Source organism: Streptomyces sp. NBC_00572 (assembly GCF_026341815.1).
Taxonomy (GTDB): domain Bacteria; phylum Actinomycetota; class Actinomycetes; order Streptomycetales; family Streptomycetaceae; genus Streptomyces.
Map to the genome: position 1 here is coordinate 115,343 of NZ_JAPENX010000002.1, position 57,671 is coordinate 173,013.

44 protein-coding genes and 8 pseudogenes (1 of these 52 cut by a window edge) are annotated in these 57,671 nt (G+C 70.8%); 28 read left to right on the forward strand and 24 right to left on the reverse strand.

Going from position 1 to position 57,671, the window contains the following annotated elements:
* Together OG514_RS32830 and OG514_RS32835 are read left to right on the forward strand one after the other, a co-directional pair.
* Window positions 1-1,743 carry the 3' portion of an RICIN domain-containing protein gene (locus tag OG514_RS32830; RefSeq protein ID WP_266901114.1) on the forward strand. The gene continues 330 nt to the left of window position 1, outside the view, so the window shows 1,743 of its 2,073 coding nt (coding positions 331-2,073); its start codon lies off the left edge, out of view; its stop codon occupies window positions 1,741-1,743.
* 169 nt (window positions 1,744-1,912) lie between these two features.
* A complete protein-coding gene (locus OG514_RS32835; RefSeq protein ID WP_266901115.1) occupies window positions 1,913-2,545 on the forward strand; it encodes a hypothetical protein in 633 nt (210 codons plus the stop codon).
* 190 nt (window positions 2,546-2,735) lie between these two features.
* On the opposite strand, the gene OG514_RS32840 is transcribed toward OG514_RS32835, so the two are convergent.
* Window positions 2,736-3,626 (reverse strand): arginase family protein, encoded by an 891-nt coding sequence (locus OG514_RS32840; RefSeq protein WP_266901116.1) that lies wholly within the window; start codon window positions 3,624-3,626, stop codon window positions 2,736-2,738.
* Between the two features lie 88 nt (window positions 3,627-3,714).
* Between OG514_RS32840 and OG514_RS32845 the strand changes: the two genes are divergently transcribed.
* Entirely contained in the window at window positions 3,715-4,923 is a 1,209-nt protein-coding gene (locus OG514_RS32845; RefSeq protein ID WP_266901117.1) for a hypothetical protein, read from the forward strand.
* A 213-nt stretch (window positions 4,924-5,136) separates the two neighbouring features.
* Here OG514_RS32845 and OG514_RS32850 read toward each other — a convergent pair whose 3' ends face one another.
* Window positions 5,137-5,685: a DUF1062 domain-containing protein gene (locus tag OG514_RS32850; protein WP_266901118.1), complete on the reverse strand. Its 549-nt coding sequence runs from the start codon at window positions 5,683-5,685 to the stop codon at window positions 5,137-5,139.
* 345 nt (window positions 5,686-6,030) lie between these two features.
* On the opposite strand from OG514_RS32850, the gene OG514_RS32855 reads away from it, so the two are divergent.
* Window positions 6,031-6,768, forward strand: coding sequence for a hypothetical protein (locus OG514_RS32855; RefSeq protein WP_266901119.1), 738 nt, complete (start codon window positions 6,031-6,033; stop codon window positions 6,766-6,768).
* A 258-nt stretch (window positions 6,769-7,026) separates the two neighbouring features.
* Here the strand turns inward: OG514_RS32855 and OG514_RS32860 are convergent, their stop codons facing one another.
* A complete protein-coding gene (locus OG514_RS32860) occupies window positions 7,027-8,019 on the reverse strand; it encodes a LacI family DNA-binding transcriptional regulator (RefSeq protein WP_266901120.1) in 993 nt (330 codons plus the stop codon).
* Between the two features lie 346 nt (window positions 8,020-8,365).
* Between OG514_RS32860 and OG514_RS32865 the strand changes: the two genes are divergently transcribed.
* The 4 genes from OG514_RS32865 to OG514_RS32880 all read left to right on the forward strand — a co-directional run bounded on the left by OG514_RS32865 (window position 8,366) and on the right by OG514_RS32880 (window position 12,966).
* Window positions 8,366-10,096: a discoidin domain-containing protein gene (locus tag OG514_RS32865; RefSeq protein WP_266901121.1), complete on the forward strand. Its 1,731-nt coding sequence runs from the start codon at window positions 8,366-8,368 to the stop codon at window positions 10,094-10,096.
* Window positions 10,097-10,138: 42 nt separating this feature from the next.
* On the forward strand, window positions 10,139-11,509 hold the full coding sequence (locus OG514_RS32870; RefSeq protein ID WP_266901122.1) for a DUF1996 domain-containing protein: 1,371 nt from the start codon (window positions 10,139-10,141) through the stop codon (window positions 11,507-11,509).
* Window positions 11,485-12,039 carry a DUF305 domain-containing protein gene (locus OG514_RS32875; RefSeq protein ID WP_266901123.1) on the forward strand — a complete coding sequence of 185 codons (555 nt, stop codon included), beginning with the start codon at window positions 11,485-11,487 and terminating at the stop codon, window positions 12,037-12,039. Before OG514_RS32870 ends, OG514_RS32875 begins: the two co-directional genes overlap by 25 nt.
* Window positions 12,040-12,243: 204 nt before the next feature.
* Window positions 12,244-12,966: an N-acetyltransferase gene (locus OG514_RS32880; protein ID WP_266901124.1), complete on the forward strand. Its 723-nt coding sequence runs from the start codon at window positions 12,244-12,246 to the stop codon at window positions 12,964-12,966.
* 73 nt (window positions 12,967-13,039) lie between these two features.
* On the opposite strand, the gene OG514_RS32885 is transcribed toward OG514_RS32880, so the two are convergent.
* The gene (locus OG514_RS32885; RefSeq protein ID WP_266902249.1) at window positions 13,040-14,074 is read right to left on the reverse strand and encodes a PP2C family protein-serine/threonine phosphatase; all 1,035 of its coding nucleotides are present in this window, start codon (window positions 14,072-14,074) and stop codon (window positions 13,040-13,042) included.
* Window positions 14,075-14,600: 526 nt separating this feature from the next.
* Here OG514_RS32885 and OG514_RS32890 point away from each other — a divergent pair.
* The 6 genes from OG514_RS32890 to OG514_RS32915 all read left to right on the forward strand — a co-directional run bounded on the left by OG514_RS32890 (window position 14,601) and on the right by OG514_RS32915 (window position 25,007).
* A complete protein-coding gene (locus OG514_RS32890) occupies window positions 14,601-18,080 on the forward strand; it encodes a WD40 repeat domain-containing protein (RefSeq protein WP_266901125.1) in 3,480 nt (1,159 codons plus the stop codon).
* Window positions 18,081-18,375: 295 nt separating this feature from the next.
* Window positions 18,376-19,986, forward strand: a complete 1,611-nt coding sequence (locus OG514_RS32895; RefSeq protein WP_266901126.1) for a hypothetical protein — start codon at window positions 18,376-18,378, stop codon at window positions 19,984-19,986.
* 248 nt (window positions 19,987-20,234) lie between these two features.
* Window positions 20,235-21,476: a hypothetical protein gene (locus OG514_RS32900; RefSeq protein WP_266901127.1), complete on the forward strand. Its 1,242-nt coding sequence runs from the start codon at window positions 20,235-20,237 to the stop codon at window positions 21,474-21,476.
* The gene (locus tag OG514_RS32905) at window positions 21,476-22,894 is read left to right on the forward strand and encodes a hypothetical protein (protein ID WP_266901128.1); all 1,419 of its coding nucleotides are present in this window, start codon (window positions 21,476-21,478) and stop codon (window positions 22,892-22,894) included. The genes OG514_RS32900 and OG514_RS32905 overlap by 1 nt, the downstream gene beginning before the upstream one ends.
* A gap of 50 nt (window positions 22,895-22,944) precedes the next feature.
* The gene (locus OG514_RS32910; protein ID WP_266901129.1) at window positions 22,945-23,559 is read left to right on the forward strand and encodes an SLATT domain-containing protein; all 615 of its coding nucleotides are present in this window, start codon (window positions 22,945-22,947) and stop codon (window positions 23,557-23,559) included.
* Window positions 23,560-23,813: 254 nt separating this feature from the next.
* Window positions 23,814-25,007 (forward strand): hypothetical protein, encoded by a 1,194-nt coding sequence (locus OG514_RS32915; RefSeq protein WP_266901130.1) that lies wholly within the window; start codon window positions 23,814-23,816, stop codon window positions 25,005-25,007.
* Window positions 25,008-25,077: 70 nt separating this feature from the next.
* On the opposite strand, the gene xdhC is transcribed toward OG514_RS32915, so the two are convergent.
* From xdhC to OG514_RS32930, 3 genes are read right to left on the reverse strand one after another with little or no spacing between them, the layout of a single operon-like run.
* Window positions 25,078-25,887, reverse strand: coding sequence for a xanthine dehydrogenase accessory protein XdhC (gene xdhC, locus OG514_RS32920; protein WP_266901131.1), 810 nt, complete (start codon window positions 25,885-25,887; stop codon window positions 25,078-25,080).
* 1 nt (window position 25,888) lies between these two features.
* Window positions 25,889-28,315, reverse strand: a complete 2,427-nt coding sequence (gene xdhB / locus OG514_RS32925) for a xanthine dehydrogenase molybdopterin binding subunit (protein WP_266901132.1) — start codon at window positions 28,313-28,315, stop codon at window positions 25,889-25,891.
* The gene (locus OG514_RS32930; protein ID WP_266901133.1) at window positions 28,312-29,865 is read right to left on the reverse strand and encodes a xanthine dehydrogenase small subunit; all 1,554 of its coding nucleotides are present in this window, start codon (window positions 29,863-29,865) and stop codon (window positions 28,312-28,314) included. Before OG514_RS32930 ends, xdhB begins: the two co-directional genes overlap by 4 nt.
* A 325-nt stretch (window positions 29,866-30,190) precedes the next feature.
* Between OG514_RS32930 and OG514_RS32935 the strand changes: the two genes are divergently transcribed.
* Both OG514_RS32935 and OG514_RS32940 read left to right on the forward strand, forming a co-directional pair.
* A complete protein-coding gene (locus OG514_RS32935; RefSeq protein WP_266901134.1) occupies window positions 30,191-30,340 on the forward strand; it encodes a hypothetical protein in 150 nt (49 codons plus the stop codon).
* 588 nt (window positions 30,341-30,928) lie between these two features.
* The gene (locus OG514_RS32940; protein WP_266901135.1) at window positions 30,929-31,828 is read left to right on the forward strand and encodes a PI-PLC domain-containing protein; all 900 of its coding nucleotides are present in this window, start codon (window positions 30,929-30,931) and stop codon (window positions 31,826-31,828) included.
* Window positions 31,829-31,884: 56 nt separating this feature from the next.
* On the opposite strand, the gene OG514_RS32945 is transcribed toward OG514_RS32940, so the two are convergent.
* A complete protein-coding gene (locus OG514_RS32945) occupies window positions 31,885-32,304 on the reverse strand; it encodes a hypothetical protein (RefSeq protein WP_266901136.1) in 420 nt (139 codons plus the stop codon).
* A gap of 390 nt (window positions 32,305-32,694) precedes the next feature.
* Window positions 32,695-34,305, reverse strand: a complete 1,611-nt coding sequence (locus OG514_RS32950; protein ID WP_266901137.1) for an FAD-binding oxidoreductase — start codon at window positions 34,303-34,305, stop codon at window positions 32,695-32,697.
* Window positions 34,306-34,369: 64 nt separating this feature from the next.
* Here OG514_RS32950 and OG514_RS32955 point away from each other — a divergent pair, with 64 nt between their 5' ends.
* Window positions 34,370-35,005, forward strand: a complete 636-nt coding sequence (locus OG514_RS32955) for a TetR/AcrR family transcriptional regulator (RefSeq protein ID WP_266901138.1) — start codon at window positions 34,370-34,372, stop codon at window positions 35,003-35,005.
* Between the two features lie 336 nt (window positions 35,006-35,341).
* Here OG514_RS32955 and OG514_RS32960 read toward each other — a convergent pair whose 3' ends face one another.
* Both OG514_RS32960 and OG514_RS32965 read right to left on the reverse strand, forming a co-directional pair.
* Window positions 35,342-35,662 carry a hypothetical protein gene (locus tag OG514_RS32960; RefSeq protein ID WP_266901139.1) on the reverse strand — a complete coding sequence of 107 codons (321 nt, stop codon included), beginning with the start codon at window positions 35,660-35,662 and terminating at the stop codon, window positions 35,342-35,344.
* A 196-nt stretch (window positions 35,663-35,858) separates the two neighbouring features.
* A pseudogene (locus OG514_RS32965) lies at window positions 35,859-36,154 on the reverse strand (IS5/IS1182 family transposase); the annotation flags it as partial.
* A 114-nt stretch (window positions 36,155-36,268) separates the two neighbouring features.
* Between OG514_RS32965 and OG514_RS32970 the strand changes: the two are divergent.
* Together OG514_RS32970 and OG514_RS32975 are read left to right on the forward strand one after the other, a co-directional pair.
* Window positions 36,269-36,571: pseudogene (locus tag OG514_RS32970) on the forward strand (DJ-1/PfpI family protein); the annotation flags it as partial.
* Window positions 36,572-36,757: 186 nt separating this feature from the next.
* Window positions 36,758-38,074 carry a sodium:proton antiporter gene (locus OG514_RS32975; protein ID WP_266902251.1) on the forward strand — a complete coding sequence of 439 codons (1,317 nt, stop codon included), beginning with the start codon at window positions 36,758-36,760 and terminating at the stop codon, window positions 38,072-38,074.
* Window positions 38,075-38,303: 229 nt separating this feature from the next.
* Here the strand turns inward: OG514_RS32975 and OG514_RS32980 are convergent.
* A pseudogene (locus OG514_RS32980) lies at window positions 38,304-38,488 on the reverse strand (6-pyruvoyl tetrahydropterin synthase family protein); the annotation flags it as partial.
* A 551-nt stretch (window positions 38,489-39,039) separates the two neighbouring features.
* Here OG514_RS32980 and OG514_RS32985 point away from each other — a divergent pair.
* From OG514_RS32985 to OG514_RS32995, 3 genes and pseudogenes are all read left to right on the forward strand, one after another.
* Complete coding sequence (locus OG514_RS32985) at window positions 39,040-39,177, forward strand: hypothetical protein (protein ID WP_266901140.1); 138 nt, start codon at window positions 39,040-39,042, stop codon at window positions 39,175-39,177.
* Window positions 39,178-39,255: 78 nt separating this feature from the next.
* Window positions 39,256-40,098, forward strand: a pseudogene (locus OG514_RS32990) (MBL fold metallo-hydrolase); the annotation flags it as partial.
* Between the two features lie 118 nt (window positions 40,099-40,216).
* Window positions 40,217-40,294: pseudogene (locus OG514_RS32995) on the forward strand (hypothetical protein); the annotation flags it as partial.
* 48 nt (window positions 40,295-40,342) lie between these two features.
* Here OG514_RS32995 and OG514_RS33000 read toward each other — a convergent pair.
* A pseudogene (locus tag OG514_RS33000) lies at window positions 40,343-40,552 on the reverse strand (hypothetical protein); the annotation flags it as partial.
* Window positions 40,553-40,614: 62 nt separating this feature from the next.
* Between OG514_RS33000 and OG514_RS33005 the strand changes: the two are divergent.
* Window positions 40,615-40,890 (forward strand): annotated as a pseudogene (locus OG514_RS33005) (transposase); the annotation flags it as partial.
* A gap of 104 nt (window positions 40,891-40,994) precedes the next feature.
* Here OG514_RS33005 and OG514_RS33010 read toward each other — a convergent pair.
* From OG514_RS33010 to OG514_RS33020, 3 genes are all read right to left on the reverse strand, one after another.
* Window positions 40,995-42,614 (reverse strand): cation acetate symporter, encoded by a 1,620-nt coding sequence (locus OG514_RS33010; RefSeq protein ID WP_266901141.1) that lies wholly within the window; start codon window positions 42,612-42,614, stop codon window positions 40,995-40,997.
* Window positions 42,611-43,213: a DUF485 domain-containing protein gene (locus OG514_RS33015; RefSeq protein WP_266901142.1), complete on the reverse strand. Its 603-nt coding sequence runs from the start codon at window positions 43,211-43,213 to the stop codon at window positions 42,611-42,613. The genes OG514_RS33010 and OG514_RS33015 overlap by 4 nt, the downstream gene beginning before the upstream one ends.
* Window positions 43,214-43,555: 342 nt before the next feature.
* A complete protein-coding gene (locus tag OG514_RS33020; protein ID WP_323181681.1) occupies window positions 43,556-44,071 on the reverse strand; it encodes a transposase family protein in 516 nt (171 codons plus the stop codon).
* Between OG514_RS33020 and OG514_RS33025 the strand changes: the two genes are divergently transcribed.
* Complete coding sequence (locus OG514_RS33025) at window positions 43,997-44,176, forward strand: hypothetical protein (protein ID WP_266902329.1); 180 nt, start codon at window positions 43,997-43,999, stop codon at window positions 44,174-44,176. The two genes, OG514_RS33020 and OG514_RS33025, sit on opposite strands and share 75 nt — an antisense overlap.
* A 120-nt stretch (window positions 44,177-44,296) precedes the next feature.
* Here OG514_RS33025 and OG514_RS33030 read toward each other — a convergent pair whose 3' ends face one another.
* The 4 genes from OG514_RS33030 to OG514_RS33050 form a co-directional block, all read right to left on the reverse strand.
* A complete protein-coding gene (locus tag OG514_RS33030; RefSeq protein WP_266901143.1) occupies window positions 44,297-46,057 on the reverse strand; it encodes a multicopper oxidase family protein in 1,761 nt (586 codons plus the stop codon).
* A 596-nt stretch (window positions 46,058-46,653) separates the two neighbouring features.
* Window positions 46,654-47,430 (reverse strand): MerR family transcriptional regulator, encoded by a 777-nt coding sequence (locus OG514_RS33040; RefSeq protein WP_266901144.1) that lies wholly within the window; start codon window positions 47,428-47,430, stop codon window positions 46,654-46,656.
* Complete coding sequence (locus tag OG514_RS33045) at window positions 47,430-48,524, reverse strand: serine hydrolase (RefSeq protein WP_266901145.1); 1,095 nt, start codon at window positions 48,522-48,524, stop codon at window positions 47,430-47,432. Before OG514_RS33045 ends, OG514_RS33040 begins: the two co-directional genes overlap by 1 nt.
* A 384-nt stretch (window positions 48,525-48,908) precedes the next feature.
* Window positions 48,909-49,508 (reverse strand): alpha/beta fold hydrolase, encoded by a 600-nt coding sequence (locus tag OG514_RS33050; protein WP_266901146.1) that lies wholly within the window; start codon window positions 49,506-49,508, stop codon window positions 48,909-48,911.
* Between the two features lie 511 nt (window positions 49,509-50,019).
* On the opposite strand from OG514_RS33050, the gene OG514_RS33055 reads away from it, so the two are divergent.
* Window positions 50,020-50,430 carry a RidA family protein gene (locus OG514_RS33055; protein WP_266901147.1) on the forward strand — a complete coding sequence of 137 codons (411 nt, stop codon included), beginning with the start codon at window positions 50,020-50,022 and terminating at the stop codon, window positions 50,428-50,430.
* A gap of 114 nt (window positions 50,431-50,544) precedes the next feature.
* Here OG514_RS33055 and OG514_RS33060 read toward each other — a convergent pair.
* Together OG514_RS33060 and OG514_RS33065 are read right to left on the reverse strand one after the other, a co-directional pair.
* Window positions 50,545-50,673: pseudogene (locus OG514_RS33060) on the reverse strand (ATP-binding protein); the annotation flags it as partial.
* A gap of 57 nt (window positions 50,674-50,730) precedes the next feature.
* Window positions 50,731-51,702 carry an AraC family transcriptional regulator gene (locus tag OG514_RS33065; RefSeq protein ID WP_266901148.1) on the reverse strand — a complete coding sequence of 324 codons (972 nt, stop codon included), beginning with the start codon at window positions 51,700-51,702 and terminating at the stop codon, window positions 50,731-50,733.
* Between OG514_RS33065 and OG514_RS33070 the strand changes: the two genes are divergently transcribed.
* The gene (locus OG514_RS33070; protein ID WP_266901149.1) at window positions 51,701-52,516 is read left to right on the forward strand and encodes an alpha/beta fold hydrolase; all 816 of its coding nucleotides are present in this window, start codon (window positions 51,701-51,703) and stop codon (window positions 52,514-52,516) included. The genes OG514_RS33065 and OG514_RS33070 overlap by 2 nt on opposite strands.
* Before the next feature lie 48 nt (window positions 52,517-52,564).
* Complete coding sequence (locus OG514_RS33075) at window positions 52,565-53,200, forward strand: VOC family protein (protein ID WP_266901150.1); 636 nt, start codon at window positions 52,565-52,567, stop codon at window positions 53,198-53,200.
* A gap of 650 nt (window positions 53,201-53,850) precedes the next feature.
* On the opposite strand, the gene OG514_RS33080 is transcribed toward OG514_RS33075, so the two are convergent.
* Both OG514_RS33080 and OG514_RS33085 read right to left on the reverse strand, forming a co-directional pair.
* Window positions 53,851-55,293, reverse strand: a complete 1,443-nt coding sequence (locus tag OG514_RS33080; RefSeq protein WP_266901151.1) for a hypothetical protein — start codon at window positions 55,291-55,293, stop codon at window positions 53,851-53,853.
* A gap of 479 nt (window positions 55,294-55,772) precedes the next feature.
* Window positions 55,773-57,137 carry a glutamate decarboxylase gene (locus OG514_RS33085; protein WP_266901152.1) on the reverse strand — a complete coding sequence of 455 codons (1,365 nt, stop codon included), beginning with the start codon at window positions 57,135-57,137 and terminating at the stop codon, window positions 55,773-55,775.
* Window positions 57,138-57,328: 191 nt separating this feature from the next.
* On the opposite strand from OG514_RS33085, the gene OG514_RS33090 reads away from it, so the two are divergent.
* Window positions 57,329-57,502 (forward strand): hypothetical protein, encoded by a 174-nt coding sequence (locus OG514_RS33090; RefSeq protein ID WP_266901153.1) that lies wholly within the window; start codon window positions 57,329-57,331, stop codon window positions 57,500-57,502.
* The last annotated feature ends 169 nt before the right edge of the window (window positions 57,503-57,671 follow it).

The following is a 57,671-nucleotide window of genomic DNA, read 5'->3' on the forward strand; positions in this document are numbered from 1 at the left end:
ATCAAGAAGGACACTCCCCCCGCGGTCAAGTCCGTGACACCTGCGGCCGATCCCGCCAAGCCGGCCGCGCCGCAGCCCGCGCCCCGTAAGAGCCAGGGACCCTCGCGGGACACGCCCGCCGTCGACGCCCAGGGCCCGCGTACCCCGGCCGCCGGCGCGTCGCCGAGCCCCTCCACCGCCGCCGCTCCTGCCGCCACCGGGAGCACCACGGCCGCCGCGGGGCCCGCCGGGCAGACCGTCCAGTGCGACAGTGACGGCAGCTCCGGCAACCGGGTCCAGGTCGTCTACGTCCACGGCCCGGGACGCGACCGGTACTCCGAGTACCTCGCCTCCTTCCGCAAGTGGGCCGCCGACGCCGACCTCATCTACTCGGTCAGCGCCGAAGAGACCGGCGGCGTCCGCCACATCCGGTACGTGGCTGCCGCGGACTGCACGCCCACCGTCCTCAACATCGAACTCCCCGACTCCGCACTGGCCGAGTTCAGCGCCACCAACCGCGCGCTCGCCGCCAAGGGCCTCGACCGACGCGACCGCAAGTACATGATCTTCGCCGAAGCCCAGGTGTACTGCGGCATCGGCACCTTCGCCGGGGACGAGCGGCCGGGCCAGTCCAACCTGAGCAACTTCGGCCCCTCGTACGGGCGTACGGACAGCGGCTGCTGGGGTGGCCACACCGCGGCCCACGAACTCGGCCACAATCTGGGCGCGGTCAACAACAGCGCGCCCAACACCAGCCGGGGTGCCCACTGTACGGACGAGTGGGACGTGATGTGCTACTCGGACAGCCCGTACTACCCGCAGATGCGTAACGTCTGCACCAACCGGGCCTCCGAGAACATCCTCGACTGCAATCACGACGACTACTTCCACACCAGCCCGCGGGCCGGCAGCTATCTCGCCACGCACTGGAACATCGCCGACAACCAGTTCCTCATGCGGACCAAGGGCGGCGGAACCGGGCCGGACCCGACACCGAATCCCACACCCAGCCCGACATCCACCCCTACCCCCACCCGCACGCCCACACCCACGCCGACCGGGCCGCGGCCGGGCGCCGGACCGGACGTGACGGTCGGCCAGATCCAGGCGGACTCCGTCGTGGTGAGCTGGCCGCGGGTCAGCGGAGCGTCCTGGTACCAGGTACTCCTCGACGGCAGGCACCTGACCTGGGTCCAGGGCACCGCGCTGCGGATCTACAACCTGCGGCCGGGCACCTCGCACACCGCCGCCGTCTCCGTCCGCGACGGCCAGGGCCGTGACAGCGGACCGGGCCGCGCGACGAGCTTCCGTACCGCCGGAGCGGGCGGCACCACCACCCCCGGCACCCGCTATCTGCTCTCCAACGGCAGCACCGGGCTGAGCGCCCAGCTGTGGGGCGGCCGGAGCGCCGACGGCACGGTCCTGGTCGGTGCTCAGAGCAACGGGTACGAGCAGCAGCAGTGGTACTTCGACGACGCGGGAAGTGGTCTCGTACGCGTCCGGTCGGCGGCCTCCGCCAAGTGCCTGCAGCCCGGCGGCACGCCCGCCCCCGGCATGTGGGTGGCCCAGCAGCCCTGTGCCGCCGGTTCCTCTGCCCAGCAGTGGCGGATGACGGTCGCGAACGGCGCCGTCACGCTCACCGACCGGAGCGGGTCCTACGCCCTGACCGTCAGCAGCCGCCCGTACTACGGGTCCTGGCTGCTCGACCTCCAGCGCGTGGACGGACGACAGGCACAGATCTGGACGGCCCGCCCGGCCGGCTGAGCCGGCCCGAAGGTCGCATCCGCGTCGCTCGCGAGGGCGGGCCGCCGATCGGCGGCTCGCCCTCGCGAGCCCCCGCGCCTCGCGGGCGCCACGCTTCGTCAGCCCCAGCGGCGCAAGCCCACGCCCCGCAACCCACGCCTTCCCTCCAGCACCGGACCGGAGCACCGCCATGCACACCGCCACCCGAACCGCACGCGTCGTCACCGCAGCGCTCGGCCTCGGCCTCGGCCTCGCCGTGCCGCAGCCCGCCGCCGCACACGGCGACAACCTGGACGTGGTCATCACCGGTCACCGGGACGGCCACGTCCTGACCAAGGTGACCTGGGAGAACGACGGCGACGCCGTCGACGAGCAGGTCGCCGCCCTGGTCAGCGCTGTCAGCGCGGACGGCCGCCATACGGCGGGCCCTTGGAAACTCGTCCGCGGCGCCCGCCCGACCGACTGGACCACCACCGAAGCCCTGCCGACCGGCATCTGGAAGGTCACGGTGGCAGCCGGACAGCCCGCACTGGGGCACGCCGAGCGGCAGTTGACGGTTGCGGCGGTCCCCTCATCGCCCGGTGTCTCGTCGGTTCCGGGCGGGACCGCAGCCACCCCATCCACCCACACTCCTCCGGGGACGCAGGAGACGCCGTCGGCTCCCGAGGCTTCCCGGTCCACGTCGACGTCTCGCTCCGCGGCCGAAGACGTGGACGACCAGACCTGGGGTCCCTGGCTGACCACGGTCGGGCTCGCGGTCGCCTCACTCGCCGGAGCCGCCGCCGGGATCTGGATACGACGCAGGCGGGGAGGACGGCGCTGACGGCGGCCGGGTCGCCGCGCCATGCTCGAACCTGTCCGCTCGGAGCGCCTCCGGTGCTGAAGCAGATACGCTCGCCGCTCAGCCGAGGCGGCGCAGCAGTGCGGCGCAGCCGAGTGAAACCGGCGGCCGGCTCCTGCAGTCGCCAGTCGCCCATGGCCCCGGGCCGGCAGGGCTCCAGACCGCCAGAGCGCTAGACCGGCGGGCCCTCGACCGCCAGGGCCCGCCGCAGGCAGTCGGTCAGGCGGTCGGCGATCGTCCCGCCGGGGTCGAGCCGCGGGTTGAAGATCGTGACGTCGAACCCGACGGCACGCTCGTGACCCAGGGCCGTCCTCAGCACGTCCTCCAGTTCGGCCCAGCTCAGCCCGCCGGGCTGTCGGTAGTCGACGGCGGGCATGATCGCGTCGTCCAGGACGTCGACGTCGAGGTGGACCCAGTACCCCTCCCACTCGGCGATCCGGGTGACGGCGCCGCGCGCGGCCGCGGCCGCGCCGGCCGCGCGCACGTCGTCGAGGGCGAGGGCGTACAGCCGCGGCGGGAGCGGCCGGCTCCCCGCCGCGGCGGACTCGTCGGCGTCACGGAACCCGAACGCGACGACGTCCTCGTCCTGCACGAGCGGCCCCCGGCCCTCCAGGTCGGCGAGCGGCCGGGGCCCACGTCCGGTGGCCAAGGCGAGTTCCATCGACGCGACCTCGCCGGTGGGCTCGGCGGACGGCTGGTAGAAGTCCGTGTGTCCGTCGAGGAACAGCAGCCCGTACCGCCCCCTGCGCCGCAGAGCGAGCAGGTTCCCGAGCAGAATGCTGCAGTCGCCGCCCAGCACGACGGGAAAGCGCCCGGAGTCGAGCACCTCGCCGACGACGTCCGCCAGCTCTGCCGAGTACCGCGCGATGCCATCCGGGTTGAGCACCCCGGTCTCGACGTCCCTCACCGGGTCGTACGCGGGTGGTTCGACCCGCGCGACCCGCGCCACTCCGCCGAGCACGGCCTCCGGTAGCTCCTGGACCCCGGACGGCCGCAATCCGAGCACGGACGGCGCCTCGACGACGGCGAGGCCACGCTCGCCGGGCAGCGTAGGCAGCGTCATAAGTCCATGGTGTCCCCATCGGGCAGACCGTGCGCGCGTGCGTGAAATCCGCCTGCTCAGCGCGTTGACGGGGCAGTAGCATCCCCGGATGCGAAGCATCGAGGCTCTGATCCCTCAGGCCGGATTCGACGACACCGAAGGCCTGCGGGAGGTCGGCGCGGAGGAACTTGCCCGCTACGTGGCGGACCCCGGGCACCCGTGGTGGCGCCGTAGGCCGTGCGTGATCGCGCTGACCGGCCGGGTCCCCGAGCGGTACGTCCCCGGGCTGATCGCGCGCGTCCAGGACCCCGGGGACACCCCCGAGGTGCGCCGAGCCCTCCTCGACCTGCTCGCCGACCGGACGGAGCTGCTGCCCTGGCTGCGGCACGAGGACCGCACGTCCGACACCTCGTACGGCATGGGCGCGGCCTTCCTGAAGGCGCGGGGCCTGCTCGGCGACCGCTCGGCCGCGCGCGAACTGGCGACCCTCGCCGCCTCGCCGGGGCGGCGAGACCGCGACGCGGGCGATGCCGGTCTGGACGGGCTCGTGGACCGGTACGGAGCGGACGCGATCCTGGCGCAACTCGGCGAGGAGCGCCCCGAGGACCGGGAGTTCCGCGTCTGGATGCGGTACCGCGCCGACAAGGACGTGACCTACGCGCTCGCGGACCCGGACCGGCGGGTCGCGTACGCCGCGCAGTCGCTCGCGACCGGCGCGGACCGTCTCCGCGCCTACCTCGACGAGGCGCCGACGACGGAGGCGAAGGTCTGGGCTGCGTACGCGCTGTACGGCCTCACCGAGGACAGGGCCGAGGCCCGGGTGGTCTACGAACGTCTGGGACGCCCCAGGGTCGAGGTCGAGGGCCTGGACGAGGAACTCCGCCGTGCGATCGTGCACGAGTACGGTCTCTGTTGTCAGCGCACGAGCGACCCCCGGTGGCGCATCGAGGCCGTGTGCGCCGAGCCGCCCGCCCGCCCCGACGTGGAGGACCTGCTCCGCCGGGCGACGGCCGCCCTCACGGCGGCCGGCCTGGAGCCGAAGCCCCCGGTCTCCTGCGGTGAGGACAACCAGCAGGGGGACGGGACGTATTACGTGATCGAGGTCGGCGGGGAGCGGCTGCTGATCAGCACCCTCGGCCCGTTCGCGACCGCCGAGGAGGACGCTCCCGACACCGCCTGCCGTGCGCTCGAAGCAGCGGGCTTCCGCTGGATCGACGGGGAGACGGGCGCGATCCGGGTCACGGACCTCTGTGTCTACTACTTCGGCGGACGGAACTCCCTCACGGTCGACGCGCTGCTTTTCTACTGGCAGGACTAGGGGGTGTCTTGTCGATCAGGCCGGATCAGGGAGCGGCGTCTGGTGCCGTGCATCGCAAGGCGGAGGAGGGAGGCATGGCGGAGCCATGCCGACCGACGACAACGCGGCGAGGCGCGGTGCCAGACGCCGCGAGCCCGGCCTGATCGACAAGACACCCCCTAGGGTCTGTCCGGCGGCGGATGCTGCCGGACAGACCCTGGTCCCCTGGAGGGCTCAGCGCTTGAGCAGGAAGGTGAAGTCGCCGGAGAGCCGGCCGCTCAGCCGGGCCGCCGAGACGATCCTGTCCTCCGCGATCAGTCTCTTGACCTCGGCCCGTGACATACCGAAGCCTTCGGCGATCAGCCGGACCGGCCGTACGGGAATCCGGGCGGCGAAGCGGACCGAGACGTCGACGGCCTCGCCGACCAGGTGATCCGATCCGCCGGTGTCGAGGCGCCAGGCACCGTCCCAGTCGAGTGCGACGTGGTTGCGGCGCCGTAGGCCCGGATCCTGGAGCAACTCGGCTGCCAGACGCAGGTCGTTGTCGTGCATCCGGTCGAGCAGCTCAGGTCGTACGGAGCGGACGTTCGCCCGCTCCAGGACCGTGAGCTTCGCCGTCTCCCCGCAGGAGGTGCAGAGCACGAGGAGCCAGGCGTCGAGGAGCTTGTGGTTCGCGTTGACGCGGAACTTGCCGTTCGCCCGGAAGCGTTCGGATCCGCAGGTGTGGCAACGGCGGAGGACTGCAGGAAGGCAGGTGGGCATGACCACCCAGCTGTTGAGCACAGGAGTACACCGGTATCAGTTGGAAATCCGCAGCAAGAAGGAGCGCGGCGCGCAGGGCGCGACGCGCGACGATTCAGCGCTCGGGGGGTCTCAGACGGTGTACAACGGCCTGCCCTTGGCTCGACGACGTGGCTCGGCAGCACGGTACGGGCGCACGGTGCCGCCGTTCCACAGGTTTTCGCGGGGACGTACGGGCCCCGCTGCCGGCCCCGGACGCGGAGGGAGCCGAGGGTCAGGTCGGTGATCGACCTGTGTCCGGGCGCTCAGCGACCCGGCCGTCAAGGCAACTGCCTTGTCCCTACGGGGCCCCTTCCTCCGTTCATCCCCCTCGGAGACACTGACACCATGCCCGTCGTACTCCGCCGCCCCGCCGCCACCCTGGTCTGCGTGGCCGTCACTCTCTCCGCCACCGCCTGCAGTCCGCACCTGGGCGACCTGCCCCAAGCCGAGATTCTCGGCAGGGCGATCAGGGCGACGGAGTCGGCGAAGTCCGTGACCGTTCACACCGACGCACTCTCTTGGGGAACACCGATGAAGGGCCACCTCTCCCACGACAGCCGGGGGAACTGCACCGCCACGATGTCCTACGGCCCAGCGGGCACGGCCGAAATGATCATGATCGACAACAAGGACGTGTACCTGCGCCGGGACGAGGCGCTCCTGCGCATGCAGGAGCGACACCGTAGCCCGAAGGACCTGGAGGCCCTGATCGAGGACCTCAGGGGCCGCTGGACGAAGCCGCCCCTCGACGGCCCCGACGCCCCGGACGAACTGGCGCTCTGCGGAGGGAAGAGAACCCCCGGCGAGGAGAGAACCCCCACCGGTTTGGAGAACGGCTGGGACGACGCCTCCGCGAAGGCCGAGGCGACCACCATCGACGGGCAAAAGGCGCTGAAGCTGGCGAAACCGGTCGGCAGCGACGGCGAGACGACCACCGTCTACATCGCCGCGGAGGGCCCCCCGTATCTCCTGAAAATCGTCAACACGCGCGGCGAGATGCCGGGGACGACCACTTACTCGCGCTACAACAGGCCCGTCGAGGCAAAGGCCCCGCAGGCCAAGGACGTCGTCGTCACCGACTGATCATCAGAGGGCACGCCGGACCCCGCCAACCCCGACCTGCCACCGGAGACCCTGGAAACCCTCCTCACCGCCCCACGCACGGCGCAGCGCGCGGCGGCCAACCCGTCCCTCCCCGTGCGCCATATGAACGATCTCCTCGACCACTGCCTGAACCATGTCGCCACCCCGTCGACGGCAGCCCCGCCCTGTGAGACGACGCCTGGCGTGTGACGCGGTACCAGGGGGGCCTTCCGGCCTTCGGTCGTTCGCAGCAACTGGTCAGGTCGACTCGCGCACCACCAGCTCGTTCGGCATGATCACGGGTTCCCTGGGACCGCCTTCGATCAGTCCCAGCAGGAGCCGGACCGTCGCTCTGGCCTGGTCAGCCATGGGGCTGCGTACGGAGGTGAGTGCCGGAGTGGTGTACGAAGCGGCTTCGATGTCGTCGAAGCCGACGACGGCGACGTCCTCGGGGACCCGGCGGCCTGCCTCCCGCAGGGTGCGCAGGGCCCCGATCGCCATCAAGTCGTTGCTCGCGAAGACGGCGTCCAACGCGGGGTCGTCGTCGAGGAGTTGGCGCATGGCCTCGGCCCCGGAGGCCCTGGTGAAGTCGCCCAGCGCGACGATCGACCGGCGCCCGGTGTCGCGCAGCGCGTCCCGGTAGCCGTCGAGGCGCTCCCGGGACTCGTAGAGCTCCAGCGGTCCGGTGATGACGGCGATGCGGCGTCGGCCCCGCTCCAGCAGGTGCCGGACGGCCAGGGCCGCGCCGCTCGCGTTGTCCAGGCCCACGTACGGGACGTCCGGTGCGTTGGTGCGGTTGAACGAGGCCGTGGGCAGGCCCGTCCTGGCCAATGCCGCCGGCAGCGGGTCGGTGCCGTGCAGGGCGATCAGCATGACGCCGTCCACGTGCCCCCCGGCGACGTAGTGCTCGACTCTGGCCCGGCTGCGGTCGGACTCGGCCAGCATCAGTACGACCTGTTTGCCCGCGGCCTCCAGTTCCCGGCTCACGGCGCGCACGACGGTGGCGAACAGGGGATCGTCGGAGACGACGCCCTGCGGGGGGTCGGAGACGACCACGGCCACGGCGTCGGTCCTGCGCGTCACCAGGTTCCGGGCGGCGGCGTTGGGCACGTATCCGAGTTCGCGCACGGCCCGCATGACGACGTCGCGGATCTCCGGCGCCACTGTCGCCTCGCCGTTGACGACGCGGGAGACGCTCGACTTGGACACCCCCGCGCGCGCGGCGACCACTTCCAGCGTGGGTCGTTTCATCCCAGTCCGTTTCGGTCGGCGGTGCCCAGGGTCTTTCGGGGAGCGTTTTCTGATGAGGATGGCGTCCGAGCGACACCCATGTCAACGCCCACACGGAGGAGGGCTGTTGCGCGGGGGCTGGGTGATCGACCGCTGGACGCAACGGAGTTCTTTGCCCTGGCAGGGCCCGTTCCGGACCGCCAGGAAGTCGCATGACGGGCCGTCGAGAAACCGTTCCATCGTGCGACGCGGCGGAGTTCGCGCCGTTTCCAGCGTGTGAACGAAGCCCTTGACAGCCGTTGCGGACCGGCCCATTCTCACCCCTCAGGGAGCGCTCCCCCGACTTCCCCCCTCCTGAGGAGCCGCTGTGCGTCCACTGTTCCGCCGCCTCGGTTTATTCGTCGCCGTCGCGGCCACCCTGCTCAGCTTCACCGCACTTCCCGACCCACCCGCCCAGGCCGCCGCCGTCTGCGGCAGCGCGGACGCCGCGCGCGGCAGACCCGCCACCGCGTCCAGCACCGAGGGCCCGTTCGGTGCGCAGAACGCCGTCGACGGCGATCCCCGCACCCGCTGGTCCAGCGAGTTCTCCGACCCCCAGTGGATCCAGATCGACCTCGGCTCCGCGAAGAACGTCTGCGGCGTGGGGCTGGCCTGGGAGGCCGCGTACGGCAAGGCCTTTCGGATCCAGGTGTCGAACGACGCCGCCACCTGGACCACGGTCCACGAGACGACCACCGGTACCGGCGGCACCCAGGATCTGACCGTCGCGGGAACCGGCCGCTACGTCCGGCTCGCCGCGACCCAGCGCGGCACCGCCTACGGCTACTCGCTGTGGTCCTTCACCGTGCGGACCGCCGAAGGCGACCCACCCGGCGGCGGGGACACCCTCCTGTCGTACGGCCGGCCGGGCGCGGCCTCCTCCTCCCAGGCCGACTCCAACTGCTGGGAGTGCACACCGGCCCGGGCGTTCGACCGCGACCCCGCCTCCCGCTGGGCCACCAGCCCGACCACGGGCTGGAGCGACCCCGGCTGGATCTCCGTGGACCTGGGCGCCACCGCCCAGATCCACAAGGTCGTCCTCCAGTGGGACCCGGCATACGCCAAGTCCTTCCAGATCCAGGTCTCCCCGAACGGGACCGACTGGACCCCGATCTACTCGACCACCACGGGCACCGGCTTCAAGCAGACCCTGTCCGTCTCCGGCACCGGTCGCCACGTCCGGATGTACGGGACCGAACGCGCCACCGCCTACGGCTACTCCCTGTGGGAGTTCCAGGTGTACGGCACCGGTGGCGCGCCCATCCCCGCCCCGCCGCTCCCGGCCGATCCCGCGAACCCGCCGCGGCTCGTGTGGAGCGACGAGTTCGACGGCGCCGTCGGCGCCCGGCCCGACCCCGCGAAGTGGCGGGCAGACCCGGGCACCGGCCAGAACGCCGAACTGCAGTACTACACCGACCACCGCAACGCCGCCCTGGACGGAGCCGGCCACCTCGTCATGGAGGCGCGCAAGGAGGCGACCCCGGGCCAGGGGTGCCCGCCCGACCCGCTGACCGGCAGCACCACCTGCCAGTACACCTCGGCCCGGATGAACACGGGCGCCACCTTCCAGTTCACCTACGGACGGGTCGAGGCCCGCGTCAAGGTGCCCAAGGGCAACGGACTGTGGCCCGCCTTCTGGATGATGGGCGGCGACTTCCTGACGGGTCGGCCGTGGCCGTACAACGGGGAGATCGACATCTTGGAGATCCTCGGCAAGGACGTGAAGACGGCCTACTCCACCGTCCACGCCCCCGCCTACAACGGCGGCGGCGGGATCGGCGCGCCGTACCGGCTGCCCCAGGACGCGGACTTCTCCGACGACTTCCACACGTGGACGGCGGACTGGAGCAGCAAGGGGATCGTCTACAGCCTCGACGGGCGGACCGTCCTCACGCTCGACAAGGAACAGATCGAGCAGAGCCGCGGTCCGTGGATCTTCGACCACCCGCACTACATGATCCTGAACCTCGCGGTCGGCGGCGACTGGCCCGGCCCGACCGACGCCACGACGCCGTTCCCGTCGAAGATGCTCGTCGACTACGTGCGCGTCTACCAGTAGCCGACCCCTCCGCCCCGCACCCCACGTCCGTAAGGAAGTGACATGCGCAGACATCCCGTCCCCCTCTACACCCTCCTGGCGGGGGCGCTGGCGGTCGTCCTGGCCGCCGCCCTCAGCATCACCCTCACCACCAGGCCCGCCTGGGCCGCGACGGTCGTCGTCCAGGCCGAGTCGTACGCCGCCCAGTCAGGTGTCGGCCTGGAGGTGACCGCGGACACCGGCGGCGGGCAGAACGCCGCCTACCTCGCCGACGGCGACTGGATGCGTTTCGACGGCGTCGACCTCGGCGCCGCCGGCCCCCTGACGGTCTCGGCCCGGGTCGCCTCCGCCACCGGCTCCGGCTCCGTGGAGCTGCGTACCGGATCGCTGACCGGACCGGTGCTCGCCACCGTCTCCGTCTCCCCCACCGGCGGCTGGCAGACGTGGGCGACCTCGGCCGCCGACGTCGCCACGCACCCCACCGGACCGCAGACCGTGTTCGCCGTACTGCGCAGCGCCACGCCCGGCGACTTCGTCAATCTCAACTGGCTCTCCTTCGGCGGCGGTGGCGGTGGCGAAACGCCCGGTTGGGTCGCCGTCGACCAGGGCGCGTGGAACGCGCAACTCGCGCAGTTCCGGGCGATGACACCGGCAGCGGTGCCGGCCGACTCGGTCCGTGTGCCCGAGTTCAACGCCACGTGCACCTACAGCCACTCCAAGCCTGACGACCCGATCGTCGTTCCGGGCCTGCCGGGCGCCTCCCACATGCACAGCTTCTTCGGCAACAAGAGCACCGACGCTTTCACCACGGCGCAGAGCCTGCGGGCCCACACCGGCACGAGCTGCACCCCGGCCGAGGACCTGTCCGCCTACTGGATCCCGACCCTCTACGAAGGAGGCAAGGCCGTCGAACCCGACGGCGTCATCGTCTACTACGGGTCGAGGCTCCTCGACCCCTCGGCGACGGTGCCCTTCCCCCAGGGCTTCCGCATGATCGCGGGCAACGCCAAGTCTCAGGTGCCCACTCCGGCGGGCTCGGCCAACCAGTTCTACTGCGCCGGAGAGGGCGGCGAGATCGGCCGCAGCGCCGACGGCAACTGGCCCGTGTGCGCCCCGACCGCCAAGCTCGTGTATCAACTGCTCTTCCCCGACTGCTGGGACGGCAAGCACCTCGACAGTCCGGACCACAAGTCGCATGTCGCCTTCACCCACAACGGCAAGTGCGGTGGCGACCACCCCGTCGCGATTCCCTCCGTCTCCTTCGTCATCGGCTACCCGACCGGTGGCAGCCCGGCCGGGTTCTCCTTGTCCTCGGGCCTCGCGTCCTCCATCCACGGCGACTTCTTCAACGCCTGGGACAACGCGGCCCTGGGACAGCGAGTGAAGGACTGCGTCGTGCAGAGCGCCAAGTGCAACTCCGCCGGCACGTTCTGATCCTGCGGACGGCGGCGGCACTGCTCGCGGCACTGCCGGCCGTCGGCTGCACCCAGCAGCCGGCGGTCGGCCCACCCCGCACAGCAATGTTCAACGCCACCGACACCGCCTGGATCCAGCTGATGATCCCCATGGACGAGCGAGCCGAGCAGCTGACGGCCCTCGCGTCGTCACGAACCGCCGACCCGGCCCTGGCCGAGATCGCGTCCGCGTCGGAAGCCGGGCTCAAGGACGAACTCTCACGCCTGCGCGCGCTCCTGAAGGTGTCAGGGGTCCCGGACACCCGCCCTCACGAGGGGCACAGCATGCCGGGAATGGTCTCCCTCGACGTCCTCGACAGGGCGACCACGACGACCGGCAAGGAGCTCGACCGGCTCTTCACCGACAGCATGCGCGCCCATCTCGCCCAGACCCGGACGCTCTGCACCGGCGAACGCGCTTCGGGCTGGTCCAAGGCTGCGATGGAGCTGGCGAGCGCCATCGAGAGGAGTGCCGCCGATCAGCTCGCCCTGCTGAACGCGCCACGGTGAGCGGCCGGTACACACCCTTGACGTCGGCCTCCGTTCACTGCCGACACCCATGACCGATCTGACAAGTCCTCAGCGGTGGAACCGATGCAAGGCCGCCGGAATCGATCGTGAGGTCCTCGTCCGACATCCACCCCGGTGGCCCGGAACCGTTCGCCGGGCGCACATCCCGTGCGGGAGCGCTCCCATTCTGGGATCGTCGGCCACATGACGACAGCACCGTTCACCCGCCGCTACCGGACCTCGGACCGCGCCGAACTCGCGGACATCTGTGTCAAGACGGCCCACGAGGGCGGTGACTCCTCCGCCCTCTACCCCGATCCCGAGCTGATGCCCGTGATCTTCGCCTATCCGTACGTGGAGCTCGAGCCCGACTTCGCGTTCGTTCTGGACGACGGCGCCGGGCAGGCCGTCGGCTATGTCCTCGGGGTGCCGGACACCGCGGGCTTCGCCGCCCGGTTCCGTGAGGAGTGGCTTCCCCGGGCGGCGGAGCGGTTCCCGGCGCCCGTCGGTGCGGCCGTCACGCCCGCCGAGTCGATGGCGTTCCTGCTCCACACACCGGAGCGCATGGTCCGCGACGAGTTGGCCGGACATCCCGCGCACCTGCACATCGACCTCCTTCCCTCCTGGCAGGGGCGGGGGTACGGGCGCGCCCTCATCGCCACTCTGCTCGCGGCGCTGCACGTGCACGGCGTGCCCGCCGTGCACCTGTGCATGGTGCGGGCGAACACACCGGCCCGGGCGTTCTACGACCGCCTGGGGTTCGAGCAGCTGGACGTACCCGACCCCGGACCCGTCTGGTACCTGGGCCGCCCGACGGCCCAGGACGCGCGGTCCGGGCCCCCGGCGACCGTGGAGCAGCCGGACGCCGGAGGCCCGGGCGGTCCTCGGTCGAGCCGCAGGGCGAGCCAGTCGGGCCCGCGTCGGTGACGGCGGCGATTTCGGCCTCAGGCCCCGGCTCTGCATGTCGGATGCGACGGCCACTCCGCCGATGCCCACCACCTCACTGGGACCAGGCGGCTCCAGGCGGCTCCAGGTGTACGGCGAGGGCGGCGATGTCGTCGTCGAGGCGCCCTTTGGTGTAGTGGAGGAGATCGCGGTGCAGCGCCGTGAGCAGTTCGCGGGGTGGTGTCGGGGGCTGCCGCCGCATCCAGGCTGCCAGCGGGAAGAACTCGCCGCTGCGGTCGCGGGCCTCGGCGATCCCGTCGGTGTAGAGGAGCAGCAGGTCGCCGGGGGCGAAGGCACAGCTGTCGACGCTGTAGTGATCACCCAGCAGGTCGGCAAGGCTGAGCAACGGCGAGGGGGACTGCGACTCGAGGACGCGGAGTGTCGTGCGGTTCAGGATCAGCGGGGGCGGGTGTCCGCAGTTGAGGACGTCGATCCGCCCGCCTTCGTTCGGGATCTCGACGAGCAGCGCGGTGGCGAAGCGCTCCATCGTTCCCTCGGGAGGAAAGGCACCGTTGTACCGGATGCAGCTGGCGTCGAGCCTGCGGGCGACCTCGACCATGTCGGTCTCGCTGTAGGCGGCCTCGCGGAAGGCGTTGACGATGGCCGCGGCCGCTCCCACTGCCGGCAGTCCCTTGCCCCGTACGTCGCCGATGAGCAGCCTGACGCCGAACGGCGTGTCGATCGCCTCGTAGAAGTCCCCGCCGATGCGCGCCTCCGCCGCGGCCGCGAGGTACAGCGACTCGATCTCGATGTCTCCGAAGCGGCGTGGCATCGGGCTCAGCACCACCTGCTGCGCCGCATCGGCGACGAGCCGTACCTGCAGGAGCGTGCGCTCCCGCTGGAGCCGGACATGGCTTCCGTACGCCGCGGCCACGGTGACCGCGATGATCCCCGCGACCGTCCACCACGTTCCGAGGTCGGGGAAGACGAGGCTGAGGCCGATCATCAGGAAGAGGCAGACCGTGCCGAGCAGGATGGTGGGCAGGACCGGCCACATGGCGGCGGCCAGAGCCGGGGCGGCAGGCAGCAACCGGCTGAAAGCCAGCTCCGGCGGAGTGGTGTAGGCCAGTGCGGCGATCACGACGGTCAGAATGACCGGCGATAGCCGTACAAGCAGGCCCGGGCTGTAGCGGCGGTGAAGCCACAGCCGTCCAGACTCGATCACACCGGATAGAATATCCACACAAGAGGGACATAGCGCTTCAGGGCGGCGACTGGACCGGGGCGGCCCTGCGTGTGTACGCACGTGTGTACGACCCCCTGTCCCGGCAAGCCCCACTCGCTCCACCTCCACGCAAACGGGCTGTGACCCGTCGCCCGCCGTCCCACTCCTCACCCGCCACCCGTCGGATCGGCGGCCCTGCGTTGCCGGCGAGGGGCACACTCCACGCACACCGGCCCCGCGAGGTGCCGCCCCGCCGACGCGGCCGTTCCAGAAGCTGACAGTCCTCCGCGACCACTGACTGGCGCACGCGTTCGACTCCTGAACAGTCGACCCCTTCGAAGTGTCTCCGTAGTACGTCAACTCCCCTGTGCGAGGGCGTTCCCGGTGTCACTATGTCCTCCCGGACCAGTGGTGGCACCACTCCGCGGGTCGTGCACGAGGGGGAATGGCGATGGCTGACGGGCTGCCCGCACCACTGGACGTCGGCGCCCTGGTCAGCGGGCCGAGGCTGTCGATGGGCCCTGACCGGGCCGTCGCCCGGCAGACGCTCCTCTCGGCCGCACAACCCGCGCTCGGGTACCTGCGTGCGCGGGTGGCCGCCGAGGACGTGGCCTCCCTCCGTGTCCTTCGGGACGGAAGGACGCAGCTGCACGCGCTCCTCACGCCCCGAGCAGCGGCGCGGACCTGTGTCCTCGCTCTGGCGGACGATCCGCCGTACCGCCCGGCGAGAGAGTCGGAACCGGGCGTCTCCCAGGCGCTGCGGGCCTCCGCCGCGATGGGTCTTGCCATGGTCGACGATGCCGACCGTGCCTCGCAGGAGCTCGCCACCGGTGCGCGCTGGCTGCGGCACTCCTGGGCGCAGTTACCCTCCGCCGACGGCCCGGCGTCCGGCCTGCTCGACCTCTTCCTGTCCGGCCCCGCCCCGCGCGCGGCGGTCGGGCACCAGGCACGGATCCGGCGCCTGGTCGAGGGGCTCGGCGCGGAGGACCGGGACCTGGCGCTGCCTCTCCTGCTCTGGCTGCTGACACTCGACGGAGCCCTGCCCGAACCGGAGCCCGTGGCGTCGGCGAGCGTGCTCTTCGACGGCGGGAACATCGGGGTGCGCGGCACGCTGAGCGTGGCGGTGTTACCTGAGGGACCGCCCGCGCTCGTCCCCGACCCCCGCACCATGTCGGGTTTCCGCGCCGACGAGAAGTTCCACGACTCCCTGCGGAACGCCTGGACGGCAGCGGGCGATGGAACCGGCGGAACCGTCCTCTGGTCGCTCACCGACGACGAGGGCGTCACCGCGATGGCCGCCGATCCCTCGCTTGGCTGCGCCTTCGCCGTTCTCCTGGACGAGGTCCGGCGGCAGAGCAAGGGCCGCTTACGGAGTTTCGTGACCGTCCGGAGGCTCAACCCGCGGACCGCGCTGGTCGGCGCGCTCGACGGCACCGCCGAGGGCCGGCTGACCAGCGTCGGCGGCTACGACAAGAAACTCCGCGCCGCCGACAACGGGCAGACCGTCATCCTCCCCGAGGACGACCTGCCGAAGGCCCGGGAGGTGTGGAAGGACGACCGGGCAGCCCGGCTGCAGGGCGTCGAGACCGTCCCCGACGCCGCGAAGGCCGCCCGTACCGTGGACATGCACGCCCTCGTGCGGTCCGGGGCATCCGTCATCGGCATCCTCATCGCCCTGGTCATGATCGGCGGTGCGGCGGGGTACGCGCTCTGGGACCGCGGCGAGGAGCGAGCGCGCCGGGCGCTGGCCGCCGACCTCGTCACCGAGGCCCTGACTCGGCGCGCCACCGAGCCCAGGCTGGCGGGACTCCTCGCACTGGCCGGGAAGCGGATCGACTCCGACACTCCCAACGCCGAGCAGGCCATGCGGGACGTCCTGGAGACCAACTCCGGTCTGCGCATCGCCTGGAAGGCGAGCCCCGGCGCCGTCGACAGCATCGCCGTCGACGACGAACGGAACCGGGTGTACACCACCGGGGACGACCCCTACCTCAAGGCGTGGGACCTCCGGACCGGAAAGGCTCTGGGCAGGATCCCGGCCGAAGTCGGCGGCCTGGTGTACAGCGCGCCCGCCGGGCTGCTCGCCGCCGAGGCCGAGGACGGGATCCACCTCTACTCGGCGCAGGGCCCCGTGCCCGCTCCCCTCGGAACCCTGCCGGAGCCGAGCTGCGCGGCCCCGGGCACGCACCGGGTGGCGACCGCGTTCACCGAGCCCGGGAGCCGACTGATCGAGGTGCGCAACGACGGCACCATCGCCCAGTTCGACGTGCTCACGCGAGAGGAGTCCGACTGCCGACGCGTCGGCCCCGGGGGCGCCCCGCAGGCCCGTTGGCGGATCCTCGACGCCGCGGTTGCGCGGGCCCCGTGGGCCTCCGGCCAACTGCCGGGCGAGGAGCGGGCAGTCCTCCTCCTCGACGACAACCAGGTGGTCTCCGTCGGCCTGGACACCCACAAGGTCACGTCCGAGATCAAGGACGAGGACATCCCGGGACAGGCCTTCGCCGTCGGGGCCAACGACGCGCTCGTGGTGCTCGCCACCCCGCGCGGGGTGTTCGCCTGGGACCGACAGCGTGGGCGCCCGCTCGACTACCCCGTGGGCGGACTGGCCGATCCCCCGAAGGCCATGATCGAACACAACGGAAGCGTCGTCATCGCGGGCGACGGAGGCACCGCGCTGGTCCCGCTGGGCACCGGGGGCGACGCGGCCACGAGCCGGGGAATGGAACGGCCCCGCGGCGGAGCGGCGAGCGCCGCCGCTGTCGGCGACCTGTTCACCGTCGTCGCGGCCGGCCGGGACGGCTGGATCGGCGTGCTGGACCGCCGCCCGGGGCCGCTTGGCCTGCTGCCCGGCGGCGCGTCGAGCGCCGCCAGTTTCGCCACGGACGGATCGCTGCTGCTCACCAGCGTCAGCGGGAGACTCTCCTACGGTCTCCGTCAGGTGCGCCCTCAGCCGCTCGCCTACAAGCAGAACCCGGCGCTGTCGGAATACCCGACCCTCGTGACGTTCGATTCGGCGGGCCAGTTCATCAACGACGCGGCCTCCTCCCCCACGTACGTGGCCTCGGCCGGCCAGTTCAAGGGGGCCGCCAAGATCGTCGTATGGCGGAAGGACGGGACCTTGTTACGTGACCTGGAACCGCCCGGCGCCGACCAGGGCACCACCTCCAGCGCCCACCGCGTCGCCGTCGGCGTCGGGTTCGTGCCGGGCGAGGACCTGCTCGTGGCACGGCACGTCGACGGCCCCCTGTACCTGTGGTCCACCCGTACGTGGAAACCGCTGGGCGCCATCTCGCTCGGCGCGAGCGAAGGCCTCGGGTTCACCCTGCACGAGAGCCGGCCGCTCGCCCTCGCCCTGGAACGGGCCGGCGCCGACGACGCCCGTCTCGTCCTCGTGGACCTGCACACCCGCGCCACCAAGGCGGTCGCCGCCCCGCGGGTCCTCCGGTTCGCCTGGAGCCGGGACGGGTCGCGGGTGGCCCTCCTCGGCCTCGACAACACCGTGCGGTTCCTCGACGCCGACCTCCGCGAGACCGGCCGACCGCTGCACCTCACCGGCGCCGTGACCACGCCGTCCTCGATCGCGCTGTCGCCCGACGCAGGTCGGGTCGCGGTCGGGTACGCCGACCGGGTCACCGTGCGTGACACGGCCACCGGCGACCTCGCCCTGCCCGAACTACGGGTCTCCGGAACGGACGAGATCATCCACTTGCGCTGGTCGCCGAACGGCGAGGTGCTGGCAGGGATCACCCGGTCCCCGCGCGGCCGGGAGGGCGACCGGCCCTCCGGACCGGTCGAGTTGTGGCGGGTGGGTGCCATCGACTGGGGCGAGGTGCTGTGCCACTGGACCGGTTCGGGGCTCACCCGTGAGGAATGGCTCGACCACGTCGGCCCCACCGAGCCCTACGTCGATCTGTGCGCCGAGAAGAAGTGAGGCCGTCACCATGCCATGGGTCCGTCCGCCCCGTCTCCTTCCCGCCCGCCCGTCGGGCGCGCGAAGGTCACCCGAGGTACCACCAGCCCGGCCGTCCGGACCGGCGACGGGACCGGCGAGGCCCTCGGTCCGCCCGTACAACGGGGTGCCGCCGTGCGAGGCCGCGGCGGCGGGCCCACGACGTGAGGGTGGGGCGGGCGCACCACGTGCGGGTGGGACGAGTCCGTCCTCGGGCCTCTCGCGCCGGACCGGTCGCCGCGCGGTGGCCCTCCTCGTCGCGGGGATGATCGCCGCCGTGGGATGCACGGCCACCGACGACGGGGCCGCCCCGGCCGGGACCCGCCCGTCCACCGGCGCCGCCGGGTCCGGGCCGGACCGGACCCGCCCGGTCCTCGCCTTCGTCCAGCCCGAAAAGCGGGCCGTGATGCTGGCCGATGCGGCAGGTCGTACCTGGCGCGCCGCGCCGACCGACGACGCGCCCCCGCCCTCCGAGGTCGTGTGGTCGCCCGACGCGCGCCGCCTGGCCTGGCTCGACGAGACGAACATGAGCGGCACCGGCGAGATCCACATCTACGACGTGGCCAAGGGCACCGTGCACTCCGAGCCCTGCCCCTGCCGTGGTGTCGGTTTCCTCGGCCAGGACGTGGCGACGCTGGCCGCGGACGGCACCTCCCTCGCGCTCTTCCCGCCCGGCTACCCCGCCGAGCGCGCGCATCGCGTCAGGCTCGGCAAGGCGCAGGGGGCGTACGCCGAACTCGCCGTCGGCGGGCCCGACGACGTCATCGTCTTCTCCGTGCTGCCCGAGGGCCCGGGCGTCACCCGCGGTCAGGGCACCGTGTCCGCCGTCGACCGGCGCGGCACGGTCCGCGCGCTCCTGCCGCCGACGAAGCCCACCACGTTCACCGACGCCCTGCGGGCCCCCGACGGCAAGGCCCTCGCCTGGGGCACCTCCGACAGCGGCGGTGCCTGCTGGACGAGGTCGACCCTGCTCACCCACTCCGGCGACACCGCCGAGGAGCCCCTGCGGCGGCTGCCGGACGATGCCGCCTTCCGGCGGGCCCTGATCGGTGAGCGGCAACGCTCCCTCGGCTCCTTCGCCTGGGCCGGCGACGGACTCACCGTCACCTACGGTCCGCTCGTGAGCTGCCAGGTGCTCGGCTCCGACCGGTTCGTCTCCTACTACGTGCGGGGTGGGGTCCACACCTTCCTCGGCACCGGCATGATCGGGATCGCGCTCGGCGCGGACGGGCGCGTGGCCAGACTCGCCGTGGACCTGTCCTCCACCGGTCTGGCCCGGGCGCAGCCCGGCATCGCCGGATACACCGGGACCCTGACCCTGACCTCGGGCGGCCGGGAACAGACCCTGGGGAAGGGGGTGTCCACCTTCGCCTTCACCCCCTACGAGAGCGCCGCGGCCAAGCCGCCCGCCGCCGTCCCACAGCCCCAGGACACGGCCGTGACCACCGTGGACGACCACGGCGCGCGACTGCCCGAGGGCGTGGTCCGGCTGGCCCGTCAGATCGAGGAGGCGGCCGCACGCGGGGACACCGATCGGCTCGTCGCCCTGTGCGGGACCTGCCGGCCGGGGGTGCACCAGTGGATCCGCGGAAAGGACGGCGCGGCGGCCGTCCTGCGAGCGATCCGCGCACACCCCGGGCGCAACGGCGCGGAGGGGCTGATGTACCCCGGCCTGAGCAGTTGCGTGGACCAGCCCGAACAGGACATCACGTGTACACCGCAGCAGCTCAGGGACGTCGCCCTGCTCGGCCTGCGGCCCGACGAGGCGAACGTCGACTACGGCGGCGTCGTCTACTACAGCTGGAGCGGCGGCCCCGCGATGGTCCCGCTCCTTGTACGGACCGACGCGAAGGGGGCGGCAGTGTGGACAGGCCTGGCGGCGGGATGAACGACCCGACGGTGACGGACCCCGCCGCGGTCCCGGCGCCGAGGAAGAGCGGGCAGGAAGAGACCGAGGGTCGGGAGCGGAAGGCGGGCGCTTCGACGCGGGAAGCGGCCGTCCCGATGCGAGAGGCGGGCAGCCTGATACGTGAAGCAGGCGGCCGGATGCGGGAAGCCGGGGTCCCGGTGCGGGAAGTCGGGGATCCTGAGGGGCAGGCCCGGGGTGGCTCTCGGCGGCCGGGCGGCGGACCGATCATGACCGGCGACCTCGTGGGCGGCCGTCGGGTGCTCGGCTTCGGACATGTCGAGGGGGCCGCGTCCTCCGCCGACTCCAGGTACTCCGCGTCCACCACCTCCTCCGCGAACGGCGCCGAGAGAGCCGTCGCCCCCTTCGGGGACCGGCTGCTGCTCGACGGCGACCAGCACGCCGACGGGCCGCCCACACGGAGCGCCGACCCCACCGACCATCCCACGCTGGAACGGACGGGGCCTCCCCCGTACCGCCAGCTCGACGACCGGCACGTGCACCACGCGGACGACCTCGCCCCCGGTCTCGTCACCGCCTTCGAAAGGCTGCTGTACGGGCCGGACGCCGCCGGCTACCTCGGTGTCCTCGTCGACCGGCTCACCGCCGACGGCCACGGAGTCTGGCTGGCCGGTGGAGTGCCGCGCGACCTGGTGACGGGGGCCGTCTCCGACACGGCACGCGACGACGGGACGGCAGCCGTCCCCGACCCGGCACACGATCCGCCGACCGGAGCCGGCCCCGCCACGGCACACGACCTGGACGCGACCGGCACAGCACCGGCCGGCGCCTTCCTCACCGTCGTCGACGAGGTGCTACTCCTCGACGGCGACAGCGCGGAACTCCCCCGGCTCTTCAGCCCGCGCTCCCTCGTCTGCTCCGTGCTCGCCGTCCGCCGCGACCGGCGAACCCTGGAGTACCGGGGTCTCGGCCTCACCGGTATGCCGTATCCGGCGACCGGAACCGACCTGCTCCAGGACGCCCGGCAGCGCGACCTCACGGTCAACACCCTGCTGTACGACCCCGTACGACGGCTCGTCCTCGACCCGCTGGGGCGGGCCCTCGCCGATCTCGGACTCCACGCCGAGGCCGCACCACGTCCGCTCCGGCTCGCCCTGCCGGGAACCCCGGAGCGGCCCGACGTCTGCGCCGAACTCCTGCTGCGGGCGGCCAAGTTCCGGATCCGCTGGGACGCCCGGGCCGGCCTGGACGACACCGCGCTGGGGGCCTGGGCCGCCGGCCTGCCCGCGGACCTCGCCGCGCGGCTCGACGGCGGCCCGGAGGGGTTGCCGCGGCTCGCGGGCCTGTGGGAGGCGTGGGTGCCGGGAGGGCCGACAGCCGCCCAGGCGGAGTCGCTCCGAGCATACGGACCGGCCATGTCCGGCCTTCTCGACCGGCTGGCCGCGCCGACGCGACGGGAGAGCCCCGGGCACCCGGCCGAACGGGCCCGGTCCGACGAGAGGGACACCTGATGACCGGAGCCGACGCCCTCCCCGCGCACCGTCCCTTGAGCGGCTGGGTCGCCCGGGTCGAGCCGGGCGGCACCCCCGGTGCACCCGGTCTGCTCGGCCCCATCAACGACGGTGACGAGCGCGCCGACGCCAGAACGGCTGCGCGTTTTCGCACCACCGGCTGGACCCGGGTCGACGCGGCCGTGCGGCGGCCGACCGGTGTCCCCGTACGGGCGCTCGCCCTGCGGGCGCCGAACGGGGCCCTCGTGGTCGAACTCGACGACCAGGGCGCCCCCGTGGAAGTCTCCACGGACGGCGCGGAACTTGTCGCACTGCTTGAGAAACGGTGGGCCGACGTCCCCGCCGACCCCGCGACCGTGGACCGGCTCGTCGGCGAGAGCCTGGAGCTGCGGTACTTCCTGCTGCACCGTCTCGCACTGGAGACGGCGGCGCCGGCCGCCCTCTTCCACTGTCTGCCGTGGCACCGGGTCGAGGCCGCCGCCCACGCGGCGGCCGCCCTCCTCGCCGGACCCGAGCCCGGACACGCACCCGAACCCGAACACGTGACCCCTACAAGACAGGAGCCGCGCCCCGCTCCGTACGGTGAACTGCGCCATTGGTTCACCCCGGCCGCCACCTCGCTCGCGGGACCCCTTTCAGTCCTGGAGGCCGGGCTCCGCACCGTACGCCCCGGTCCTTGGTTCGGCCGGGAGGCGTCGGCCCTGCTCGCCGGGCTCCTCGCGGTGGATCCGGAGCGGCTGCCCACGTCGGCCCGCGGCGCACTGGCCGGACTCGCTCTACGGATCGGGGCGAGCCCCGCCCTTCAGCACAGTGCCCGGCTCGCCGCCGCCCGGCTGACCGCCCCGGAGCCCGGCGCCGAGGCCGAAGACCTCGCGCTCACCGCCCGGATGGACTCCACCTTCGTCCTCCGCGCCGCCGACGGGGAGGACGACGAGCCGACCGCCGCGTCGCTGGGGCAGGGGCCCGTCGAGGCCGAGGTGACCGTCACGCGCGCTGGACGGGTGACCGTCGAGATGGAGATCGACATCGTCGCGGCGGAGGCGGCCGCCACCGGTGGCGGGCGAGCGCCGGACGCCGCTGAGGGCCCTCCGTGTCAGCCCGTGCTGCTCGGGCCGGCGGGCGAGGCCACCGGAGCGCCGGGAGGTGAGCGCTACTGGATGGTGCTCGACGATGTCGGCCCGATGCTCCACGGACGGATCGCCGCCCCCGCTCCGCCCGGGCAGTTCGACGTGGACCTGGACGGACCACCGGTGCCGTTGCTCTTCCTCGACCGGGTGTCCCCCGCGAAGCTGCTCGCCTCTCTGCGGGCCAACGAACGGATCGGCCCCGCCCGTTGGCACGAGCTGGTCGACGGGTTGCCACCCCGTCATCCCGCGCACGCCGCCCTGACCGCCTACGAGGAGGAACTCCCCACGTAGAAGCGGACGTTCCGACCCCTCGATGCACCCGGCCCCGCTACCGTGGGCGGGTGGACGCCACACCGACCGACGCGGCATCGAACCCGGCCGCCCCCGCCTCGGCCCCCGCCCCGGAAGCCCCTCCGGGAGGGGCATCGGAGACCGGTACCGACGGCGAGGCGAACCGCCGCCAAGCTCTCGACGCCGAATTCCGCCGTCTGGAGGAGAGCGCCATGTGGAGCGCACAGTGCCAGTTCGAAGAGGGTAAGCGCTGGCGGGCGACGCACTGGGCCCTCGGCCTTCCCGCGACCCTGCTGGCCGCCATCGCGGGGACGACCGCGCTCGTGGAGTCCACGGGCGCGACCGCCGCCGGCATCCTGGCGCTGCTGTCGGCGGGCCTGGGCGCGATCCTCACCACGGTGAACGCGCCCCAGCGGGCGAGTCAAGCCGTCGCCGCGGCGAACGTCTACCTGTCGATTCAGACGGCGGCCCGACAGCACCGCGAGATCGACCTGCCGGCCTGGACCACCGTCGAGGCCCGCGAGGCCCTGGCCGCGTTGACCACTCGCCGCGACGAACAGAATGCCGGTGCCGACCCGCCCAGCCGCCGCGCCTACCGCAAGGCACACGCCAACCTGAGCGCCGGGGGCCAGACCTACACGGTCGACGGACCCGCACCGCTCTGACCGGAGCCCGCTGCACGATCCCCGACAGCGACGGAGCACAGCCGGCGTGCGGCCACCCGTGGCCCTTCGATCTCTCCGCGACGATCAGCCGGCGCCCCGCGGAGGACGAGCAGAGGCCCCGTCGACGCCCCCGGCTCCACCCCCTCAGGGACTCCTGGGCACGGCTACGGTCATCGGGCACGGAGGGGTACGGCTTCCCTCGCTCGGGCTGCGCACCATACTGGTCGGGCCCTGATCGCCCACCGAACGGTTCCATGGACAAGAACAGCACTTCTTCGACCACCGTCCCCGACACCGCCTGGCTCGGGCGCGGGCGCCACCTCGGGCCCGAGCCCGAGCGGGACGTCCGGCGCAACCTGCTCGCCCTCAAGGCGGCCCAGGTGATCGACGATTTCCTGGACCTCGACCCCGTCGAGGCGGCACGTTCCACCGACCTGTACCCCCGGGACGGGTCCGCCGACCCCGGCCCGTCCGCCCGCCGCCTCTTCGAGGCCCGCTGGCGCGTGGCCGACGGCGTCACGGTACGCGCGCAACTGACCACCTACGAGACCGAGTCCCGCCGCACGAAGAGTGCAGGTGTCGACTGGGTCCTCGCCGCCGAGGCCGAGCGGGCGTGGGAAGCGGGCTGGCCCTCACCGGCCACCGTGTTCTGGCCCGACAGCGACCAGATCGCATGGGACCACGAGACGGTGGAGGGCGTGCGCCTGCGAACGGCGAACCACCTGCCCAAGGACGACGACGAGTTGCGCCGGCTGCTGCGGGCCTGCACCCGGCAGAGCTGGTTCATCCATGTCGTGGTGCACGAGGCGATGACGCCGGACACCCTGGGCCGCCGGCCGATCACGGCGTTCCTGCCACCGAGCCTGCGGCACCGGGTGGTCGAACACCGGGCCACCCCGGACCAGGCGCTGATCGCCGACTTCGTGATGAAGCGCGAGCTGGGTGTGGGGATACCGCGCGGCGGCGCGGTCATCCTGCCCCCGACACCGCAGGCCTTCGATGACGACGCGGAGCGCTTCACGGTACGCAACGTCTTCCTCGACGGCACGGAACCCACTCAACTCCTGGACAAGATTACGGAGTTCGCCTCACTGCCCCAGCCGCTGCCGGCCGAGGCCGAACAGGCACTGACACGGCTGCGCCAAGGCTGGCACCTGCTCACCCCCGACGAGGAGCTGGACCACGCACGGGCCATGGTCACCAGGTACGCCAAGGCACTCGAAGCCATGACGGCATCCTGCGACCTGTACCGGGAGGCCGCCGAGTCGGCGCTCGACGCCCTCGCCGAGGCGACCGGCGGCGAGGGCGTCCCCCGGTCGGCATCGCCGGCGACCGCCAAAGAGGACTCTTCGCCGTGGAAGAACCTCACGAAGACACTCGCCCGCTTCCGGGGCTCGAACCCCCAAGCGCCGGAAACGGAGGTCCAGCAGCGTCCGAACGGCCAGTGACACAGGGAGCAGCCCACGCCACGTCGTCGTCATGGAGCCGCCCACGCCACGTCGTCGTGGCGTGGGCGTGTCAACTCCCCTCGGTCTCGAAGGCGCGCAGCAGATCGGCGGCGACACTCACGGCGATCGTCGCGGGTTCCTTGCCGGTGATGTCGCCCAGCCCGATCGGGGTCTTGATCCGGTCGATGGTGGACTCGGCGTGGCCGCCCTCGGTGACGAGGCGTCTGCGGAAGCGTCCCCATTTGGCCGCCGACCCGATCAGCCCGATCGAGCCGAGATGGGTGGTGCGCAAGGCAGCGTCGCACAGAGCCGCGTCCTCGGCGTGATCATGAGTCATGATCAGGACGTGGGTGCCGTACGGCAACTCCTCGAGCACTTCCTCGGGCAGCAGCGGTGTGTGGTGCACGTGGATCTGGGCCACCGCGTCCGCCAGCACGTCGAGCCGCTGCTCGGTGAGGATGGCGGAGCGGGTGTCGATCAGATGGAGGTCGAGGTCCTGGCGCGCGAGGATGCGCGCCAGTTCCATTCCGACGTGCCCGACTCCGAAGATGGCCACGGCTCGTACCACCGGGAGTGGTTCGAGCAGCACGGACACCGTGCCGCCGCAGCATTGCACGCCGTGCCGGTTGGTCACCTTGTCGTTCAGGGCGAAGTCGAGCAGTTCCGGATCGGGTTCGGCCGAGACGATCATCTCCCGGGCCCGGTCGATCGCGACCGCCTCGACATTGCCGCCACCGATCGAGCCCCATGTCTCGGTCCGCCCCACCACGAGCTTCGCACCGGCGTCGCGGGGTGCGTGGCCGCGCACGGTCGCGACGGTCACCAGTACGCCGGGCTCCCGGCGTGCTCGCAGCCGGGTGACCGCGGCGACCCATGTCATGTCAGGCACCGCTCAGCGCTTCTGCCTCGGTGCGGGTCGTGCCGTCGGCGGCAGGCCCGTTGCGGGTGAGGTCGTGCGGGGCGTCACCGTTCCGGGAGGCGTCGCTCCGGTGGGCCGCTTGGATCGCCCAGTACACCGCCTCGGGCGTCGCGGGCGACGCCAACTCGACGCCGACCCCACTCGGACCGAACGCGGCGGCGGCCTGCCGCAGCGCCTCTCGTACCGAGAACGCCAGCATGAGCGGGGGCTCCCCCACCGCCTTGGACCCGTACACGGCGCCCTCTTCGGTGGCGTTCTGCAGCAGCGTGACGTGGAACTCCTCGGGCATCTCCGAGAAGCTGGGCAGCTTGTACGTGCTCGCGGCCTGCGTCAGCAACCGGCCGCGGTTCGGCCCGTCACTGGCGTCCCAGCGCATGTCCTCAAGCGTCAGCCAGCCCGCGCCCTGCACGAAGCCGCCCTCGACCTGACCGATGTCGATCATCGGGGACAGGCTGTCGCCGACGTCGTGCACGATGTCCACCCGCCGGATGCGGTACGCACCGGTGAAGCCGTCCACCTCGACCTCGGCCGCGGCGGCGCCGTGGGAGAAGTACTTGAACGGCGAGCCCTGGAACGCCTTCGCGTCCCAGTGCAGACCCTCGGTGCGGTAGAAACCGGCCGCCGACAGCTGCACTCGCTGGAAGTACGCGGTGCGCACGAGGTCGTCCCAGACCAGCTCCTGGTCGCTGCCGAGGGCGCGGGCGACGCCCTCGACGATGCGTACGTCCGAGGCGTTCGACCCCAGGCGGGTGGCGGCCACCTGCAGCAGCCGCTCGCGCAGCTGCTCGCAGGCGTTCTTCACCGCGGCGCCGTTGAGGTCCGTGCCCGCGCTCGCGGCCGTGGCCGAGGTGTTGGGCACCTTGTCGGTACGCGTCGGGGCCAGCCGCACCTTGTGGAGCGGGATGCCCAGCGTGGTCGCCGCCACCTGGAGCATTTTGGTGTGGAGGCCCTGTCCCATCTCGGTGCCGCCGTGGTTGATCAGGACCGAGCCGTCCTTGTAGATCAGCACCAGCGCGCCGCCCTGGTTGAAGGCGGTGAGGTTGAAGGAGATCCCGAACTTGATGCCGGTCATCGCGAGCGCCCGCTTGGTGTGCGGGTGCGTGGCGTTGAAGGCGGTGATCTCGCGCTTGCGGTCGGCGATGCCTGCGTCGTCCCGGACCTGCTGCCAGACCGCGGAGATCCGTTCGGGCTGGACGACCTGCTGACCGTACGGGGTCGACTGCCCCCGCTGGTAGAAGTTGCGCTCCCGCAGCTCCATCGGATCCAGGCCGAGCAGCGGTGCGCACCGGCCCATGATGTCCTCGATCACCAGCATGCCCTGCGGTCCCCCGAAGCCGCGGAAGGCCGTGTTGGAGACCTTGTTGGTCCTGGCGATGCGACCGGCGATGCGCGCGTTCGGAATCCAGTAGGTGTTGTCGATGTGGCACAGCGCCCGGGCGACCACCGGCTCGGACAGGTCCAGACTCCAGCCGCCGTCCGCGGTCAGAGTGGCGTCCAGGGCCCGGATGCGGCCGTCCGCGTCGAAGCCGATCTTCCACTGGGCGTGGAACCCGTGCCGCTTGCCGGACATGGTCAGGTCCTGGGTCCGGTTGAGCCGCACCCGGACCGGCCGTCCGGTCAGCGTGGCACCGAGCGCGGCGACGGCCGCGAACCCGTGCGGCTGCATCTCCTTGCCGCCGAAGCCGCCGCCCATCCGGAGGCACTGCACCGTCACCTCGTGGCTGCGCAGCCCGAGCACGTGGGCGACGATCTCCTGGGTCTCGGAGGGGTGCTGCGTGCTGCTCTGCACGAACACCTGCTCGGCCTCGTCGATGTGGGCCAGCGCCGCGTGCGTCTCCAGGTAGAAGTGCTCCTGATCGGAGAACTGGAGCTCTCCCGTGAACACGTGCGCGGAGTCGGCGAAGCCCGCGTCGACGTCGCCGGTCAGCATCACGGGACGGGCGCCGTGAAAACTGCCGGCCTCGATGGCCTCCCGCAGCGTGACCAGTGACGGCTGTTCGTCCAGTTCCACCTCGACGGCCGCCGCACCGAGCCGGGCCGCCTCCAGGGTCTCGGCGAGCACCCAGGCGACGGCATGGCCGTGGAACATGACCGTGTCGGGGAACAGCGGTTCGTCGTGCTTCATCCCGGCGTCGTTGACACCGGGCACGTCGGCAGCGGTCAGGACGCGGACCACGCCGGGCACGGTGAGCGCGGGCTCGGTGCGCAGCACGGTGATCCTGCCGTGGGCCTTCATGACCTGGACCGGGTAGGCGTGCAGGACGTCCTTGGTCCGGTGGACCAGGTCGTCGGTGTAGAGCGCGGCGCCGGTGACGTGCAGCGCGGCGCTCTCGTGCGGCATCGGGACGCCGACGACCGGCTTCTCCGGACGCTGGGACAGTTGACTCATGACGACACCGCCTCGGTGGTCTGCACGTACGTCTTCAGCAGGCTCTGGCCGAGCATCGCGGAGCGGTAGTCGGCGCTGGCACGGTGATCGTCCATGGGGGTTCCCTCGACCCGCAGCACCTCGGCCGCGGCCTCGACGGTCTCCGCCGTCCATGGCTTGCCCTCCAGGGCCGACTCGGTCGCGAGGGCGCGGATCGGGGTGGCGGCCACGCCTCCCAGGCCGATGCGTGCCTTACGTACGATCCCGTCCTCGATGTCGAGCGCGAAGGCGGCCGCGACGCTGGAGATGTCGTCGAAGCGACGCTTGGCGATCTTGTGGAAGGCGGTGACCGGCGACAGCGGGAGCGGGACCCGTACCGTTCGGATCAGTTCGTCGGGACGGCGCACGCTCTGCCGGTAGCCGGTGAAGTAGTCCGCGAGGGGGACCTCGCGCTCGCCGTCGGCGTCGGTGAGTACGAGCGATGCCTCCAGCGCGAGCAGTACCGGCGGGCTGTCACCGATCGGGGAGCCGGTACCCAGGTTGCCACCGAGGGTCGCACCGTTACGGATGAGCCGGGACGCGAACTGCGGGAACAGATCGGCGAGGAGCGGGACACCACCGTCGAGGCGGCGCTCGATCTCGGTGAGCGTCAGCGCCGCCCCGATCTCGATGGAGTCGGACTCGACCCGCAGCTCGCGCAGTTCGGGCAGACGGTCGACTGCCACCACACAACCGGCCCGACGTGAACGGATGTTGACCTCCACGCCCCAGTCGGTGGAGCCGGCGACCACCACCGCTTCGGGGCGCTCGCGCAGCAACCGCAGTGTTTCGGCCAGGGTGTTCCTGCGCAGGAACGCGCTGTCGTCCTGTACGTAGTCGGTGGCGACCGGCGCGGGCGGGGACTGCTCTCGGCGCTGGGCGAGAGGGTCCTCGGCGATGGGCGTACCGACGGCGAAAGCGGCGTCGCGGATGGGGCGGTAGCCGGTGCAGCGGCACAGGTTCCCGCTCAGCGCGTGCAGGTCGAAGCCGTTCGGACCGTGCTCGTGGTCGTGCTCGTGCTCGTGGCCGGTGCTGTCGCGGTGGCCGTGGCCGTGGCCGCGGACGGTGGCGACGGTGCTGGTGCGGTTGGCACCGTCCGTCACGCCCTGGGCCGGCCCCGCGTTCACCCGGCGGTCGGGACGGTAGTACTCGGCGGCCATGCTGCAGACGAACCCCGGTGTGCAGTAGCCGCATTGGGAGCCACCGCGGACGGCCATCTCCTCCTGCACCGGGTGCAGAGTGGGCGCCGCACCGGGCCGTCCCGCCGTGGCGAGGCCCTCAGAGGTGATGAGCTCCTGACCGTCGAGCGCCGCGGCCGGGACCAGGCAGGCGTTGACCGCCACCCAGTCGGTGGGCTTGTGCACCCCGGGCCGGGCCACCAGCACGGAACAGGCGCCGCACTCACCCTCGGCACAGCCTTCCTTGGTGCCGGTGAGGCCCCGTTCACGCAGGAAGTCCAGCACCGTGGTGTGGGACGCGGCGGGAGCGAGGGGTGTTTCCTTCCCGTTGACGGTGATCCGCGCGGCTACCACGACGGGCCTTCGATTCGGCGTGAGATCGGTCGATTCATCATGTTCGCCAATGTTCCGGCAACTTTCTGTGCTCAGGGGGCGCCACGCCACGGAAGCGTGCGCGAAGCGGCGCGCGACAGCGATGTGCCGGGGCCGGGGCGGTGTGGGAAGAGGAATGTGCCGCGGAGGGGCACAGCAGAACGGCGCGCCGGGCGTACTAGCAGCCGTGCGCGATACGACCCGGAACCCAGACCGTGGTGTGGGCGAGGCGACTCAGATCGGAGCAGGTGTACATCCGCCGGTCGCCTCCTCTCGGTCGCCATGGGTGATCGTTGACCGCAAGTTAGTGGCTGACGCCAAGGAGGTCAAGCACGCCCTCAGCGCTCCCTCGCACGGTCCACGATCCACCGGAACCGCCGACGGCTGGGAGAACGCCCCCATCGCCTACGGGGTCGCACTCCGCCTCGCCGCCCTCCTCGTCTGGACACGACGCTGAGCAACAGCCGGGGCAATCAGCCCGATGAATGGACCACGAGCCGGTCATGCACTCCGTCGAAGATGCCGTCCAGGACCCCACCTCCGAGGGTTGCGCAGCGGCGTGGCCACGACGCTTCTTCGCCGGCCCGGCACTGGGTGCGTCGGGGGTCTTGCGCCCGTCGGTACAAGGGCACACCATGCATGTGACTGACTGGTAGTTCAGTATCACCGGGGTCGCCGCCGAGGCCGAGGGACACCCCCGCGAAAGTCGGCAGGGGCACACCGCTCCACCGGTCGACGATGGTGACGAGCAGAGCCATCACGCCATATCAACTAATAGCCTCACAAACAGGGTTGAATTGACGGTCGGCGCGCTACGCTCCCCCTCATGCCGACCATGAACATGCCATCCCGGAGTGCCCGTCTCGGCGCGGCCCCGCGGTCCGGACCGTGCTCGGCCGGGACCACGTCCTCGACGAGACCCCTCCGGTTCTCCTTCGTCCTCCTACTCCTTCTGAGCCTTCTCGGGATACCGGCTCTGGCCAGTGCAGCACCGGCCCCGCCCGCCCGATCCGTCGCGGCCGCCGCTACGGCGAACGGCTCCGCCGTGGCCCAGGCCCAGGCGCGCTGGGGCGAGCGGCGACTCGACCAGGTCTCCTTCCTCGGAACCCACAACGCGTTCACCAACTACGAGGACTCCCGCTGGAGTTCGGTGGGCCAGTCCGAGTCCATACGCCACCAGCTCGAAAACGGCGTGCGCGGCCTGAGCCTGGACACCCACTGGTACGAGCGCAGCACGTGGCTCTGCGTCATCAGCTTCGGCAGCGACTGCTACCCGAGCGACGTCTACCTCTGCCATGGCGAGTGCAAGACCTTCGCCGGGATCACGTACGCGCTGCCCCGGCAGTCCTTCCAGAGCAGCATGCAGACCGTGGTGGACTTCCTCGCGGCGAATCCCCAGGAGGTGGTGACCATCTTCCTGGAGGACTACGTCAGCGCCCAGCAGCTGGGGAACTCACTCGGCCGCGTACCCGGCCTCGACCAGCTGCTCTTCCGGCCGGATGCGTGGAACGTGCGCCAACAGGGGTGGCCGAAGATGACCGACCTCGTCGGCTCCGGCAAGCGCCTGCTGATCTTCAGCGACGAGCCTGACCGTGAGCACCTGGGGGTCATGTACGACAAGGCCTGGACCGTCAGCAACTTCTGGAGCCTCGGGGACCTCGGCAACGACCTCACCTGTGTCAGCCGGTGGTCCGACGTACCGCTGAACCGTCAGGAACCGGGCTTCCGGCGGCTCTTCACCATGAGCCACCATCGGAACGTGCCCACGGTCATCAACGCCGCTCTCGACAACGGGGCCAAACTGCGGGACCGCATCAACCAGCAATGCCGCCCGGCGGCCGGCGACCGCGACCCGAACTTCGTCTCGGTCGACTTCCACCGAACATCCGACGGGAGCGGCCACACGCCGGCCTCGATCGTCGCGGAACTCAACGCCCGCAACTGAGACCCCGCCGGCATCTCTCGTCGCGGCTCGGCCGGTACCGGCCGAGCCGCTTGGAGTCAGAGCCCCGTCGGGTCGGTGTCGCAGCTGGCGCGGCGCCGGCCGATCGTGACCAGGGCCTCCCAGAGGGCGTCGAGCTCCCCGCGGCGAACCTCGTGGATCGCTCCGTCCAGGGGTTCGGCGCCCGGGCCCAGCGGCCGATCCGACTCCCCGGCGTCCCTGCGGAGGACGATCCCGGTGGGCGGATCCAGGGCACGCAGATCCCGTAGGAGACGGTAGCGGGCGAGGTCGGCCTCGGGATGGGCCAGATGGCGGGTGATCACCGCGATGTCGGGCAGCAGCACACGGGCCTGGGCCAGGGCGATCCGGGGCTCGAAGGCGTGGGCGACGATGCGGAAGTGCGGGCTGGAGTGGACGCGGGCGCGCACCGATTCCAACTCGGCGCCCTCGGGCAGGCCTGCTATCAGCACGGTCATCATCGAAGCCATTGTCCCTCCATCCTGCCCCTCGTGCCTCGCCGTGGCGGCAGTGGAGGCCGCCCGGCGGAGTCCGCCCGCCGGTCGACGCCTCTCGGCCGCTCATCGCACTCCCCGCTGCCGAAGGAGACCCCGGGCGGTCCCCGACGGCCGGGTGACGACTCCGGCGGCCTCTCCGGACGCGACCGGGGTCCAGGCGCCCGCAGGAGCGTGTGGGAGATCTCCCGAGGCCTTCCTCGGCATCCACGTCGCCGCCGAGGAGCGTTCGCCGAAGACGACCGGGTCGTCTCCGGGAACACGGTGACACGGTGACCGACACGCCGGGGCATGCACCGGGACCAGCCGTCCACCGGTCGGGCCGCACACCGCCGCGCCGGACGGGGCGAGGCCGCCTCAGTCCACCAGCACCCCCGGGTTGAGGATGCCGTGCGGGTCGAGGGCGCCCTTGGCGGCACGCAGGGCGAGGGCGAACGGCTCCGGCCGCTGGCGGTCGTAGCCCGGCCGGTGGTCGCGGCCGACGGCGTGGTGGTGGGTGATGGTGGCCCGGTGGTGGTGGAGCACCTCCCCCACCACCGCCTTCAGCTCGTCCCAGAAGGCGACCTCGTCCCCCGGGCGGCCCGCGGCGAGCACGGTGAAGTAGGGCGCTGCGCCGTCCGGATAGACGTGTGTGAGACGGCAGTTGACGGTGGCCGGGTGGCCCGAGATCTTGAGCGCCGCCTCGTTGACCGTCCTGCGGACGTCCTCGATGAGGGCGGGGACACGATCCCAGGTGGCCGCCGTCTCGAAGGTCTCCGCGACGGCGCCCATCCGCGCCAGGCCGTCCCGAAGGTAGGGCATGCGCAGGAACGCCGACCGCCACGCGTTCACCGCCTCGTCGGCGGGAGCACCGTCCGTACCGACCTCGGACGGCTCGCGTCGGCCCCCGTGAGAGCGGGCCAGGTCGACGGCCTGTGCGAGCCGGGCGTCGACCGGGGCGTCGGCGGACTCGAAGCCCAGGACGAGGACGGCCGAGCCGTCCCGCGCGGCACCGGCCAGCGCAGCCTCGCCGGAGTCGAGCAGCCGGCAGTTGGCGGGGGCGAGGTCGGACTGCGCGAGGGCGCGGACCGCCCCGAGCGCGGCGCCGAAGTCGTCGAAGGCGAGCGAGGCGGACGCCTTGTGGACCGGGCGGGCCTGGAGCCGTACCCACGCTTCGGTGATGATGCCGAGCGAGCCCTCCGAGCCGAGGAACATCCGGTCCGGCGAGGGACCCGCGCCCGAGGCGGGCAGCCGCCACGATTCCGCGGTGCCGGCCGGGGTGACCACCCGCAGGGACTGGACGAAGTCGTCGATGTGCGTGCGGCCGGTGGCGTAGTGGCCGCCGGCCCGGGTCGCGAGCCAGCCGCCGAGGGTGGAGAACTCGAAGCTCTGCGGGAAGTGCCGGAGCGTCAGGCCGTGCGGACGCAGCTGGTTCTCCAGGCTCGGTCCAAGCGTTCCCGCCTGGATGCGGGCGGCCCTGCCCTCGGAGTCGACCTCCAGCACCCGGTCCATCCTGGTCAGGTCGAGGGAGAGCACCGCGCGATGGCGGTCACCCCGGTACTCGACCCCGCCCACCACCGAGGACCCGCCACCGAAGGGCACGACGGCGACCCGGTGTTCGCCGGCCCAGTCCAGGAGGTCGGCCACCTCCCATTCCTCCGTCGGGAACGCGACCAGGTCGGGGATCCGGCCCGGACGGCCGCGCAGGGCGCGCGCGATGTCCCGGTACGCCTTCCCCATCGCGTGGGCGGCGCGGTCGCCCGGATCGGTGCTGATCAGCGGCGCCAGGCTCGCGGAGGGCTGGACGGCGGGTGCCCCGATGCCCAGATCGGCGATTCGGGGTACGGGGAGCGGGCGGGCCAGGGTTCCGGGCAGCAGGGCGCCCATCGCCACGCACTCGGCGTCGTCGGGGTGGGCGCTCTCCCACCCCCAGCCCCACCAGGACCGGAGGGGGGCGGGCGGAATCGACTGCGTCGTCGTGCCGGACATGGGCGCTCCAGAGGCCGCGAGTGAATTTACCAAGGGGTAAATTACTTACTGATAATATCCACGCATGGCAACCCCTCGTTCGAAGGCCGGCACCAAGGGCGTCCCCCGGCACCTGCGTCGGCAGCAGATGCTGGAAGCCGCCACGGAGGAGTTCGGAAGCCGCGGCTACGCCGCCGCCTCCCTGGCCGCCGTCGCGGAACGCGTCGGCGTCACCAAGACGCTGCTGCACCAGTACTTCGGCACCAAGGAAGACCTGTACGTCGCCTGCCTGGCGCCCGTCGGAGACAGCCTGCTCGACACGATCCGCACGGCCATGGGCGAGGAGGGAACGACCCCCCACACCGCCCTGCGGGTGCTCCGCGGCATCTTCGTCGCACTGGAGGGACGCCGGGAGGCGTGGTTCGTCCTCTACGACCGCTCCCTGCCGCCCGACGGCGAGGCCGCCCGGACGGCGGCGATCTACCGGACGGCCATCGACGCGCTCGCGGCCGACGGCACCACCGAGCTGCTGCGCGCCGCCGGATCCACCGACCCCATGGACGCCGACGCGCTCCGCCACGTCTGGACGGACCTGGTCGGCACCCTCGTCCGCTGGTGGGTCAAGCATCCCGAGGAGACACCGGAGGCGATGACCCGGCGCTGCGCCCGCCTCTTCACGGTCGCCGCCGCACTCGCGGTCGACCCCGCGCCCCCGAGCTGACCGGAGGACCGGACGGCGGGGAGGCCGGAGGAACCAGAAGGCCGGAAGACAGGGCGACCGGAAGACAGGGCGACGGGAAGGACCGGAGCACCGGACGGGCTGACGACGAGGAGCACCGAACCAGGGGCATGCCCGACGAACAGGGCAGCACAGGGGTGCTGGCGGTGGACGACAGGTCGCCCGAGGGCGTTGTGGTCGCGCAGTACACGACCGGCGTGCGGACCGAGGCGTAGCCGCGGCTCGTCCAGGACGTCCCGCCCCGGGCCGCGGACGACGCCCACACCTTCGCGCGCAGCGTGGAAGGGGCGATCCGCGCCGTGCGGCGCTCTTCACCGGTCACATGCCGGTGATGTCCCTGGCCCGCTGGAGCACGGAGTCGAGCGCGGCCACCCCGCCGTCGCGCCGCCTCGCGCGCGCCGCCCGGTCCTCCGGAACCAACCGTTCGGCGGTCCGCACGGCGTAGGAGTCCGGGTCGCCGAAGGCGGCCCGCGGGTGCTCACCCGTCTCCTCGCAGTACGTCGTGACCTCCTTGACTGCCCGGAGCACGACCGCCCGGTCCACGCCCGGCTGCATGGCGAGCCGTACCTGGAAACGCGCCATCCACTTCTCGCGGTCCTTCCCTCCCGCGGCGTCCGTCGTCCGGTCCTTCTTCGTCACGTGTGCTCTCCCGTGTGATCGGCAGCCGTCCGTCCTGGAGTGGGACGCCGAGGCGCTCCGGTGGGTTGCCCGAGCGAGACGCCTTCCGGCCGCCGACGACACCCTGCCCTGGCCCGGCGGACCGCTGGACGAAGTCGGGGTCCTGGAGCATGTCCGGACCAGAGAGTTCCGCAGGAAGTCCGGCCGTCTGCGTGCGGAACCGCTTGCGCGGCCGGAGCGCGAGTAGGGGGCCGCGGTGTCTGATGACGCGGTCGGCCGCGGACTTCGATGCCCCAAGGAGCAAGGCAAGCTGGCGCAGCGTCAAGTTCGTGCATCCGTACGCCGTGACCGGCAGCACCCGACCTTCCAGCGGCAGCCCCCACGGCCGACCCTGCCGCACCTCATCGGTCCCTCACAGCGCAGCGGGGTCACCAGCTTGTCGAGGCAGCGCGGGCTCAGCCCGGTGAACGGGGCTGTCCGGGACGGGGCCGACGCTGTGATCACTCCAGGCACAGCAAGATCATGGCCTCACGCCGGCCCTGTTGCGCCATCCGCTCACAGGACGCCTGGCCGGGACCTCACCCTGGCTGCACCAGCGACGCCGGGTTCACCGTGCAGCCCTCGGCCGGTCCCGAGGCGCTCGCCGCCGCCGACAACGTGGTCCTCCCGCCCACTCACGCCATGCCCGAGCTCGGCCGGGGCGGCCCGCTGCCCCCCGAGGTCGCCGCGGCCATCAACGGCATCCGGCCCAGCACCCGGCTCGTGTCCATCTGCACCGGGTCGTACGTGCTCGCCGCCGCCGGGCTCCTCGACGGCCGGCCAGCCACCACGCACTGGAACCTGGCCCCGGAGTTCCGCGGGGCCTACCCCCAGGTCAAGGTGGACGAGGACGTGCTCTTCGTCGACGACGGAGACGTGCTGACCTCGGCTCCGGCAACTCCCTGCGCGCGCACATGCGTACGGCCTTCGGTGTCTCGCCCGCCGCCTACCGCCGCGCGTTCGGCACCGGCGCCCTCCCTGGACGCGGACAGGAGACGGAACCGTCCGTATGACGGGGGCGCTGGTGGACACCGCCGGTTCCCTGGCGGCCACCTCCCCGGGAGGGACGCTGTCGGCGTGCTGTCACGGCACGGCGCGGCCCGCGCCTTACGCTGCAACGCCGGGACGAACCCGCCGGGACCGAGCCTCCCCGAAAGCGCGGATGTCTTGCTTGCCGTCACCGTCATCGCGGGCGTTCTGTTCACCTGGTGCGTCCTGTCGCGCAGGCTCGCGCTGTGGAGCATCACCGCACCGATCGCCATGATGGTGGCGGGCATCGCCCTCACCAGCGGCTCGGACCCGCCGCTCGTGTTCGACTTCGGCGACCTGGCCGGCTTCGAACGCGCCGTGGAGGTCGTCCTCGCCCTGCTGCTCTTCGTCGACGCGACCGAGGTTCCGGCGGGAGGAATCCGACGAGAGAGGAGCGTCGTCGCCCGCCTCCTGGGCGTCGCGTTGCCGCTGGCCCTGGGCGCCGCCTTCCTGACCGCGCTCGCCTTCTTCCCCGACCGGCCCGGGTGGGTGCTCGCGACCCTGGCGACGGTTGTCGTCCCCCTCGATCTGGCGCCCGCCGCGGCCCTCGTGCGGGACGAACGCATCCCGGCGCGCCTCCGGGAGGTGCTCAACGTCGAGGGCGGCCTCAGCGACGGGATCGTCTCGCCGGTGTTCCTGATCTGCGTCGCCGGCGCAGCCGAGTACCACACGGTGGGATCCGACTACGCCGAGGCGCTCCTCGACGCGGTCGGAGCGGCGGGCTGGGCCGTCGGAGCCGGATCGCTCGTCGGCTACCTGGCCGGATGGCTGCTGCGCCGGTCCTGGGCGAAGGGCTGGACCCTGCCCACCGCGGCGAGACTCGCGGTACTGAGCGTGCCCCTCGCCGCGTACTCCCTGTCGGCCTCCCTGGGCGGCAACGGCTTCGTCGCCTCGTTCGTCGCCGGCGTCTGGGTCGCCCCGGCGATGCGGCATCTGCCCGAGGGCACCGTGCGGATGACGGACGATCTGGTCACCCTGTCGACCCTCGCCCTGTGGTTCCTCTTCGGCCAGTTGGTCAGCGACGAGTTCTGGGACGGCTTCCACCTGTCCGTCGTCCTCTACGCCATCCTCGCCTGCACCCTGGTACGCCTGGTGCCCGTGGCGGTCGCCCTCGTCGGTACGGATCTGTCCCTGTCCGACCGGCTGTTCCTGGGGTGGATGGGGCCCAGAGGAGTGGCCTCGGTGGTCTTCGGGCTGCTCGCCACGATCGAACTGCGTGCCTCCGGTGGCGGTGACTTCATCTCGCGGGTGATGGTGATCACCGTCATGGTCAGCATCGTGCTGCACGGCCTGAGCGCCGAGCCCCTCGGCCGCCGCTACGCCCGAGGGCGGCTCCCCTCGCCGGAACCCCGGGGCCGGGGATGAGGGTGTGCGGCGGGCCGGTCTTCACCCTCCGGCCCGCCGCACCGCGTCAGGACGGGAGCCATATCCGCCAGGTGGCCTCGTTCTCCTGCACACCAGCGGCCCACCGCCTCCTGCGGCGACAGCTTCTGGTCCGCGATCATCAGAGCGACAAACGCTTCGGCCCGTGGGAGACCGTCTCACCTCGACCGCTCAAGCTGTTCGTCGACAGGTCGCCCCGTTTTGGAGTTTCCTAGACCTGAACTGCGCTGATTTCCGGTAGGCGTTCACGCCAGAGGTCGAAGATCCACACGGCGAGATTCTCAGCCGATGGGGACACCCCCTCGATCACCTCGTTCAAGTCCCGGTGATCGAGGGGGTGTCATCCACCCATTTCTTGAACGCATCAAGATCGCCGTAGTCGCGGACGAACCCCGACCAGCCAGGTCCGCTCGGTCTCGGCCCAGGCTTCCTCCATCAGCCGGATACCCTCCGCGCTGCGGGCCGGATAGCGGACGAGTAGGTGTGCGAGGAGGCGGAAGCGGAGTCGGCGGGTGGTGTGGGGTGCGTGGCGGCGTAGGACGCGGCGGTGGAAGGCGGGTGGTGGGGTCGAGGCGGCTGAAGGCCCAGCGGAGCGTCGATACGAAGGTGAAACCGATCAAGGAATGACGACGGCACGCACCCCGGAGGCGAGATCGAACCGTCCAAGGGTTCGACACGGTGCGACGGCTACCCGAATGGCCTACTCGCTTAGCCGACCCCCGAGGGCAGGGCGAGCCTTGAGGGTGCAGAAGCGCTCGTAGCCGCAGAGCCCGGGGCTGGATGCCGGTCGCGGCCGACAGGAGAGGTCGCCATGGCCTACACGCCCAAGGACGCCGCCCCCGCTACGGCCGCTGTGAACCGGGAGGCGGTCGACCGGTACGACATGGACGACCGCCAGGACTTCGCTGACGCGGACCGGGGGCTTCATCGCGCCGTTCCCGGACAAGGTGTACGACCGGGACGGGCGGGTCGCCTTCGACATCTCCCGGTTCGACTACCTGGCCGAGGAGGCACCGGCACCGGACACCGTCAACCCCAGCCTGTGGCGACAGTCGCAGGTGATGCGCAAGGGTGGCTTGTACTAGGTCGTGGATGGCCTCTACCAAGTGCGGAACAACGACGTCAGCAATCTCACCGTGGTCGAGGGCGACAACGGCCTGGTCGTGATCGACTGCCAGACCTCGGTCGAGGCGGCGGCACAGGGCATGGCGGTGATCCGCGAGCACGTCAGCGACAAGCCTGTGGTCGCCGTGATCTACACCCACACCCATGTCGACCATTACGGCGGCGTCAAGGGTGTGGTCGACGCGGACGACGTGGCGTCCGGGAGGGTACCGATCATTGCGCCTGGGGCTGTCGCGTCGTTCGACAAACATGCTCTCGGCGAGAACGTCGTTGCGGGCAACGCGATGTCGCGCCGTGCCTCCTACGCGTTCGGCAGCCTTCTCGACCTGTCCCCTACCGGGCACATCACCTGCGGCATCGGCATCACCCTGGTCCCGAACCCGACCATCTCCTACCTCTCGCCGACCGACCCGATCACCGAGACCGGCACCAAGCGGGACCTCGCAGGGCTGACCTTCGAGTTCCTCTACGCCCCCGATACCGAGGCCCCGGAGGAGATGCACATCTGGATCCCGCAACTCGGTGCGATGACCTGCGCGGAGAACGCGAACCACACCCTGCACAACATCCAGACGCTGCGCGGCGCCAGGACCCGCGACGCCCGGAACTTCAGCCGCTACCTGGATGAGACCTTGGAGCGATGGGGCGACGACGTCCAGGTGCACTACGGCACTCACAACTGGCCCGTGTGGGGCAACGACGGTGTCGTCAACCTGTTGGAATCCCAACGCGACACCTACAAGTACATCCACGACCAGTCACTGCGCCTGGCCAACCAGGGCTACACCCCTCTGGAGGCCGCCGAGGAGATCGAGCTCCCTCCTGCGCTGGGCGGTAAGTGGTTCAACCGCGGTTATCACGGCACCCTTCACCACGACGCCCGCGCGGTGTTCACCAAGGAACTGGGCATGTGGGACGGTGACCCGGTCTCCTTGAATCCGCACCCCCCCGGTCGAGACCGCCGAGCGCCTCGTCGACCTGATCGGACCGGAGCGGGTCATGGCCGAGGGACGTCGCGCGATCGAGGCCGGCGACTACCGCTGGGCCTCACAGATCCTGCACGCCCTGGTCTTCGCCCAGCCTGACAACCAGGCCGCCCGGGGGCTTCAGGCCGACGCGTACGAGCAGCAGGCGTTCGACCTCGGCGAGAGTGAACACGGTCGCGCTCCAGCGGGAGCCGTCCGCTGCCAGCCGTACCTCTACGTCGACGTTGCAGACGGCATCCAGATCCTCGCCGGCGCTGGGCAGGAATGACGCTTCGAACCGATCTGTGCGAACGCGGTACCAGGGTTCATCCCAACCCTGCTCAATGGCCTTGTCCCCGGTGCTGGTCATCCGGGAAGTGTGTCGATCCGGCTCGGCGCGCTCAACCGGGTTCCCCGGCAAGCTCCCGCCTCGTGAACGTGAACCTTGTCCCCGATGATCTCTGGGACCGGATGGCCCCGCTGTTGCCGGTGCGCCCACGGCGACACCGCCGTCCCGGACGGCTCCCAGTGCCGGACCGGATCGCACCGGCGGGCATCGTTTACGTCCTGTGCAAGGGCGTGGCCTGGCGCGACGTGCCGAGCGAAGTAGGGGGCTGCTCAGGTGTGACGGCCTGGCGCCGTCTGCGGGACTGGACCGAGGCCGGAGTCTGGCCCCGCCTGCATGCCGCCCTGCTGACCGAGATGCGCCTCCGTAGATCATTCTGAAACGATCGGTAAGGTACTTCGGGACAGCCGAAAGGGCGCCCGGTCTGGAACATCAGGCCGGGCGCCCTTTCGTTGGGGCGTGCGCGTCAGGACACGGAGGCGCTGTTCGCCGCGGGTGTGCCGGCCAGGATCGTCTCCTCCACCGCTTCGTACCGCAAGCGCTGGTCGGCCGGGTCGCGTTCATGGAGCACCGTGCCGAGCCAGCCCGCGAGAAAGCCCAGCGGGGCCGAGAGGATGCCCGACGTGGTGAACGGGAACCAGTTGAAGTCCTGGTCCGGGAAGATCGCCTGGGGCGATCCGGACACCAGGTTGCTGCCGGTCATGAGGATGAACGCGGAGGCGCTGCCCACGATGAGGGTGCAGAGCAGTCCCGTACGGGAGTAGCGGCGCCAGAAGAGGCTGTAGATGAGGGCCGGTGCGACCGCGGACGCGCCGATGCAGAACGACAGGGTGAGCATTGCCTGAAGGTTGAGATGCCGTACACCGGCGGCGATCGCGATCGCCACGAGCCCGACGCCCGCCGCGGCGGTCCGGGCGATGGCCATCTCTGCGGAGCCCTTCAGTTGTGCCTTGCGGAACAGCCCGTGCGTGATGAGGTCGTGCGCCAGGGTGTTGGCGCAGGCGAGGGTGATCCCGGCGACCGAGGCCAGCAGCGTGAGGAAGATGGCTGTCGCCACGGCCGTGAACAGCAGTGTCTCGACGGTCGTCTGGTCCGTGCCCATGACGGCCTGGCTGACCATGAGGAACGCTGTCTTGCCCTGCGGGTCGCTGGCGACGATCCCCTGGTGGCCGACGATCGCCGCCGCGCCGAAGCCGATGACGGCGATCAGCAGACAGGTCACGACGACGGTCGACACGGCCCAGGACATCGAGCGCCGCACGGCTGCCGCGCTGCGCGCGGTGAACATGCGCATGGTGATCTGCGGCAGCACCGCGGCGCCGAGCACGACTGTCAACTGAGTGCTGATCATGTTGAGTTCGTTGCCGCCGAACTGCAGACCGGAGGCGAGATAGGCGTCTCCCGCCCCGCTGCCGCGCTTGGCGGCGTCCAGCAGGGAGGGCAGGCTGAAGTCGAAGCGGTTGAGGATGACCGCGGCGATCGCGAGGGACGCGCCGAGCAGGACGACGGTCTTGACGATCTGGATGAAGGCGGTGCCCTTCATGCCGCCGATCGCCGCGTACGCGATCATCAGCAGGCCCAGGAACACGATCGCGCCTGTCTTGAAGCCGTCGCTGTGGAAGCCGAGGACGACGGAGAGGAGATCGCCGGCGCCCGCGAGCTGGAAGATCACCAGCGGCAGCAATGCGGTCAGGGTGACCGCGGCCGTGGTGATCCGCACGGCGGGGCCGGGGAGACGCCGGGTGAAGACGTCGCCGATCGTGAACCGGCCGGCGTTACGCAACGGTTCGGCGAGCAGGAACATCATCAGGACCAGCGAGAGCACGGTGCTCAGGGCGAGCGTGAGGCCGTCGTAGCCGACGAGCGCGATGATGCCGATGGTGCCGAGCACGGTGCCGGCGGAGATGTAGTCACCGGCGATCGCGAGGCCGCTCTGCACGGGGGAGAGCGAGCGGTAGCCGGTGTAGAACTCGCCCAGGTCGTCACGATCCGGGCCGGTCATCACGCACAGCAGCAGCGTGACGGTGATGACCGCGATGAACGCCATCAGCGACATGGTCTGGGCCCCGGAGCTGAAGCTGGTCATGCGCGCGCACCTCCGGTGGGCTGCTGCCACACGGGACGTCCGGTGCGGCTCTGGCGTTCTGGCCGGGGCTCGGCTGCCGCGGCAGCCTGCTCGGCGCGTTCGCGGATCGCCGCGGCGAGCGGGTCGACGCGGTGGCGCGCGATCCGCTCGTACAGCGCGATCGCAGCCAGCGCCACGGGCAGCTGGAGGAGCCCCAGGATCAGACCGGTGGTGAGACCACCGGTGATGTTGCTGGTCATCATCGAGGGGGCGTAGCCGGACAGGAAAAGGAAGATGACGAAGTAACCGAGCGCGGTGAAGGTGGCGACGCGGCGGAGCCTGCGGTAGGCCGATCCGAGCCGGTGCAGATCATCACGATCGTCGGTGGCGGCGGGCGGCTGCGGCTGCGGGGGCACGCCCCAGGGCTGCTGCGCGGAGTCCCCGCCCTGCGGCGAGGAGTCCCACGCTCGCGGGGACGAGTCCCAGGCTGCCTGTGGGTCGGTGCCCCAGGACGGCGATCCACCTTCCCAGGACTGCGACGCCGCCTCTTGGCGGTGCCGCCCGGCATTCCGGTGCTGCGGTACGTGCGGTGGGCCGGGGAAAGGCTGGTGGTACGACATCGATCTTGCTCCTTGCCGCCTCGGGGGACGGGCTGGTGGCGCTGGTGGTCCGCGTACGTTACTCATGGGTATAGCTCCTGCGTAAGAGGGTTTCCGACCGCTTGGTATGTCGGTTCGGTGACGATCCTGTGTGCACGGCGACGGAACCTGCGGCAACCCCCGTCGTGGATCTTTCCGCAGGTCACGGGTGAGTCTCGGGCCACACGCACACCACCCTCCAGGAACTGCATGGGCAGCTGGACGCCGTCCGGGCCGCGCAGCCCCGCCGCGAGCGGGCCTTGCACGAACTCGAACAGGCCGCCGTCGAGCTGCGGCAGCGGCTACGGGGCATCGAGGGCGCGCTCAGCGTCCTGGCCGAGGAGCGCGAGGGGCACGCCGGCCTGCTCGGCCAGGCCGAGCCACAGGCTTACACCTCGCGGGCGGATCGATGCCTACCTGGGACAGGTCAACACCGCACCGGACGGACGGGAGATTCAGCAGCTCCAATCCGACGTCGCCATCGCCCAGCGAATCGTCGAGGAACTCGAGGCACAGCTGGACACCGACGACATCGAGGGCCGTCCCTCCCGCGGTCTCGGCTACACAACAACCAGAAGACCCGCCACGCCCGCTACCTGCGGCTCGAGCAGGGCGACCGGCTCGTCCGGCCCGGCCCGGGAACCTGCTCCACGAGGTCCGCCGCACGCACGCGGCGTCCTGGCAGGTGAACCGGCGGACTTTCAACCGCAGCAGGACACTTCGGCCAGGACTGAGCACATCAGCAGGAAACCGCAGGTAGGAGCCGTGAGCACGGCTCGACCACGTCCCGCACCCCGGGCACACGGCACCCGCCGCAGTGCAGCACACCTCAACGCGCACTATCGCGATGTTCACGTCCACCGACAGCACCACGACGTCGCCGACGGACGGCAGCAGCAGCTCCTTCACCCGGAGCACGAGGTCATCCACGGCTTCGAACTGTGAGCCACACCGCACAGACCACCGCTTTTTTCAGGCGACTTCCCGAACCGCCCACACGACCTCAGCTGTTACTCAGCGTGCTCACACCACAAAACCTGAGCCAGAGCCCGAGAAGGTTCCGGCTCAACTTGTGTGGCGCGAAGACGGTGAGTGACGGCCTGCGCCGAGGTCCTGGTCCGGGACGTAGTTGATGGTCTGCATCATGCCGAGGTCTTCGTGGTGGAGTTGGTGGCAGTGGGCGAGGGTGCGGCCGGTGAAGTGCTCGTACTTGACGAGGAAGGTGACGGACTGGCCGGGTGTGCCACCGGCCAGGCCGACGGTGTCGTGCCAGACGGGCGGGTCCAGCCGTTCGCCGTTCCTGTGGGTGAGGAGGAACTGGTTGGTGTGGAGGTGGAACGGATGGTTGAACGCCGGCACGCTCTCGTCGGTGCGGACGGTCCAGCGTTCGACGGTGCCCAGGCGCAGGGTGTGGTTGGTGTAGTCGGGGTCGAACAGGCCATAGGACAGGTCGCGTGTGGGATCGCCGGCGGGGTCGGCCGGTGGAGTAGCGTTGGTGCCCAGCATGCGGAAGGCGTTGGGGAAAGCGCCGGTGAAGACCTTGGGGTCGGCGTGGAAGACGACCTCCCGGTCTGCGTCAGGGTTAATGATGTCGTTCTCGTCGAGGAACGGCCTGCCCGCCGGCAGGCGGGTGGGCAGCTCCATCTGCGGCTCGACGGGCGGGCCTGCCACCTCGATCGTCATCAGCGGCCCGGGTACCGCCTCAGCCCGAAGTTCATACCTGCCAGGCGACGCGCCCCGGATCAGGACATCGGCGCGGTTGCCCATGGCCAGGTCCACCAGCTCCCGTGCGACCGGTGCACCGAAAGTGACACCGTCCTGCGCGATCTGGTCCATCGTCATGGTGCCGCCGCCCCCCGTGACCGTGAGCCGCAGGCCGGTGAAAGCGGTCGCGGCCACCAGCCGCCACCGCTGAACCTCCCCCGGGCGCAGGGTGATGGTGGGATTGACCGTGCCATTGACCGTGAAAGTGGACGGAACACCCTTCACCCAGCTGCCCGACGTGAACGCGGGCACCCTGCCGTCCTTGACCTTGAGTTCGTTGATGCAGATCACGACGTCGGCAGCCGCCTTGATCTCCGGGACCTCGTCGACGTCGCCTTCCACGACGATCACACCGGTCATGCCGCCGACGATCTGCTCGGTGGTGGCTCCGTGCAGGTGCGGGTGGTACCAGTAGGTGCCGGCGGGGTGGTCGGCCGGAACGTGGATGGTCGTCGTGTACTGCGGTTCCGCGGCGCCGGCCGCGGCCTCCTCGACGGTGCGCGGTGCGAACTCGCGCAAGACGTTGTCGGCGTCCCCGGACGGGGAGACGTGCATCCCGTGAGTGTGCAGGTTGAAGCTGTTGGCGTGGTGCGGCGTGTTGTGGCCACCCTGGTGAGGCGGGTTCGGCGGCAGACCGTTGACCTGGGTCAGCTGGAGTGTGTCCCCACCGCGCAGGCGCAGCGTCGGCCCCGGGAAGGCCCCGTTGTAGGCGCGTGTGGTGACAGTGCCGTAGCCGGGGATGGAGATGTCCGTGAAGCGGACGTCGAGGGTCTGGTCGAGAACCGGCGCGGTGGAGCCCGGCCCGGGCCGCGAGACCACCAGGGCCGGCTGCGGAAACGCCGCAGGCGACGCTGACGCGCGGCGCCCGGCCAGAAGCCGGCCAGGCGCCGCCGCGAGGCCGACGACGGAGATGGCCTTGAGTACCGATCGACGGCGGATTCTGCCGCTTTCTCCCATGAGCCAGCAATCTAGATCAACTCGGCCCGGACGCCCCGGACGGCACACCGCGCGACACTTCCGGCTGCCGCGACCGAGCGCGTACCAGACGAAGCCCGACTGCATTGCAACTCGGCGAATTCGCCCCGCCGCGCAAGGCGTCGAGAACGGGGCGCCACCCCCAGCTGACCGGCCACCAGCCCGGCCGCCCCGAGCAGCCCTAACGGCGCATCAGCAGGTGCACAGCACCCCAGAGGTTCGTACGGTCGACACGGAACACCCCCAGTGCCGGTCCCCGCGTCCCCCGCACGTGGCGCGAGGACCGGCACCCCCACACAGCACCCCACGAACGCGACCGGCCGACCCCACACTCCGAAGGGCCGGGCAGAAGCGGTGCTCACGGGCTACGGAGCGGACTCGAACTCCACCAGCGAACCCGGGCGCCCGCCGGCGAGCGCCTGAAGGGCCTCAGCGTTGGCCGGGTCGACACTCAGGCCTCAGCCGGAGCTCGGTCGCCGTCCGCTCCGTCGTATACCGACAGAGCGCGCCCTCGGCCGGCGGGAGCCACTGCGCCGGGTCCTTGCCCGCCTTGCTCAGGGGCTGACTGCGACGGTGCCTGGCACCTCCGCCGTACGTTGAGGCGAAAGCCCCGGAGGCGCGGCGATCCCCACCCCACAACAGCAGCCGACAGGCGGTCAGGGTTCAGTGGCATGAGGAATCCGTCATCGGTGCGGCATGGGTACGCCTGCGGAGCGGAGTCTGGTCTCCGTGAGCGCGGTCAGCCGGGCCGCCACCGGTGCCTGGTCCTCGCGGTGGTTGTTGATCAGCTTGTACTGGGCCGAAGCCTTGGCCCATGCCTGCAGGCTGGCGTGATCCCCCAGTAGCGCGGGGTTGGCGAGGTAGCGGTCGGCCATGGCCGTCGCGAGCTCTTCGATCCTCGGGTCGTCCGGTTCCCAGGTCTCGGCTTCCCAGCCGCGCCTGGTCAGGTCGATGTACTCGGGGTCGTCCAGCCCGTGTTCGAGCTGGGTCAGGAAGCCGTCGAAGCCCTCCGGCACCAGCGCCCGGGCCAGTACCAGGGCCTCGCGCTGCGCGGCCACGTAGTCGGGGCCGAAGCCGAGGCCCGGCATCCGGTCCAGGACCGCACAGGCACGGTCGGGCAGCAGGGCCCGGTCGCCGTCAGTGAGCCGGTGCAGCGTGTCGCGTCGGGCGACCAGTTCATCGATGCGTTCGGTGAGCTGCAGCTCGACGTCGGCAAGCGCGGCGCCGAACCGCGCGGCGTCGGCGTCGAGCATGGGTCCGATCTCGGCCAGTGGCACGCCCGCGGCGGCCAACGTCCGTACCTGCACCAGCTGCAGCAGCTCGCCGGATCCGTACCGCCGGTAGCCGGAGCTGTCACGTTCCGGCTCCGCGACCAGGCCGAGCTTGTGGTAGTGCCGCACGGTCTTCACCGTGACGCCGACGTACGCCGCCGCCTGCCCGATCGTGACTCCGTTGCTCATCAGCCCAGCTTGCCGCAGAACACCTCTTCGACGAAACGCTGTTGGGCGGTCTGGAACGCTGGTGCGATCGACAGGTCGGCGTCGTCCACCCAGGTCAGTCCGGCGGTCAGGGTCGTACCGCCGTCCGGTGTGCCGTACATCAAAGCCGCCGAGCCCATGGTGGCGCCGTTGTGGTGGAAGACGGTGCCGCCCTCCGTATCCTGCGCGAACACTCCCAGGCCGTAGCCGACGGTCGCTTCCGGCGTGCGCATCTCGGCCAGCAGCTCGGCCGGCAGGAGCCTGCCGCCCATCAGTGCGGAGAAGTACGTGTGCAGGTCCTGCGTGGTCGAGATCATGTCACCGCCGGCTCCGACCCAGGACGGGTTCTGACGGGTGACATCGACCGTCCGCTCCTGCCCGGCGTCCTCGTAGCGGTAGTAGCCGTGGTTGTGCGGTTCGGGGATCTCCGGCGAGGCGCCCGGCGCCAGGGTTCCGGTCATCCCCAGCGGTCGGAGGATCAGCCGCCGCAGTTCCTCGGCGAACGAACGGCCGGTGACCTTCTCGACCACCAGCCGGGCCAGTACGTAATTGGTGTTGGCGTAACTCCAGCCCGTACCCGGCGCGAACCGCGCCGGCTTGGACAACGACAGGCGTACCAGCTCTTCAGGCAGGTAGGACTTGAACCGGTTGTCCACCCACTCCTTGCCCTGCCACGGCACCCCCAGCACGATCGTCCCGTCCTCGTAGAGCTCGCCGGTGTGGTTGAAGATCCCGCTGGTGTGCTGCAGCAGCATCCGCACCGTGATCCGCCGGTCCAGACCGAACTCGGGCAGATAGTCATCGACAGGGGCGTCCAGACCGATCCTGCCCTCAGCCACCAGCAAGAGCACCGAGGTGGCGACGAAGCTCTTGGTACTGCTGCCGATACGGAAATGCCCGTTCGTCAGCGGCTTGGCACTCCGACCCATCTCGCTCACACCGGCGCTGCCGACCCACTCGCCCTGCTCGTCGTTCACCCGGAGCTGTACCCCGACGAATCCGGACTCGACCAACTCCTCGATCACCTTCTGCAGCTCCGCACGATCCCGCCCCTGACCGGAAAGATTGGTGGACATGTTGCTCCTTCACATCGGTTGCACCCGAATCGGCGTCTTGCCGCTGCGACGAGCCTGCACCCTGACCCAAGGTCAACCTCAACCGTGATCCAGCCCACAATCGCTCCCAGCCCTCACCACGTGCCGGCGAGAACTCCCAGCCCCACTCCGGATCCTGTCTGTCCACCGCCCCGCAGCCCCCTATGCCGATTCGTCTTGGGTAACGAGCCGAACGGACGGGAAGCCAGCTGGAACAGGCAGTCAACGGCAAGGCGTCGACGGGAAGGGCAGCAGTGCCCCAATGGGCGCGGTGCCGGGCCGGACAGAGGCGTCCCGGGCACCGCCGGAAAGGGAGGTGCGAGGCGCCAGTGGGCCTGCCTTTGACGGTGACATGCTGCAACGTCTTCATTTGTGGTCGCGCAGGAAGGTAGGGATCTCGTCGCGGGCCGGGTAGTTCGGCAGGGGTGCTGGCTTGTCCTGAAGGAACGCGGTGATGACTGCGGCGGCTCGGTCGTTGTTGTCGTCCAGGCCGTTCCACATGTGGTGTCCCACTCCGAGCATGTACTGCGTGCGCTGGATGGCGGGGTCATCGGCAAGGACGGCGGTCGCCCATTGAAGGACCCGGGAGGAGCACTCGGCGATCATCAGCGTTGCGGGGGTTCGGGACTGCCTCAGTAGCGGTGCGATGGAGGGCGAGTCCTTGACCGTCTGCTGGACGCGGAGGCTGGCGGCGGGGCTGAAGGAGACGTTCTGTGCGGTGTCCTCAGCGGGGATGCGGTGCGCGTCGCGCACGCAGTAGGCGGATGCGGTGTCGCTGGCGAGATCTGCGGCGGTGAAGGCGTTGTTGTCCAGGCGGTCGACGAAGGCGGCGAGGTCGCGGACCGACCTGGCAATCGTGAACTGGCCCATGGAAAGCAGGTCACTGCGTCCGCCACCGGCCTGTTCGTAGGCGTAGACGTCGTAGCCCTGGCGGGCCAGGAGTTGCAGGAACCAGTGGTCGAGCACCGAGATGCCACGGACCGGTCCACCGTTGAGCTACACGAACGGGATGGGATGGCGGGCACCGGGATTCGCGGGCGGGTAGTGGTACACCGCGACTCGGCTGCCTGTGGCCAGGCTCCAGTGCTGCGTGGCCACGAACGGCAGGGCGGGCGGGTACCGCCGGGCCGTCAGACACGGTCGGGATGCAGACCCCCCGCCGTCAATGCTGCCGCGACAACCACCGGCAGGAACGGCACGCTCCGAGCCGGCCCAGTGCGGCGCCGACCCCGCCACAGCCGAGTAGGGGTGCCATCCCCAGGCGTTCGAGAACACCGAAGGGCGGCACTGGCTACGTTGATCTCCAGGAACAGCGTTTCCTGATGGGTCCCGGAGTTAGTTGGTGATCTTCCGGTTCGGGTATATCAAGCAGAAATGACGGCGGTGGCGTGGGGCGGCGAGAAAAGGGAAGGCGAAGCCACCTGGTCGTTGGCAGGATGTCCGCGCTCAACATCCGATGGGAAAGGACCCGACGACCGTGGCTCGTGCCATCACTTTGATCCGCTCCGCCTCCCTGTCCGACGTCGCCGAGTACGCCTACGCGGCCACGGCGCCCGCCGAGTCCCGCCTGATCTTCCTCGCTGGTGCGTGTCCGCTGAACGATGACGGCTCCACAGCAGCGATCGGGGACTACGCGGGCCAGGCAGCGAAGGCCATGGAGAACATGCAGGCCGCTCTCTCTGCCTCAGGTGCGTCACTGCAGGACGTCATCAGTACCCGGGTCCTCGTCGCATCGGCACGGCGGGAGGACCTGGTGGCTGCCTGGCAGGTAGTCCGGGACTTGTTCGCTGACCATGACGTCCCCAGCACCTTGATGGGCGTCACCGTGCTCGGCTATAAGGACCAGCTCGTCGAAGTCGAGGCCGTGGCCGCCGTGCTCGATTCTTGAGACCTTCTCCAAAGGACACCGCGAACGTGGGACGGCCAGCCGTCCGCCAGGACCGCTGGCCGTCGAGGAACGTAGGCTGCGGTCAGCCGGTCTTGGCGGGCTGCTCTGCTCGTGCTGGGTACTGCCGAGGCGGTAGGAGTCTGTGCCGGTCTCGATGATGGTGCCGTTGAAGGTGAGACGGTCGACGATGGCCACGCAAAGTCGGGGATCCGTGAACCTCTTGATCCAGCCGCCGAAGGACTCGCACGTCCCCGACCTCCCCGGCAGCCCTTCCGCCGCCGTCACCGCCAATCAAAATGATCAAGCACCAAATGTTTGCGGAGCTTCGCGTAGAGGGGGTACGGGTTCGCGGTGAAGTCCGCGCCGTACTCCCCCAGTTCGACGACGGACATCGACGAAGAGTATTCGAAGAGGGGGTGCCGTGCCCGGGCAGGCCGGACGCCGCGAGCCCGGCCCGACCCGGCAGGAGAACCCCCTCACGCTCGTTGCGGAAGGCTGCGTCGCGGGCACGTGCTCGCGCTGCCCGAGAGCTTCAGGCCGCGCCGCCGTGTGCCGGCCAGGCCGTGTCGTCGGCAGCCAGCCATGGCTCGTTCGCGGCGGCGGTGGGGGTGTCCCGGTGAACGCGCGGACATCGTGGTGGGGATGGGACTGGTCGGCGTAGCCACAGTCCGCCGCGACCCGCGCGGGCGTGTGCCCGTGGGCCAGGCGGTGGACGGCCTGATCGAAGCGGACCAGCATGGCGGCCCGCTTGGGCGTCAGGCTGATCTGCGAGCCGAAGCGTGACCACGTGCGGTGGCGGCTCCACCCTGTCCGGGCCGCGAGGTCGCTCACGCGGACTCGGCCGTGGCCGGCGACGATCTGCTGCCAGGCCCAGGCCACCTCGGGATCGGCCGAACTGCCCGCATGGAGCCGGGTCGACAGCTCCGCGTCGATCAGCGCGAAGCGCTCCCGCCAGGATCCCGCGTGGTGAAGCCGCTCCCGCAGGCGCCACGTGTCGCGGCCCCACAGGTCGTCGAGTGCGATGACGCTCCCTCGTAACTCCGCGAGCGGGAGCCCGAGCACGGGGTACGCGACCAGCGGGGACAGCCGTATCTGCACACGCTCGACGCCCGCGGCACGCACCTGGAACGCGCCGAAGGCGAGCCCGGCGGCCAGGCTCTCCGACCGCATCCGGCCGGCCGCGCCGTGGATGTCGAACGGGCGGTCACCGAACTCGACGGCCACCGTGACGGCCGGGTGGGAGACGTGGAGGCGACGGCGGCGGATCACCATGGTGACCCTCGGCGTGCTGACCGTCCTCCTCGCGTGGAACACGGTGGCAGTGCGCTCGGAGACAGCCGAAGTCTCCGGCGAGCAGATCGTGCGCCTTCCCGGCAGGGACGACATCCACATCGTGCAGGAGGGGCCGCCCGGCGCACCCACGGTGGTGCTCCTGCACGGCCTGGCCGGCTCGACGGCATGGTGGGAACCCGTCCTGCCGGCATTGCGGGACCTGCACGTGGTGCGGGTGGACCTGCTCGGGCACGGCACATCGGCGAAACCGGTCGACGGCTACGGCATACCGGAGCAGGCCCGCCGGGTCGGCGCGGTACTCGACAAGCTCGGAGTGCGACGCGCGACCGTCGTCGGGCATTCGACCGGCGGCGCCGTCGCCACGTCACTGGCCGAGCAGCGCCGCGACCTGGTGTCGGCGATGGTGCTGATCGACACCGGCCCGCGGATGGACGCGTTCCGCGGCGACAGCTTCGCCGGCCGCCTGATGACCACGCCGGTGATAGGGGAACTGCTCTGGCGGCTGCGCACCGACAGCCTGATCCGCGATGCGGCGAGCACCGCGTTCACCCGCGAGGTGCGGACCCCCGACCGGCTGGTCGCCGACATCCGAGGCATGACCTACCGCAGCCTCACCGCGACCGACGAGGCATCCACGGCGTACCTGGAGGAACGGCCCGTCCCCGATCGGCTCGCCGGCCTCGGCCTGCCCACTCTGGTGATCTTCGGCGCCCAGGACAAGCGATGGCAGCCACCGGTTCCCGTCGATCGAACCGCTCCACGGCTGAATCCACGGCGGACGCGGCCGGGGTGACGGGCGTGGCGTCGGGATTCATACGGGTTGTCGGGTGATGATGGCGCAGTGCGACTTGATCACGTGTCCTATGCGGTGGCCCGCGACAGCTTCGTCTCGACAGTCCAGTGGATCGGATCGGCCCTCGGCGCCGGGTTCGTCGACGGAGGCGTGCACCCGCGATTCGGCACCCGCAACTTTATTCTCCCGCTGAGCGGCGGCACCTACGTCGAGGTCGTCACCACACTCGACCACCCCGCCGCTGACCGCGCACCCTTCGGCCAGGCGGTCGCGCGCCGCGCCGCCGAGGGCGGCGGTTGGCTCGGTTGGGTGGTCTCCGTCGACGACATCGCCCCGGTCGAGGCGCGCCTCGGCCGCACGTCGGCCGAGGGCCACCGTGTCCGCCCCGACGGGTTCGACCTGAGGTGGAAGCAGATCGGCCTGCTGGAACTGCTGGAGGACCCGCAACTGCCCTACTTCCTCCAGTGGTTGGTCCCCAGCGAGGAGCGCCCGAGCGCCGACCCGCGCACCTCCACCACCATCCACGGGGTCTCCATCGCCGGCGACGCCGCCTCCATCGCCGAATTCCTCGGCGAACCGGCCGACCACCCTCTCGACCAGATCGACGTCACCTGGGCTGAGGATGAGGAACCGGGCCTGGTCTCGGTTGAGTTCGCCACCGCCCACGGCCCGGTCACGATCTGACCAGGGCCCGACTGCCCCGCGGGAGCAGCTGGCTGGGATCTCCTGGCTAACGAGCTCGTGCACGGTAAACGGTCAGACGTCGAGCCCCGGATGATTGATCACGGCCGGGTGGTGCGGACCGTGACTCGTGCAGTGATCATCCGCCATCGCCGGATCACGCGACCGTCGGCCGATGTGACCGCAGAACTCATCGCCGAGTTGGCCAGTTACAGCGCGAGCTCAACCAAGCCAACCTGGCCACTCGGCCGCGGAAACATGCTGTGGGCGCTGGCGGGAACGCCAGTTCGTGTTCGCCGACCGGCCCCCCCTCGTCCACCTCCCCCACGGGCCACTCACGACGTGCTGGCCCGCTGCTTGGAGCCGACCGCTCCACCATCACCCGGGCCATCTATGAAATACGGCCCTTGCTCGCAGAGCGGGGATGCACGATCCGCCCCTGCGTCCGGCTGTCAGCGGCCCGGACGGCGGCCATACGCGCCTGACGCGCTGCCGTTTGGCGGGTGGGGGTGTTTGTCGCCGCCGTGGGTGGGTGTGGTGGCACGCGGGATGGGGGCGGGTGCGCGCCTCGGACCGGGCAGGTCAAGCGCGCGTGAAGTCGGGGGCGGGGCGGGGCTTCAGCTGTTTCGGTGGTGCAGTCGCGTCGTACCGGGTCAGTCCCCAGCGGGCCGGAGAAAATCGGCGCCGACAGACCTGGCTGTGTCCTCGACCGCGTCTCGGTTCTTGTCTGCAGCCGTGAACAGGACCATGCCGATGCTGCCCTTGTCGCCCCACACGCACATCGCCCGCAGTGTGCCGGTGGCAACCTCGGTGTACCTGCGGCACTGCATCCAGGAGCCGTGCGGACCGGCCCCGGCCCGCCAGGTGTCGTGGACGATGCCGACCCGTTCCGTCTCTTTGGGGACGGGCCCGCCGTCGTACACGTACGACTCCCGCATCTCGTGGAAGTCTCCGGTCGTCACAGCCACCAGGTACTCGGCGGCGGCGTCAGGAGCGGCGTCCTCAGCGACGTACACGCGGGCGGTCGACCCTTCCTTCTCGCTGTCGGGCACAGCACCGAACGGGTCGAACTCCTCACGTAGGTCGAAGCCTTGCAGACCCCGGAAGGTGTCGTGGGCGACGATGTCGTAGCGGGGGTACGTGAGGGAGGAGGCGTACGCCGTGACGCCAATGCCCAGCAGGAGCGCGAGTCCGGCTCCAGCGAAAATGTACTCACGCGGAGTGACGCGCGGCACGGGCGGCAGCTCCGGCGCCTCGACCCCATCGGCTCCGACGCCGGCTTCGTCACCGGATTCGGCCTCGGTCACGGTTGCGGCCATCCGCTCGGCAGCCCGCTCACGGGCGGTCCGCAGCTGTCTGCGGAGACTGATGAATGGCAGGCCCAGCAGCAGGCCCGCTCCCGCCGCCACGCCGTACGGCAGCGCCGGCAGGACGGTGAGGCGCAGGACTATCAACGCAGCGACGACCACACCTGTGGCGAGGCGGTATTCGAGGCCGCGGCGCAGTAGCAGGCGCGGCCAGGTCCGGCCGGCAGCGGCGAGGACCGCCGTTGTCTCGGCGAGCACGGCGAGCCGCAGAACGTGCGGGGCCACGGCGGCCCACTGCGCGGCCTGAGCAGCGGCAGCCTGAGGCGTGGGGGCTGAGGCGAAGGCACGGGCCGCGTCGAACGACTGCACCCGGCGCACCGAGGCACTGTTCTTGTCGTTGACAGAAACGGAGCTTCCCGCAGTCTCGGCCCGCAGCAACTCCGGTGAATGCGGCGCAAGTTCTCGCAGACGGGCCAGGAGCACGGGGCCCCGGGCATGTCGCCCCGGCCGGTCCAGCGCGTCAGTGCGGGCGCAGAGTTCGGCGTACCCGGCGAGCAGGCCTATGTCGTGCGGGAAGGTGTCCAGGCCCTCACGGAAGACCCGCTCGGCCGCGTCGTCGTGGTCGTCGTCGTCCTCTGCCACATGGGCGCGGGCCAGCGCGAGGAAGAGCCCGGCGTCGGTCCCGGCGGTCTCAAGCGCGGTCCGTGCGGTAGCGCGAGCCTCGGCCGGCCGGCCCACGGAGACGAGCGCATCGACCCGCCCTCGCACGTCGTCGTTGTTGTCGTTCAAGAGTCCCCACCCCTGGTACAGCAGGCCGGACTGAAGCGGCCGCGACCGTCACTATCACCCGTACCGGAACCCTGGTCAACCAGAAATTTTTCCCTCCTGACCTCTCCTTTTGCCGCACTACAGGATGCAATCGGAAGCGCTTCGGACCTGTGCCGCCTGAGCTCCGGCGCATCGCCGTATACGGCGTGCAGGACCGCCGGTGGAGTTCGACGGTCGGTGGCCGACAGCCGGCCTGCTGAGGATCGGCAACCAAGCAGCTGACCGACGTCACCACGCCCCCGGCCCCGGCGCGCCTCAAGTACGGGGTGAAAGCCGCCCCGGGCTCGGCACGTGCTGCGGTAGGACCCAGTTCCCGGGCCCGCCGTCGACGACACCCGTCGCAGCTCCTGGCCCTGCCGTACCCCCCGGATCGGTCGTCACCTACGAAGCCCTGCGTGCCCTGAGTGCGAGCGGGTGTGTGCCCGGGTGGCGAAGGCGTGTCAGTATCCGGTGCCGCGCTTGACCTGGGCTCGCTCGGCGTCGTGGGTCGCGCCCTTGGCGTCCAGGGTGCGACACGCGTCGGCGATGTCCTGGCTCAGGCGATCGATCTGTTCGCGGCTCAGGGTTTCCTTGACCAGGGCACGCAGGATCTTCACCCGTTCCGCGTTGGGCGGGAGCGTGTACGCCGGCACCATCCAGCCTCGTTCGGCGGCGAGTTGCCATGCGATGTCGGACTCGTCGTAGGAGTGCTTGCCGGCGAGACGGAAGGCGACGAGAGGAAGTTGCTCCAGGTCGGCTCCGATCAGTTCGAAGCGCCCGCTACTTTGCAGGTTGTCCGCCAACACGCGGGCGTTCTCCTGCATCATCTTCATGACGTAGGTGTAGCCCTGGCGGCCGAGTCGTACGAAGTTGTAGTACTGGGCGAGTACCATCGACGCACCGGTGGAGAAGTTCAGGGTGAACGTCGAGTCGGTCTTTCCCAAGTAGTTCTCGTAGAACACGAGGTCCTTGGACAGGTCCGATTCCTCACGGAAGATCAGCCAGCCGATGCCGGGGTAGACCAAGCCGTACTTGTGTCCCGAGACGTTGATCGAACGGACCTGCTCGAGCCGGAAGTCCCATTTCGAATCCGGGTAGAGGAAGGGCCACACGAATGCACCGCTGGCGCCGTCGACGTGGATCGGAACATCGAGGTCCCGCTCTTTTCGGACATCCCGCAAGAGCTTGTCGATCCCGACGACGTCGTCCTTGTGGCCCGTGAACGTCGTGCCGAGTACGGCGACGACGCCGATCGTGTTCTCGTCGAGGTGGGGCTCCACGTCCTCAGGGCCGATCGTGTACTTGCCTTCTGCAAGCGGCACGATCCGCGGCTCGACGTCGAAGTAGCGGCAGAACTTCTCCCACACGACGTGGACGTCCCCACCGAAGATCAAATTGGGCCGATCGATCGACAGGTTGGCCGCCTGGCGGCGCTTGCGCCACTTCCACTTCAGTGACAGCCCTCCGAGCATGATCGCCTCGGATGAGCCCTGGGTCCGGCATCCGGTCGTACTGCCCGGCGCGTTGAAGAGATCGGCGAGCATGCGTACGCAACGCTGCTCGATCTCGGCGGAAATGGGGTACTCCGCATGATCGATGAAGTTGCGGTGGAGGTTCTCGGCGATGAGCCGTTGCGCTTCCGGCTCCATCCACGTGGTGACGAACGTGGCGAGATTGCGTTGCGGGTCGCCCTCCATGGCGAGATCCACATCCACGAGCCTCATCGCGTCCGTCGCGGCCATGCCTTCCACTGGGAAGGTCTCCGAGGGAGCAGGCACGGTCAGGAATCGATTACCGAAAAGAGACTCTTCGTCACGCTTGGTCATGCGAGGATTCAAACAGCCCCGGCGTCTGCCTTCTCGAGAGACACGCCGAGGTACAACAGCTGGGCGCCGATCGCGAAGGACGTCACGGCCAACGGATTCAGCAGTGGAGAGGCCCCGCCGTCGCCACCGGACCTGGGCCGTTCACCATCGGAAACTCCCGGCCGTGGTTCATCTCGGACGAACGACCGGACATGCTGCTGGCCCACTGGGGCTACTCACTCGACGAGCACCGCCTCCTCGTCCGGGCCCAGGGCATCAAACCGGTCATCTCCCGCCGTGGCCACGTCGGCGAACACCGTGGCCGCCACCTCGGCCACGCCCCCGATCCGGTGGACGGCCGGGGTCGATCCGGCCGGGGCCGGTGAGCTCCATGGTGACGGCACGGCCCTCCCCCGGACCGTCCGCACGGCCTGGAACGGGATCCGCGTCTTCTCGCGCCCTCGGGTCGGCCCGAGATCGTCCCCCTCGGCTTGGAGAACGACTCCGCCGGAGCAGCGCAGGACGGGTACGGGTGAGGTGGTCGGCATGCCTGAT

What these genes read in the sequence shown, in the direction of transcription:
- OG514_RS33010 (WP_266901141.1), bottom strand. Translation starts at nt 42,614, where the DNA reads ATGACCAGCTTCAGCTCCGGGGCCCAGACCATGTCGCTGATGGCGTTC.
- OG514_RS33040 (WP_266901144.1), bottom strand. Translation starts at nt 47,430, where the DNA reads ATGAGCAACGGAGTCACGATCGGGCAGGCGGCGGCGTACGTCGGCGTC.
- OG514_RS33030 (WP_266901143.1), bottom strand. Translation starts at nt 46,057, where the DNA reads ATGCAGTCGGGCTTCGTCTGGTACGCGCTCGGTCGCGGCAGCCGGAAG.
- OG514_RS32945 (WP_266901136.1), bottom strand. Translation starts at nt 32,304, where the DNA reads ATGATGACCGTGCTGATAGCAGGCCTGCCCGAGGGCGCCGAGTTGGAA.
- OG514_RS32955 (WP_266901138.1), top strand. Translation starts at nt 34,370, where the DNA reads ATGGCAACCCCTCGTTCGAAGGCCGGCACCAAGGGCGTCCCCCGGCAC.
- OG514_RS32845 (WP_266901117.1), top strand. Translation starts at nt 3,715, where the DNA reads ATGCGAAGCATCGAGGCTCTGATCCCTCAGGCCGGATTCGACGACACC.
- xdhB (WP_266901132.1), bottom strand. Translation starts at nt 28,315, where the DNA reads ATGAGTCAACTGTCCCAGCGTCCGGAGAAGCCGGTCGTCGGCGTCCCG.
- OG514_RS32950 (WP_266901137.1), bottom strand. Translation starts at nt 34,305, where the DNA reads ATGTCCGGCACGACGACGCAGTCGATTCCGCCCGCCCCCCTCCGGTCC.
- OG514_RS33085 (WP_266901152.1), bottom strand. Translation starts at nt 57,137, where the DNA reads ATGACCAAGCGTGACGAAGAGTCTCTTTTCGGTAATCGATTCCTGACC.
- OG514_RS33015 (WP_266901142.1), bottom strand. Translation starts at nt 43,213, where the DNA reads ATGTCGTACCACCAGCCTTTCCCCGGCCCACCGCACGTACCGCAGCAC.
- OG514_RS32905 (WP_266901128.1), top strand. Translation starts at nt 21,476, where the DNA reads ATGACCGGAGCCGACGCCCTCCCCGCGCACCGTCCCTTGAGCGGCTGG.
- OG514_RS32860 (WP_266901120.1), bottom strand. Translation starts at nt 8,019, where the DNA reads ATGAAACGACCCACGCTGGAAGTGGTCGCCGCGCGCGCGGGGGTGTCC.
- OG514_RS33090 (WP_266901153.1), top strand. Translation starts at nt 57,329, where the DNA reads ATGCTGCTGGCCCACTGGGGCTACTCACTCGACGAGCACCGCCTCCTC.
- OG514_RS33045 (WP_266901145.1), bottom strand. Translation starts at nt 48,524, where the DNA reads ATGTCCACCAATCTTTCCGGTCAGGGGCGGGATCGTGCGGAGCTGCAG.
- OG514_RS33070 (WP_266901149.1), top strand. Translation starts at nt 51,701, where the DNA reads ATGGTGACCCTCGGCGTGCTGACCGTCCTCCTCGCGTGGAACACGGTG.
- OG514_RS32835 (WP_266901115.1), top strand. Translation starts at nt 1,913, where the DNA reads ATGCACACCGCCACCCGAACCGCACGCGTCGTCACCGCAGCGCTCGGC.
- xdhC (WP_266901131.1), bottom strand. Translation starts at nt 25,887, where the DNA reads ATGACATGGGTCGCCGCGGTCACCCGGCTGCGAGCACGCCGGGAGCCC.
- OG514_RS32870 (WP_266901122.1), top strand. Translation starts at nt 10,139, where the DNA reads ATGCGCAGACATCCCGTCCCCCTCTACACCCTCCTGGCGGGGGCGCTG.
- OG514_RS32855 (WP_266901119.1), top strand. Translation starts at nt 6,031, where the DNA reads ATGCCCGTCGTACTCCGCCGCCCCGCCGCCACCCTGGTCTGCGTGGCC.
- OG514_RS33065 (WP_266901148.1), bottom strand. Translation starts at nt 51,702, where the DNA reads ATGGTGATCCGCCGCCGTCGCCTCCACGTCTCCCACCCGGCCGTCACG.
- OG514_RS32880 (WP_266901124.1), top strand. Translation starts at nt 12,244, where the DNA reads ATGACGACAGCACCGTTCACCCGCCGCTACCGGACCTCGGACCGCGCC.
- OG514_RS32900 (WP_266901127.1), top strand. Translation starts at nt 20,235, where the DNA reads ATGACCGGCGACCTCGTGGGCGGCCGTCGGGTGCTCGGCTTCGGACAT.
- OG514_RS32840 (WP_266901116.1), bottom strand. Translation starts at nt 3,626, where the DNA reads ATGACGCTGCCTACGCTGCCCGGCGAGCGTGGCCTCGCCGTCGTCGAG.
- OG514_RS32890 (WP_266901125.1), top strand. Translation starts at nt 14,601, where the DNA reads ATGGCTGACGGGCTGCCCGCACCACTGGACGTCGGCGCCCTGGTCAGC.
- OG514_RS32915 (WP_266901130.1), top strand. Translation starts at nt 23,814, where the DNA reads ATGGACAAGAACAGCACTTCTTCGACCACCGTCCCCGACACCGCCTGG.